The sequence below is a fragment of the Micromonospora sp. NPDC051006 genome, assembly GCF_044456245.1.
Taxonomy (GTDB): Bacteria; Actinomycetota; Actinomycetes; order Mycobacteriales; family Micromonosporaceae; genus Micromonospora.
On sequence record NZ_JBITFP010000010.1, the window covers coordinates 113,098 to 170,057 of the forward strand.

The following is a 56,960-nucleotide window of genomic DNA, read 5'->3' on the forward strand; positions in this document are numbered from 1 at the left end:
GCCCGGCGAGGGTCGGGTCGTCCTCCAGCCGCGCCGCCTCGTAGCCCTTGAAGACCGCGGGCGGGCGCGCGCCGGCCGGGCGGGCCTGCCACAGCTCGTGGCGCAGCCGGGTCAGCTCGGCGGTGGCGGCGTGCGCGTCGGGGAACCGGACGACGGTGTCCGCGCCGACCGCGCCGGCGGCGGTGTTGACCACGGCCGAGCCGATCGGCAGCGCCGCGGCCGCGTCGTTGACCTGGCCGAGCACCCCACCGCCGCCGGGCAGCGCGACCCGCAGCGCGAACTGCCCGAAGATCGCCTCGGCGCGGCCGTAGAGCGCCTCGATGCCGGTCATGCTCTGGCTGGCCAGCACCAGGTGCATGCCGTACGAGCGGCCCTTGCGGGCCAGCTCCTCCAGCAGGTCGACCGACTCGCGGGCCAGCGCGTCGTTGCCGGCGAGCAGCACGTGGAACTCGTCGATCACCGCCACGACCCTCGGCACCGCGACGTCGCGGGGCAGGTCGGCGAGCTTGGTGACGCCGTGCCGCTTGAGCGTGGTGGCCCGCCGGTGCAGTTCGCGGCGCAGCTCGCGGAGGACCGCGACGCCGTACTCGCGGTCGGACTCGATGCCGACCGCGCGGGCGTGCGGCAGCCAGGACGGGTCGCGCCCGGTCGGCACGAACTCGGTGAAGCTGACCCCCTCCTTGAAGTCGAGCAGATAGAGCTGGAGCTCGGCCGGGGAGTAGCGGGCGGCCAGCCCGTAGAGCACATCGAGGAGGAAGACCGTCTTACCGGCGCCGGTGCGCCCGCCGACCAGCCAGTGCGGGGTCGCGTCGTCGAAGGCGACGGTCACCGGAGCGCGGTCGGCCCGCCCCACCACGGTACGCAGGCCGTTGCTCGCCGACTCGGCCCACCGCCGCTCCGGCAGCAGCTCGGCGAAGCCCAGCTCGTCGCCGCGGCGCACGGCGGCGCCGAGGTGCTCGGCGAGCGCCCGGGTCGAGGCGGCCGGCGGGTCACCGTCGAGCAGCACCGGGGCGGCGAGACCGCTGCCGTCGGCGCTGAACGGGACGCCGGGCGGGTCACCGACGTACGCGTACCTCTCGGTCAGCCGGACCGCGGTGCTGGCGCCCAGCGACGGCGAGGTGTCGCCGGGCGGCCCGGGCGGGCGGCCGGCGACCAGGACACAGACCGCGGCGGCCGGGCCGGCGTGGCTGAGCGCGGCGAGCCGGGCCAGCTCCCGCGGCGGCGGGGTGGTCGCGGCGACCACCAGCAGCAGCGGCCCGGCGGCGCCGTGCTGGGCCGCCCGGGCGTGCCGCTCGGCGGCGTCGAGCAGGGCGGCGACCTCGGCCTCGGTGGTTGCCGGCGGGTCGAGCACGCCGGCGTCCAGCAGCGGGCGCAGCGGCCCGAAGGTGGCGCCGAGCGCGGCGGTGTCGATGCCGGCGACCCGGACCTCGCCGGCGGGCGCGGTGGCGAGCAACCGGAGCACCAGCGCCCGCAGCAGCCCGGCGACGCGGGGATCGCGGGCGTCGGCGTCGACCGTCAGGTGGTGGCCGCCGCCGAGCGGCACCAGCACCGGGAACGCGCCGTCCGGCGTGGACGCCTCGCCGATCCGCACCGGGACGGGCGCGCCGGTGAGTGCGGTGGCGCCGGGCGCCGGGGTGGCGAGCGCGCCACCGACCTCGGCGAGCCGGGCGACCAGGGCACCGCCACCGAGCGCGGTGGCCGGCGCGGTCGCCGCGCCCAGCGCATCACGGGCGGTGTCGAGGTGCGCCCGGGCAGCCCGGTGCGCGGTGACGGCCTGCCGGTACGCCGACGCGAGCCTGCCCACTGTCCGCCTCCCACGCCGCGGCCGTCCGGTCCGCGGAAACCCTAACGGACTCCGGTGACCACGGGACAGCACCAACGGCACGCGTCGCGCGGCCGGCGGTCCACGGTCGGACGGAATGGTCGGGCCAGCGCGCCGGGGCGGACACGTTCACCGGCGTCGATTAGGTTGACGGGGCGAACACCCCGATGGAGGGAGTCCACCTCGTGCGACGAGTTCTCCGGGCGGCCATCGCCGTCCTGACCCTCACCGGCGCCGGCACTGTCGCCACCGGCGCGCCCGGCCACGCCGCCCTACCGGGCTGGGGCCGACCCACGGTCACCACTGCCGCACCGCAACCCGGCAGCCCGGGACTGGGCGACAACTACTTCCCCGACTACGGCAACGGCGGCTACGACGTCGAGCACTACGACGTCCGGCTGCGCTACGACCCCGGCGCCGACCGGCTCAGTGGCACCACCACGATCCTGGCCCGGGCCACCCAGGACCTCTCCCGGTTCAACCTCGACTTCCTGCTCGACGTCGAGTCGGTCCGGGTCAACGGCTGGGCGGCCAGCACCGCCACCGAGGGCGCCCACGAACTGGTGGTCACCCCCACCCGCACCATCACCGCCGGCCAGCAGCTCACCATCGTGGTGCGCTACGCGGGCGTGCCGTCGGAGACCCTGGTCAACGGCTACACCGGCTGGACCCGCACCGACGACGGCGCGCTGGCGGTCAACGAGCCGGAGTCGGCGTGGTGGTGGTTCCCGAGCAACGACCACCCGCTGGACAAGGCCACCTACGACATCTCGGTCTCGGTGCCCACCGGGGTCGAGGTGATCAGCAACGGCGTGCAGCCCCGGCCGCCGCTGGCCGAGGCCGGCAACCGCACCCGGTGGATCTGGCGGACCACCTCCCCCACCGCCACCTACCTCGCCTTCCTGGCGATCGGCCAGTACGACATCGTCACCGACACCGCGCCCAACGGCCAGCCGGTGGTGAACGCGTACAGCACCACGCTGGGCGAGCTGGCGCCGGCCGCCCGCGCCAGCATCGAGCGGACCGCCGAGGTCGTCGAGTGGGCGAGCGGGATCTTCGGCGAGTATCCGTTCGAGGCGCAGGGCGGCGTCGCCGGGCCGGTCGACGGGATCACCTTCGCGCTGGAGACGCAGACCCGGCCGGTGTACGGCCCGGGCTTCTGGCGCCGCGGCGCCAACACCTCGGTGGTGGTGCACGAACTGGCCCACCAGTGGTTCGGCGACTCGGTCTCGGTCAACGGCTGGCGGGACATCTGGCTCAACGAGGGCTTCGCCTCGTACGCCGAGTGGCTCTGGTCCGAGGAGCAGGGTGAGGGCACCGCGCAGGAGCTGTTCGACTTCACCTACGCCAGCTACCCGGCGGACTCCGAGTTCTGGCAGGTGCCGCCGGGCGACCCGGGCCCGGCACGGATCTTCGACGACGCGGTCTACGACCGGGGCGCGATGGCGCTGCACCAGCTCCGGCTGGCCGTCGGCGACGACGCGTTCTTCGCGATCCTGCCCGCCTGGACCGCCGAGCACCGCTACGGCAACGGCACGATCGCCCAGTTCCAGGCGCTCGCCGAGCGGATCTCCGGACTGGACCTGACCGACCTCTTCACCACCTGGCTGTTCACCGCGGGGCGCCCGGACGTGAGCGGTTCGGCGGCCCGGAAGGCGTCGCCGCCGGCCGAGCCGAAGTCCTGGGCCAAGATCCGGGAGGCACACCAGCTCCTGGCGCGCTGACCGCGGCTCGGCCCGCCACCGGTGGCGGGCCGTCGGCGGTAACTCTCCGCTGAGTGAGATGCCGGAGCGGAATCCTTGTTCCGCTCCGGCATCTCGCTTCCTCGTCCACGTTCCCGCCGACGGGCGGGCCGGGGCGGGGCGTCAGCGGGCGTCGGCGGGCGCCTCGGCGACCGGCCGGGCCGGCGGCCAGCCACCCTGCGTCGCCTCGATCCGGCGGATGTGCTGGTAGGCGAACCAGAGCGGCGGGAAGGCGCCGACGGCGAACGAGAGGTCGACCAGCGTCCAGAACCAGGGGATGTCCCGGATCGGCCCGCAGATCAGCGCCAGCGGCACGATCCCGGCGCAGGCGATCATCCCGAGCTGGACGACCCAGACGTTGCGCACCGGGTCGCGCAGCGGCCCCCAGAACGCCACCGCCAGCACCAGGTGGGCGAAGGCGAGCCAGTCGGTCCCGTACAGCATGAACGGGTGGCGGTCCCCGGTCTCCACGAGTCCGGTGTGGACCCGTTCGATCCAGGCGACCAGGGCCGGCAACCGATCGGCGAGCGGGTCGAGCGCGCGCAGCAACCAGCGCACCTCGATCTCCAGCGGGAACGCGGTCACCCCGCTGAGAAAGAGTCCCACCACCACGATCCCCAGCCACCACCGGACCCGCCGGACCCGCTCCTCGGTGCTCATGGGCCGAGCCTAACGATGATCTTCGTAGCCCTCCGCCCCATAGGCCGACGACCAGGCGTGACCGCTGTCTCAACAGGACGACGGCCGGGCGGGGCAGGTAACCGAGACGGAGCCGGCTAGGCAACCAGCGGGGGTGGCGGTGTCGGGCCGGCGGGTGGTCGCCTGGGCGCAGCCGGCCTCGGATCGGCCGCCGAGCGCCGGGCGGATCAGGTCGCCTGGGCGCAGCCGGCCTCGGGTCGGCCGCCGAGCGCCGGGCGGGTCAGGTCGCCTGGGCGCAGCCGGCCTCGGGTCGGCCGCCGAGCGCCGGGCGGGTCAGGTCGCCTGGGCGCAGCCAGCGGCGTGTCGGCCGGCGAGCGCGGGACGAGCCAGTCGCGGTCGCCGGCGGCCCAGAGGTGGTGCGCAGACCGGACAGGCCCGCGCCGGCCGGGGTGCGCCGGCCGGTCCGGCCGGCACCAGCCGCGGCGTCACCGGGCGACGGTCCCCGGCGGCAACGCCGACCGGCCGGACGATCCGGGCCGCGGCGAGCGCGGCCTGCCGCACCGGACGTGACACGGTCGGCACGGCCAGCGCCAGGGTGAGCAGGCGGCCGCGCCGGCGGTCGAACGCCACCCCCGCCGCCATGGTGGCGATCGCCGCCACGGTGCCCGCCAGGACCAGCGTCTGCCGAGGTCCGGCGTGTTCGGAGAGCCAGCCGAGCAGCGGCGCGCCGACCGCGGCCGAGATCGAGCCGGTGACCGCCAGCGCGGCGAGCACCCGGCCGCGCATCGCTCCGTCGGTGTCGAGCTGGGCGCGGGTGCCGACGGTGGTGTCGATGATGACGGCCGCGGCGGCGATCGGCAGGATCACCGCGGCGAAGCTCCAGACGCCCGGCGCGATGCCGGCGACGATCTGCAACGCGCTGGCCAGCAGACCCGCCCCGACCAGCGTGCGGTAGCCCAGGTCGCGACGCCGGGCCGCGACGAGCGCGCCCAGCACCGTGCCGACGGCGAAGACGGTGGACAGCACGCCGTACCCGGACGCGCCGGCGGCGAGCGGCCCGTCGCTCATCGCCGCCATCGTCACCTGGTAGTTGCGGCCCAGGCTGCCCAGCACGAAGGACAGGGCGAGCGCCAGCAGCACCACCGGCTGACGGCGCAGGTAGTCGAATCCGGCCCGGATGCCGTTGGCCGACACGCCGCCGGCCGCCGCCAGCTGGTGCGGGTGCGTCTCCTGCTGTCGTACGGCGAACAGGGCCAACACCACCGCGACGAAGCTGGCCGCGTTGATCCCGAAGAGCAGCGCGGGCCCGACCAGCGCGACCACGACGGCGCCGGCGCTCATGCCGAGAATGCGACCGGCGGAGTTGGTCAGCGAGCCGAGCGCCAGCGCGTTGCCGAGCGTCTCCCGGTCCACCAGGGTCGCGATCCAGCGCCCCATCACCGGGCCCTCGATCGCCGAGACGGCGCCGGTGGCCAGCGAGATCGCATAGATCAGCGGAAGGCCGCCGAACCCGGTCAGGGCGACGGCAGCCAGCCCGGCGGCGAGTGCCGCGTGGACCGCCTGGGCGGCGATCAGCAGCGGGCGGGCGGAGAGCCGGTCGGCCAGCGCGCCGCCCCAGACGCTGAGCAGCAGCGTGGGCACCGCCTGGAGCAGCACGGTGACGCCCATGGAGGTCGCCGAGCCGGTCTGCTTCAGCACGTACCAGTTGACCCCGAGGACCTGCATCCAGGTCCCGATGACGGAGACGAACCCGGCCAGCGCCCAGATCCGGTAGTTCCGGTGGCGCAGCGCGGCGAACGTGGCACCTGCGGCCACGGCGATCCTCCCGTAGGAACGGCGACACGACGACGCCGAACGTGGTGGGATCGGCAGCGCACAAGTCTGGCCACTGCCGGCACCGGGCTGCCGCTGTTCGTGACCGGTCTCACCGGCCCGGAGCGGTGGGTTGACGCAGGTCACGCCGCATCCCGGCCGGGCGGCCGCCGGACGGCGCAGGACCGGACGTTCCGCCGGTACCGGACGGCGGTGACACACCGGCGGAGCCATGCGGACAACGGCCGCCGCCCCCGGGAAGGCATCCCGGAAGCGACGGCCGTCGGCCGCGGGTGGGTCGGGTCAGCGCGCGGCGAGCGGCTGCGCGGCCGAGCCCACCGGCGCCGGCAACGCGCCGCCGGCCCCGAGGTGGGCGTGGATGGCGGCGGCCGCCGCCCGCCCCTCGGCGATCGCCCAGACGATCAGCGAGGCGCCCCGGTGCATGTCTCCGGCGACGAAGACGCCTTCGCTGCTCTGCCAGTCCGGCCCGGCGTCCACCGCACCGCGGGCGTTGCGGACCACCCCGAACTGCGCCAGCAGCGGCTGCTCCTCGGTGCCCTCGAAACCGATCGCCAGCAGCACCAGGTCGGCGGGCAGCTCCCGCTCACTGCCGGGCAGCACCGTGACCGTCCGCCGGCCGTCCCGCTTCTCCACGGTCACCTCGGCGATCCGGACCGCCCGCACCTGGCCGGTGCCGTCGTCGACGAACTCCTGCACCGCCACCGCGAAGACCCGCTCGCCGCCCTCCTCGTGGGCGGGGTAGCTGCGCAGGATCCACGGCCAGGTCGGCCACGGGTCGCGCTCCTCGTCACGAGCCTGCGGCGGCCTCGGGTAGAGGTCGAGCTGGTGCACCCCGGCCGCGCCCTGACGGTGCGCGACACCGAGGCAGTCCGCCGCGGTGTCGCCGCCACCGATGATCACCACGTGCTTGCCGGCCGCGTCGATCGGCGTGCCGTCGGGCAGCACCGCCAGCGCCGGTCGACCCTCGCCCGCCGCCGCGACCACCCGGTTGGCCGCGACCAGGTGCGCCATCGCCTGGTGCACGCCGCGCAGCTGCCGGCCCGGGGTCTCCGGGGTGTCCCGGCCGGCCAGCGCGCCGCAGGCCAGCAGCACGGCGTCGTGCCGGGCCCGCAGTTGCTCGGCGGTGACGTCGACGCCGACGTTCACCCCGGTGCGGAACTCGACCCCCTCGGCCGCGAGCTGGGCCAGCCGCCGGTCGACGTGCCGCTTCTCCAGCTTGAAGTCGGGAATGCCGTAGCGGAGCAGCCCGCCGATCGCGTCGTCCCGCTCGTACACCGTCACCGCGTGCCCGGCGCGGGCCAGCTGCTGGGCGGCGGCGAGGCCCGCGGGGCCGGAGCCGACCACGGCGACCGAGCGACCGGTGGGCGCCGGCACCGGCACCGGCCGCAGGCCGCCCCGGGCGACGGCGGCGTCCGCGATCTCCACCTCGACCTGCTTGATGGTGACCGGTTCACCCCCGGCGATGCCGAGCACGCAGGCGGCCTCGCAGGGCGCCGGGCAGAGCCGCCCGGTGAACTCGGGGAAGTTGTTGGTGGCATGCAGCGACTCCACCGCCGCGTCCCAGTTGCCGGTCCGGACCAGGTCGTTCCAGTCCGGGATCCGGTTGCCCAGCGGGCAGCCGGCGGTGTCGCTGTGGCAGAACGGGATACCGCAGTCCATGCAGCGGGTGGCCTGCTCGCGGATCAGCTCCTCGCCGGCCGGCGGGTACACCTCCCGCCAGTCGCTGATCCGCACCGGCACCGGCCGGCGGGCCGGCATCCGCCGCGGATAGCGCAGGAAACCGTTCGGGTCAGGCACGAGCCACCTCCTGGGCGGCCGCCCGCGGGGCGGGCGGCAGAGACGACGCGGAGGGCTGCGGCTGCGACGAGGAGGCGGCTGACGCCGCTAGTGCGCTCATCACCGCGTCGTCGACGTCACGGCCGGCGGCTTCGGCGGCCCGCATGATCTCCATAACCCGGCGGTAGTCCCGGGGCACCACGGCGGTGAACTCCTCCACCGCCTCCGGCCAGCGCTTGAGCAGCTCCCCGGCGACCGCCGAGTCGGTTTCCGCGAGGTGTCGCTGCACCAGCTCGTGCAGCACCGCCTGCTCCTCCTCGCGCAGCGGCGCCAGGTCGACCAGCTCGGTGTTGACCCGGGCCCGGTCGAGCCGGTGGACGAAGGCGGCACCGCCCGACATGCCGGCGGCGAAGTTGCGCCCGGTCGGGCCGAGCACCACCACCGTCCCGCCGGTCATGTACTCACAGCCGTGGTCGCCGACGCCCTCGACGACGGCCACCGCGCCGGAGTTGCGCACCGCGAAGCGCTCACCGACCCGCCCGCGCAGGAACACCTCACCGGCCGTGGCGCCGTAGAGGATGGTGTTGCCGGCGACGATCTGGTCCTCGGCCCGCTCCCCGGTGGCGGCGTCCGGGTCGACGAACGGCGCCGCCGGATCCGGTCGGACGATGACCCGGCCGCCGGAGAGCCCCTTGCCCACGTAGTCGTTGGCGTCACCGTGCAGTCGCAGGGTCACCCCGCGGGGCAGGAACGCGCCGAAGGACTGCCCGGCGGTGCCGCGCAGGGCGAACTCGATCGTGTCGGTGGGCAGCCCGGCCCCGCCGTGACGGCGGGTCACCTCGCCGCCGAGCATCGCGCCGACGCTGCGGTGGTCGTTGCGGATGTCCACCTCGACCCGGACCGGGGTGCCGTCGCGCAGGGCCGGCCCGGCGAGGGCGATCAGCTCGTTGTCCAACGCCCGGTCCAGCCCGTGGTCCTGGGCCCGGATGCCGCGCCGGGCCGCGTCCGGCGGCAGCTCCGGCAGGTGCAGCACGGGCGACAGGTCCAGGCCGTGCGCCTTCCAGTGCTCCACCGCCGGTACGACGTCGAGCAGCTCACTGTGCCCGATCGCCTCCTCGATCGACCGGAAGCCCAGCTCGGCCAGGTAGCCGCGGACCTCCTCGGCGAGGAAGAGGAAGAAGTTCTCCACGAACTCGGGCGTACCGGTGAACCGCTCCCGCAGCACCGGGTTCTGGGTGGCGATACCGACCGGGCAGGTGTCCAGGTGGCAGACCCGCATCATCACGCAGCCGGCCACGATCAAAGGCGTGGTGGCGAAGCCGAACTCCTCGGCGCCGAGCAGCGCCGCGACGAGCACGTCCCGGCCGGTCTTGAGCTGGCCGTCGACCTGCACGGTCACCCGGTCGCGGAGCTTGTTCAGCAGCAGCGTCTGCTGCGCCTCGGCCAGCCCCAGCTCCCAGGGGGTGCCGGCGTGCTTGAGCGAGTTGAGCGGGGACGCGCCGGTGCCGCCGTCGTGGCCGGAGATCAGGATGACGTCCGCCTTGAGCTTCGCCACCCCCGCAGCGACGGTGCCGACGCCGACCTCGCTGACCAGCTTGACGTGCACCCGGGCGGCCGGGTTGACGCACTTCAGGTCGTGCACCAGCTGGGCGAGGTCCTCGATGGAGTAGATGTCGTGGTGCGGCGGCGGGGAGATCAGGCCGACGCCCGGGGTGGCGTGCCGGGTCCGGGCGATCCAGGGCCAGACCTTGTTGCCCGGCAGCTGCCCGCCCTCACCGGGCTTGGCGCCCTGGGCCATCTTGATCTGGAGATCGTCCGCGTTGACCAGGTATTCGCTGGTCACCCCGAACCGCCCGCTGGCGATCTGCTTCACCGCCGAGCGTCGGGCCGGGTCGTAGAGCCGCTCGACGTCCTCGCCGCCCTCGCCGGTGTTGGACTTGCCGCCGAGACGGTTCATCGCGATCGCGAGCGTCTCGTGCGCCTCGGCGGAGATCGACCCGTACGACATGGCGCCGGTGGCGAACCGCTTGACGATCTCGGTGGCCGGCTCCACCTCGTCGAGCGGCACCGGCGGGCGCACCCCGGCGCGCAGGGTGAACAGGCCGCGCAGCGAGCCGGTCCGCGCGGCCAGCTCGTCCACCTTGGCGGTGTACCGCTGGAAGATCTCGTACTGACGGGTGCGGGTGGCGTGCTGGAGCAGGAAGACCGTCTCCGGGTTGAACAGGTGCAGCTCGCCCTCGCGGCGCCACTGGTATTCGCCGCCGACCTCCAGCCGGTCGGAGGCCGGGGTTCCGGCGGGCGGCCAGGCCAGGGCGTGCCGGGCGGCGACCTCGGCGTGGATGCCGGCCAGGCCGATCCCGCCGATCTTGCTGGGAGTGCCCCGGAAGTAGCGCTGCACCAGGCGGGCCTCCAGCCCGACCGCCTCGAAGACCTGCGCGCCGCAGTACGACGACACCGTCGAGATGCCCATCTTGGACATGATCTTCAGGACGCCCTTGCCGAGGGCCTTGACGTAGTTGCGCACCGCGGCGGCCGGGTCCGTGCCGACCAGCGCGCCAGTGGAGATCATGTCCTCCACCGACTCGAAGGCCAGGTACGGGTTCACCGCCGCCGCCCCGTAGCCGATCAGCACCGCCGCGTGGTGCACCTCGCGGCAGTCGCCGGACTCGACGATCAGCGCCACCTGCGTACGGGTCTGCTCGCGGACCAGATGCTGGTGCACCGCCGCGGTGAGCAGCAGCGACGGGATCGGGGCCAGGTCGGCGTTGGAGTCCCGGTCGGAGAGGACCAGGATCCGCACCCCGTCCTCGATCGCCTCGGAGACGTGCCGGCAGATCTCGGTGAGCCGGGCCTTGATCCCGGCGCCGCCGTCGCGGACCCGGTAGAGCCCGGAGACCCGGACGGCCTTGAAGCCGGGCAGGTCGCCGTCCTCGTCGATGGAGAGGATCTTGGCCAGCTCGTCGTTGTCGATCACCGGGTAGGGCAGCACGATCTGCCGGCAGCTCGCCGGGCCGGGGTCGAGCAGGTTGCCCTCCGGGCCGATGGTGGAGCTGAGGCTGGTCACCAGCTCCTCGCGGATGGCGTCCAGCGGCGGGTTGGTGACCTGCGCGAAGAGCTGGTGGAAGTAGTCGTAGAGCAGCCGCGGCCGGGTGGAGAGCGGGGCGATCGGGGTGTCCGTGCCCATCGAGCCGATCGGCTCGGCGCCGTTGCGGGCCATCGGCGCGAGCAGGATCTTCAGCTCCTCCTCGGTGTAGCCGAAGGTCTGCTGCCGGCGGCGGACCGAGTCGTGGGTGTAGACGATGTGCTCGCGGGCCGGCAGGTCGGTCAGCTCGATCAGCCCGGCGTGCAGCCAGTCCCCGTACGGCTGGGCGGCGGCCAGCTCGGCCTTGATCTCCTCGTCGTGCACGATCCGGCCGGCCACGGTGTCGACCAGGAACATCCGACCCGGCTGGAGCCGGCCCTTGGCGACCACCCGGGCCGGGTCGAGGTCGAGCACGCCCGCCTCGCTGCCGAGCACCACGAGGCCGTCGTCGGTACGCCACCAGCGCCCCGGGCGCAGCCCGTTGCGGTCCAGCACCGCGCCGACGATCTCGCCGTCGGTGAAGGCGACCGAGGCCGGGCCGTCCCACGGCTCCATCAGGCTGGCGTGGAAGCGGTAGAAGGAGCGCTTGTCCGGGCGCATGCCCGGGTCGTTCTCCCACGCCTCGGGGATCATCATCAGCACCGCGTGCGGCAGGCTCCGCCCGGCCAGGTGCAGCAGCTCCAGCACCTCGTCGAAGTTGGCCGAGTCGGAGGCGCCGGGCGTGCAGACCGGGAAGATCCGCCGGATGTTGCCGGGCAGGCCCGGGGTACGCAGCAGCGCCTCGCGGGCCTGCATCCAGTTCCGGTTGCCGCGGATCGTGTTGATCTCACCGTTGTGGGCGATGAACCGGTACGGGTGCGCCAGCGGCCAGGACGGGAACGTGTTGGTGGAGAACCGGGAGTGCACCAGCGCGATCGCGCTCCGCACCCGCTCGTCGGTCAGCTCGGGATAGAACTCCGGCAGCTGGTCGGGGGTGAGCATCCCCTTCCAGACCATCGTCCGCGCCGACAGCGACGGGAAGTACGCCGGCGCGCCGCGCTCGGCGCTCTCCCGCTCGGCCTGCTTGCGCACGCAGAACGCCACCCGGTCCAGCTCGAGGCCGTCCAGCGCCGAGCCGGCCGGCCCGGCGGGCGAGTCGGTCAGCCGGTGGGCGGCGAGGAAGAGCTGCCGGATCCTCGGCAGGGCGGCCAGCGCCGTCTCGCCCAGCCCGCTCGGGTCGACCGGCACGTCCCGCCAGCCGAGCAGCTCGGCCCCCTCGACCAGGGCGTACTTCTCGACCACCCGGCGGGCGAGGGCCTCGGCGGCGTCGTCGTCCGGGAGGAAGACCAGACCGGTGGCGTACTCGCCGGCGGGCGGCAGCGGGAAGTCCACCACCGCGCGCAGGAAGGCGTCCGGCACCTGGATCATGATGCCCGCGCCGTCGCCGGTGTTCGGTTCCGCGCCACGGGCGCCCCGGTGGTCCAGCCGACAGAGCGCGCCGAGACCGTTCTCGACGACCGCGTGCGAGCGGCGGCCGTACAGGTCCGCCACGAAGGCCACGCCGCACGCGTCGTGCTCCTGAGCGGGGTCGTAGAGCCCGGCCGCGGGCACGCCGAGGGTCGGGGCCGACTGCGGCTGGTGCGGGTACGGGTACGGAAAGGCCACCGGGCCTCCTGTCGTCACTCAGGTTGGAGCATGGTCGGGACGACGTCGGCCCTCGTGGGTCTATTGAGTCTACGTTAGGGCGGGGGCCGCAAGGCCAGTCCAGATTGATCACACCTTCCAGAGTCTGGGACGTGTAGTCTCGCGCGGTGGATCCCCTGCACAAGGACCTCTTCGACCGGTTGGAACGCTTCTACGACGCGGTGCCCCGCGATGCGGCGCGAGTGGAGGAGTACGGCGGACTGGTGCTCTTCGTCCGCGACGGCGGCGGTTTCCCGTTCTACGCCCGGCCCCGGCGGGACGCGACCGAAGCCCCCTCGCTGGCCGACGTCAACGCCGCCCGGGAGCGTCAGCGGGAGCTGGGCCTGCCCGAGGCCTTCGAGTGGGTGCACGAGACGACGCCCGAGCTGCTGCCGGTGGCCCGCTCGGCCGGGCTCGCCGTGCTGGAGGCCCCGCTGATGGTGCTCGACCCGGCGGCACTGCCCGACCCGGCGACGCTCACCGACGTACCGGTGCGGGTGCTGGACCCGGACTCGCCGGACTTCGCCGCGGAGGTGGCGGCCCGCCGGGCGGTCGCCGCGGTGGCGTTCGCCGCGGCCGGCACCGCCCCGGGCGACGCCGGTCCGGCGCAGCGGGACGCGGCCGTCACCGAGCTGGAACTCGCCGCGCTCGACGAGGAACGCGCCCGGATCGCGGACGGCCGGCGCCTGTCGGTGGTGGCCGCCACGGCGGCGGACGGGGCGCTGGCCAGCGGGATGGCGATGCGGGTCGGCGACGTCGCCGAGATCGCCGGGGTGGGCACGCTGCCCACCGCCCGCCGCCGAGGGCTGGGCGCGGCGGTCACCGCGACACTGGCCCGCGAACTGCACGCCGCCGGCACCGAGCTGATCTTCCTCTCCGCCGGCAGCGAGGAGATCGCCCGGGTCTACCTGCGGGTCGGCTTCCGCCGGATCGGCACCGCCTGCATCGCCGAACCCGCCGCGCTCATCCCCTGACCGGGGTCGCGACCCCGTCGATCATGGAGTTGTGGTGCCCGGACCGGGGTGAATCGCGCCGTTCGTCCACCACCACAACTGCATGATCGACGCGGGCGGCGGCGGTGTCAGGCCGGCGGGCGCCACTGGGCGGCGGAGGCGGCGGCGGTGTTGAGCAGGCGGGGACTCAGGGTGCCGAGCGCGGCGTCGCGGGCCCGCAGCGCCAGCCGGCCCCGTGTCTGCAGCACCGCCGACATCCGGCGGGTCTGCCGGACCACGCTCGCCGCCCGGGGGCGGCGCACCCGGTCGTACGCCTGCACGGCGTCGGGCAACCGGGACTCGCGCAGCAACACGGCGAGGGTGGCCGCGTCCTCGAAGGCGAGGCAGGCGCCCTGCCCCAGGTGCGGCGGCATGGCGTGCGCCGCGTCGCCGAGCAGCACCACGCCACCCGGGCCGGCCGGGAAGCCGTAAGCGCGGGGCAACGGGCGCAGCTCGCGAACCTCCTGCTGGACCAGGTCGGCCGGGTCGGTGGCGTCGAGCAGGTCGCCGATCGGCCCCGGCCAGCCGGCGTACCAGCGGCGGAGCAGGGCGAGCTGGGTCTCCGGCGGCTCCGGGCGGGGCGCGCCGGCCGCGGTGGCCACCCAGTAGATGCCGCCCCGGCTGGAGCCACCCGACGAGCCGCGCTCGCCCAGCGACGCGGAGACGAAACGGTAACCGGCGCCCAGCACCTCGCCGCCGATCGGCTGCTCGGCGGCCAGCCGGGGCGCCCGGTACCAGGGGATCACCGCGCGCCACGCGGCGGAGCCCGAGCTGACCACGGTGGCCTCGGGCGCGAGCCGGCGGCGCACCTCGCTGTCCGTCCCGTCGGCGGCGACCACCAGGTCGGCCTCGATGGTCTGCCGACCGTCGCCGACCGCCGGCCGCTCGCCCGGCTCGGCGCGGACGCTGCGCACCGTCACGCCGGTGCGCAGCTCCACCCGGTCGCCGAGACCGGCGATCAGCGCGTCGTGCAGGTCCTCCCGGTGCACCACCACCGGCATCCGGTCGGCCGGGACGGGGCGGGGCTGCACCAGCCAGTGCCCGTCGGGACGGCGTACCCCGGTGTCGGGCAGCGGGGTGGCGATCGCCTCCAGGCCGGCGCCGAGGCCGAGCGCCCGCAGCGCACGCACCCCGTTGGGCCAGAGCACCACCGCGGTCGGTTCGGGGCGGACCCGGTCGGCCCGTTCGAGCAGGGTGACCCGCCAGCCGGAGCGGGCCAGCGCGCCGGCGACCGACAGGCCGCCGATCCCGGCGCCGACCACCACCGCACTACGCATGGTGCCGCTCCCCCGTCAGCTGTCGCGCTCGGCCGGGCCGGAGCCGGTCGCGCCGGCCCGGTCGTCGTCGCGGGTCGGCTCGGTCTCCTCGACCGTCCGGTCCGGGTCGCCGGCGTCGGGCTCGGCGTCGGCCGCCGTGTCGGACCGCGCGGCGGGCACCGTCGCCTCGTCGGCGGACGTGCCGTCGGCGCCCGGCGCGTCGGCCACCGGATCGGCGGGCACCGCACCGGTCTCCTGGTAGGCCCGGAACTGCTCCTCGTCGACCACCCGGTAGCCCTCGGGCGCGGCCGGGCGGGACCCGGCCTCCCGCGCGGAGAGGTCGACCTGCGAGACGTCGGATCCGGCCGGCGTGGCCGGCACGGCCGGCGTGGCCGCGTCGAGCGGGATCAGGTACTCCCGCGGGCCGCGGACCCGCACGAAGTAGATCAGCGCGCCGAGGAAGACCAGCCCGGCGGTCCAGACGTTGAGCCGGACGCCGAGAATCGTGTTCGCCTCGTCGGTGCGCATCAGCTCGATCCAGAACCGGCCGGCGGTGTAGCCCATCACGTAGAGCGCGAACGCCCGCCCCCGACCGAGCCGCAGCTTGCGGTCGAGGAAGAAGACCAGCGCGGCGACGCCGACGTTCCAGATCGCCTCGTAGGCGAAGGTCGGCTGGTAGAGACCAGGTTCGAGGATCGGCTGGCCGGCGTCGTCGCGCAGCGCGTGACCCGGGTTGTCCGGGTCCATCCGGTGGATCTCCAGACCCCAGGGCAGGGTGGTCCGGCCGCCGAAGAGCTCGTTGTTGAACCAGTTGCCGATCCGGCCGATCGCCTGGGCCAGCGGCAGACCCGGGGCCAGCGCGTCGGCGACCACCGCGAACGGGATGCCGAGCTGCCGGGCGGCGATCCAGGCGCCGATCGCGCCACCGGCGACCGCGCCCCAGATGCCGAGCCCACCCTCCCAGATGGCGAACGCCTTCATCGGGTCGCCACCGGTGCCGAAGTATTTCTCCGGCGAGGTGATCACGTGGTAGATCCGGGCGCCGATGATGCCGGTCGGCACCGCCCACACCGCGATGTCCAGCACCGCGCCGGGTGCGACCCCGCGCCGCCGCAACCGGTACTCGGTGACCAGGCAGGCCACCACGATGCCGACGATGATGCACAGCGCGTACGCCCGGATCGGCACCGGTCCGAGCTGCCAGACGGCGGTGCTGGGGCTGGGCAGGGCCGCCTGGGGCGACAGCGAGGCGAGAGTCACGGATGCACACGCTACCGCTGCGGAGCCGTTCGGTGGCACCCCGGTCCACCGGTCGGACCGATCGCGATGACTTCTGGTTTGCGCCGCCGTAGGCTCTTTGTCCATGAGCACGCTCACCTGGGCGGTCGCTGCGATCGTCACCGATCGGGCCGGTCGGGTGCTGCTCTGCCGCCAGGGTCGCGGCGAGCGGCGCTATGCGCTGCCCGGCGGGCGGCTGCGGCGGGCGGAGAGCCCGATCGAGGCGGCGGTGCGCGACATCCGCGCCGAGACCGGGTACGACATCGAGGTGATCGACCTGGTCGGGCTCTATCGGCTCACCGAGCCGGCGCCCGAGGTGACGCCGCCCGGCCGGCCGGCCCTGCCGCCGGACGTCCTCGTACACGTCTTCCGGGCCCGGATCCGCGGCGACCGGCCGGCGGCCGAACCGCCCGGCGGGTGCCGGCTCTCCTGGCACGACCCGTCGGCGCTGCCGGCGGCGGTCACCCCGACCACCCGGGTGGCCGTCGCCGATGCCACCGCCGGCCACTCCGGCGTGCTGGGCTGCTGCGGCCCGACCCCGGAGCTCGACCCGGGCCGGGCGGTGCCGGGCCCGCGACCCGGGCGGGACACCTCCGCCCAGCGGTGACACCACTCGTCACGCGGTTCCGCCGGTTGGGCAACTCCGAGGCTGACGTTGGCTGCGGAGGAGACGCGTCCGAGCGGCGCTGCCGCGCGGGCGGGCTCAGCGGGTGGGGTTGCGCACGCCCTCGGCGAGTTCGGCGCTGAGCGCGCGCAGCGCGGCCAGCCCGGCGGCCTCGTCCGGGGCGTCGAGCAGGCAGCGGACCAGGGCGCTGCCCACGATCACCCCGTCGGCGTAGCCGCCGACCGTGCCGGCCTGCGCACCGGTGCCGACGCCGAGCCCGACGCCCACCGGCAGGTCGGTCACCTCCCGCACCCGGGAGACGAGCACCGGCGCCGCCGTGGAGGTCTGCGACCGCGCGCCGGTCACCCCCATGATCGCCGTGGCGTAGACGAAGCCCCGGCAGTGCTCGACGGTCATCGCCAGCCGCGCGTCGGTGGAGGACGGGGAGACCAGGAACGTGCGGTCCAGCCCGTACGCGTCCGAGGCGGCCAGCCACTCGCCGGCCTCCTCGGGGATGAGGTCCGGCGTGATCAGGCCGGTGCCGCCGGCGGCGTCGAGGTCACGGGCGAAGGCGTCGACGCCGTACCGCTCGACCGGGTTCCAGTAGGTCATGGTGACCACCGGCGCGCCGGTGGCCGCGACAGCCTCGATGATGCGCAGCGTGTCGGCGGTGCGCACCCCGCCGGCGAGCGCGATGTCGCTGGCCTTCTGGATCACCGGGCCGTCCATCACCGGATCGGAGTAGGGGATCTCCACCTCGATCACGTCGACCCCGGCCTCCACCATCGCGGTCATCGCCGCGATGCTGCCCTCGACGGTGGGGAAGCCGGCCGGCATGCAGCCGACCAGCAGAGCCCGGCCGTCCGCGCGGGCCTTGTCGAAGGCGACCCCGATCCGGCTCATCTCACTGCTCCTTGTCGAGGATGCCGAAGTAGTCGCCGGCGGTGTGCACGTCCTTGTCGCCCCGGCCGGAGAGGTTGACCACGATGGTGGGCTCCCGGCCCAGCTCGGCGGCGAGCTTCGGGGCGATCGTGACGGTGCCGGCGAGCGCGTGCGCGCTCTCGATCGCCGGGATGATCCCCTCGGTGCGGCAGAGCAGTTCGAACGCGGCCATCGCCTCGTCGTCGGTGACCGGGGCGTAGGTCGCCCGGCCGGTGTCGTGCAGCCAGGCGTGTTCCGGCCCGACCCCGGGGTAGTCCAGGCCGGCGGAGATCGAGTGCGACTCCTGCGTCTGGCCGTCGGCGTCCTGCAGCACGTAGGTGCGGGTGCCGTGCAGCACGCCGGCGGAGCCGCCGGTGATGCTGGCCGCGTGCCGGCCGGTGGCGACCCCGTCGCCACCCGCCTCGAAGCCGTGGAGCCGGACGTCCGGGTCGCCGACGAAGGCGTGGAAGATGCCGAGCGCGTTGGAGCCGCCGCCGACGCAGGCGGTCACCGCGTCGGGCAGCGCGCCGGTCAGGTCGAGGCACTGCTGGCGGGCCTCGTCGCCGATGCCGCGTACGAAGTCGCGCACCATGGCCGGGAACGGGTGCGGGCCGGCGGCGGTGCCGATCAGGTAGTGGGTGTCGTCGACGTTGGCGACCCAGTCCCGCATCGCCTCGTTCATGGCGTCCTTGAGGGTCCGCGAGCCGTTGGTCACCGGGACGACCGTGGCGCCGAGCATCCGCATCCGGGCCACGTTGAGCGCCTGCCGCTCGGTGTCGACCTGGCCCATGTAGACCACGCATTCCAGGTCGAACAGCGCGGCGGCGGTGGCGGTGGCCACCCCGTGCTGGCCGGCGCCGGTCTCCGCGATCACCCGGGTCTTGCCCATCCGCTTGGTGAGCAGCGCCTGACCGAGCACGTTGCGCACCTTGTGCGCGCCGGTGTGGTTCAGGTCCTCCCGCTTGAGCAGCACCCGGGCCCCGACCTTCGCGGAGAACCGCCGGGCCTCGTAGAGCAGCGACGGCGTGCCGGCGTAGTCACGCAGCAGCGCGCCGAACTCGGCCCGGAAGGACTCGTCCGCCATCGCTGTGCGCCACGCCCCGTCGAGCTCGTCCAGCGCGGCCACCAGGGCCTCGGGCACGAAACGGCCGCCGAAGCGGCCGAAGTGGCCGGCGGAGTCGGGCTGCGGGCCGGCCGCCGGGGCCAGCGCGTCGGCGCTCATCGGATCGTCCTCTCGCTGCGGGCGGAGCCGGCGCGGGATCAGCGCGCCGGGCGGGGCGTGGCCGGGTGGTTGCCGGCGTTGACCAGCTCGGCCACCGCCTCCCGAGGGCTCTTCTGGGTGACCAGGCCCTCGCCGACCAGCACCGCGTCGGCGCCGGCCGACGCGTACCGGATGAGGTCGTGCGGACCCCGTACGCCGGACTCGGCGATCTTGACGACGCTGCTCGGCAGGCCGGGCGCGATCCGCTCGAAGACCGAGCGGTCGACCTCCAGGGTACGCAGGTCGCGGGCGTTGACCCCGATGACCTGCGCACCGGCCTCCAGCGCCCGGTCGGCCTCCTCCTCGTCGTGCACCTCGACGAGCGCGGTCATGCCGAGCGACTCGATCCGCTCCAGCAGGCCCATCAGCACGTTCTGCTCCAGCGCGGCGACGATCAGCAGCACCAGGTCGGCGCCGTGCGCACGCGCCTCGTGCACCTGGTAGCTGGAGACCACGAAGTCCTTGCGGAGCACCGGGATCTGCACCGCGGCGCGGACCGCCGCCAGGTCGTCCAGCGAGCCGCCGAACCAGCGCCCCTCGGTGAGCACGCTGATCGCCCGGGCGCCACCGGCCGCGTAGTCGCCGGCCAGATCGGCCGGGTCGGCGATCTCGGCGAGCTGACCCTTGGACGGCGAGGAGCGCTTCACCTCGGCGATCACCGCGACGCCGGGGCGGCGCAGGGCCGCGTACGCGTCCAGCGGCGGCGGGGCGGCGGCGGCCAGCTCCCGGATCCGCTCCAGCGGAACCTGCTCCTGCCGCCGGGCGACGTCCTCGCGCACCCCGGCCAGGATCTCGTCGAGCACGCTTGCGGACGCCGCCGGACCGGCCTCGTCCCCCTCCGCGTGCGCATGCTCAGCAGTCACCATCGGACTCCCCTCTCCGGGTGTCATGGGCCGATGCTAGGGGGCGCCAGCTGGCGCCAGGTGGTGGGGGTATGGCGCGGCTCACGAAACCGGCTGGGGCATAATGGCCGACCTGCCGTGAAGAGGATGTCACGCAGCGCCACCTCCCGGACCGACCGGCGACGCTCGGGGCCAACCCCGGCTCGCATCGACGTCGACCCATAGATCATGCCACCACCGGGTCGCCCGCCGCCCGCTCAGCGATGTGCGTCGATGCTGTGACCAAGCTCAAGGACGAGTGGCCCTGTCCTGGTGTTGGCCCCTGATGGACAGTTGACCGGCCGGTCACCGCGGCGAAACGTGAGCCGGCAAGCATGTCCCTCAGGCAGACTCGATGACGCGCCTGCCGACCCGTCGCCAACCATCCTCCTGCGGGGTGACCATGAGCACTGCCGATCCGAACCCGACCGTCGGACTGACCACCATCTCGCGGACCGTCGCGTCCCTCGCCGTCGGCGTGGTGCACACGCTGGAGCGGGCGGTGGTCGGCGAGGGGCGGATGCGGACCGCGCGGGGGAACGCGTGGGAGGCGGTCTGCGCCGACCGGGCCCGCGCCGACCGGCGGGCCGAGCTGGACCGCCTGGTGGCCGAGCTGGCCGCGGCCCGGGCCGCCGCCCGCCGTCAGCGCGAGGAGCAGCCGGTCAGCTGACCGTCGGATCCTCGCCCCGGTCCAGCGCGTCCCACGCCTCGGTGGTGCGCCGCCCGGCGACGGGGCCGGGCGGTGGGGCCACCGGTCCCGCCGGCTCGACCCGGGCCGGCCGCTCGTACCGGGCGCCCATCGCCGGCCAGCCGCGCCCCCGCAGCGCCGTCAACAGCCCACCCGCGGCGGCCATCAGCCCGCCGAGCAGACAGAGGGCGGGCCACTGCCGGTTCATCGCCCCGGCGAACCCGGCCAGCAGGCCGTAGCCACCGCCGACCGCCACCGCCACCCCGAGCAGGGCGAGCAGGACGCCGAGCAGTTGGCGCAGCCGGCCCCGGGTGGCGAGCACCGCGCCCCCGCCGGCCAACCCGACCACCGCCAGGGCCGGCAGCCACGGCAGCAGGCCACCACCGCTGTGGGTGGTGCGCTCCGGCGGCAGCGGCGTCGGGCGTACGGTCAGCTCGACCGACCAGGTGCGGGTCGCCGCCCAGAGCGCGAGGCCCGCGCCGGCGAGGCTGAGCAGCACCGCGCACGTCAGCTCGCGCCGGCCCGCGCCCGGCCGCCCGCCCGCGCTCACCGGGGCCGCCTCTCGTTCGCGACCGCGGGGCTCCGCTGCGCCGCACACCTCGCGCTCACCGGGCGGCCCGCAGGGTTTCGGCGGCGACGATGGCGGCCAGCACCGCGGCGGCCTTGTTCCGGGTCTCCTGGTCCTCGGCGGCCGGGTCGGAGTCGGCCACCACGCCGGCCCCGGCCTGCACGTAGGCCCGCCCGTCACGGATCAGCGCGGTCCGGATGGCGATCGCCATGTCCAGGTCGCCGCCGAAGCCGAAGTAGCCGACGGTGCCGCCGTAGACACCGCGCCGGACCGGCTCCAGCTCCTCGATGATCTCCATGGCCCGCACCTTCGGCGCGCCCGAGAGGGTGCCGGCCGGGAACGTCGCGGCCAGCGCGTCGAACGCCGTCCGGTCCGCCCGCAGCGTGCCGACCACGGTGGAGACGATGTGCATGACGTGGCTGTACCGCTCGATGGTGGCGAACTCCGGCACCTCGACCGTGCCCGGCTGGCAGACCCGGCCGAGGTCGTTGCGGCCCAGGTCGACCAGCATGACGTGCTCGGCCCGCTCCTTCGGGTCGGTGAGCAGCTCGGCGGCGAGCCGGGCGTCGGCGACCGCGGTGCCACCGCGCGGTCGGGTGCCGGCGATCGGGTGCAGCAGCGCCCGGCGCTGCCCGTCGGCGGCGGTGGTCACCTTCAGGTGCGCCTCCGGCGAGGAGCCGACGATGTCGAAGCCGTCGAAGCGCAGCAGGTACATGTACGGGCTCGGGTTGGTGGTGCGCAGCACCCGGTAGACGTCCAGCGGGTCGGCGTGGGTGGTCCGCTCGAAGCGCTGCGACAGCACGATCTGGAAGCACTCGCCGGCCCGGATCGCCTCCTTGGCCGCCTCCACCGCCTTGGGATAGCCGCCGTCCGGGGTGCGGCTGGCCACCTCGCCGGTCGGGGGCCGGTCGACCGTGGAGATCATCGGCGGGATCGGCCGGGACAGCGCCGTGGTCATCGCGTCCAGCCGCCCCACCGCGTGGTGGTAAGCCGCGGCGACCCGCGCGTCCCGGTCCGGCTCGTCCAGCGGGGGCAGGACCGCGTTGGCGACCAGGATCGCCGAGCCGTCGTAGTGGTCGAGCACCACCAGGTCGGTGGCGAGCATCATGCCCAGCTCCGGCACACCCAGGTCGTCCTCGGTCAGCTCGGGCAGCCGCTCGAAGCGCCGGATGAGGTCGTAGCCGAGGTAGCCGACCATGCCCCCGGTCAGCGGCGGCATCCCGCTGGCCGGGTCCCAGGCCGGGCCGGCAAGGGCCGCGACGGTCTCCCGCAGCACCTCGACCGGGTCACCGGTGGTGGGCAGCCCGGCCGGTGGCTGGCCGAGCCAGGCCGCCGCGCCGTCCCGCTCGACCAGGGTGGCGCCGCTGCGTACGCCGATGAACGAGTAGCGCGACCAGGCCATCCCGGCGGAGCCGACGCCCTGCTCGGCGGACTCCAGCAGGAAGGTGCCCGGGCCGCCGGCCAGTTTCCGGTAGACCCCGACCGGGGTCTCCGCGTCGGCGAGCAGCCGCCGGGTCACCGGCACCACCCGCCAGCGGGCGGCCAGCCCGGTGAAGGTCGCCTCGTCGGGGCTCACCACGCCGTCGGTCATGACCGGCCCCGTCCCGCGTCGCCGGCGGGGACCACGGCGTTCACGGCGCCTCCGCGCCGGTGACCGGCAGTTCCTCGAAGAAGCAGGTGCGGTGACCGGTGTGGCACGCCGCGCCGACCTGGTCGACGCTGACCAGCAACGCGTCGCCGTCGCAGTCCAACGCCACCGAGCGGACGTACTGGTGGTTCCCGGAGGTGGCGCCCTTGACCCAGTACTCCCGCCGGCTGCGCGACCAGTAGGTCGCCCGTCCGGTCGTGAGGGTGCGATGCAGCGCCTCGTCGTCCATCCAGGCCACCATCAGCACCTCGCCGGAGTCGTGCTGACGCACGACCGCCGCCACCAGCCCGTCGGCGGTACGCCGGAGCCGGGCCGCGATGGCCGGGTCGAGCCGGGACGGGCGGGCCGCGGCCGTCGGCTCGCTCGCTTCGCTGGGGGCGCCGGTCACCGGCGCGTCAGGTACGGGCACAGTGAGCCATTCTCCCGCACGCGGCGCTGGTACCGGCGACGACTCCCGACCGGGCCGGTTCGGACCCTCCGTGGGGCCGGTGAGCTGGGCGACGTAGCGGCGCAGCCGGCCGTCGAGCAGCGCGTCGGCCAGGTCCGCCCCGGCGGCCTCGGCGATCCGCGCGGCGTACGGGCGGATCAGCGGCAGCGTGCCGGTCACCAGCCGCACCGCCGCCGCCCAGAGCTGCCCGGTGGCGCCGGGGCGCAGGCCGAGGCAGAGCAGCATGTCCTCGCGGTAGCCGGGCGGCGCGACCGACAGGTTCAGCGCGGCGGCGAAGGCGGCCCGGCGGGAGGCGACCCGCACCGAGGGGTTGGCCAGCCGGAGCACCGAGGGGCAGAGCCGGGCCAGGTCCGCGACGGCGAGCCGGACGCCGAGGTGGTCCCCCGTCGCCCGGGCCCGGGCGGCCTTACCCAGCGTGGCGATCAGCTCTTCCAGTTGCGGCTCACCGGCCGGCTGACAGAGCACCGGCAGGTCGATCCGGGGCCGCCAGTGGGCGTCGGCCCAGAGCAGCCGGGCCGGCGCGAAGACCGGCAGGCCGAACGCCCAGTCGGCCGGCTCGCCGAGCCGGGCCACCCAGGACCGGATGTCTCGGGCGGCCACCGACACATGGGTCAGCCTGCCCGGAGTCCGCGCCAGGTAGGCCCGCTGCGCCGCGTAGGGGGCGCCGACGACCAGCACGTCGAGGTCGACGTCGCTGTGCGCGGTGGCCGCCTGCCGGGCGTGGCTGCCGCGCAGCATGATGCCGACGACGGGCCGCTCGGCGAACTGGCGCAGCCGGGCGGCCCAGTCGTCGAGGAAGCCGGCGTCCGGTAACGGAGCGTGACCCACGGCGTCATCGTGCCGCACGTCCGTTCGAGGCGCAATGTCCGATGCCGGACCGACTGTCCGGTCCGATGGCTAGTGCCCGAGGCTTCTGATTGCTGCCTCAGGATACCTTTCGTCGGTGACCGTCGATCTTCCGGTCACCCCGTCCGGCGGCGGGTCACCGGGTCTCGTGCTCCGCGCGTCGGTAGGCATCGATCTTGTAGTTGAGCACCTTCAGGTCTTCCTCGAGATCGGCCATCCGTTGCAGCACCCGGTCGCGGTGCGCCTCGAAGAGCGCCCGCCGGGCACCGAGGGTGCGGTCGCCCTGCCGGGCCAGCTCGGCGTAGCGGCGCATGTCGCGCACCGGCATACCGGTCCGGCGCAGCCGGGTGAGCAGGAAGAGCCAGTCCACGTCGCCGGGGGTGTACCGACGCCGTCCGGCGGAGTCCCGCCCGACCGGCGCCACCAGGCCCTCCTGCTCGTACCAGCGCAGCGTGTAGGTGGTGAGGCCGACCCGCTCGGCCGCCTCGCCGACGGTGAGGGTGATCTCCCGAGTGCTGATGTCCACGTCCACCCGTCCAGGCTTCCAGTTCGAGTGCACACGAAGTCAACCGTTGCGTGCCAGGCGGTATCTCATCTAGCGTTGAGTTCAGCACATGATGAGTTTTCGGGAGGTGGACGATGGACGATGCGATCGCCGTCCGTGACCTGGTCGTCGACCGGGGTCGACGGCGGGTGCTGCACGGCATCAGCTGCGCGGTCCCGCGCGGCGCGGTCACCGGGCTGCTGGGGCCGAGCGGCAGCGGCAAGACCACCCTCATGCGCGCGATGGTCGGGGTGCAGCTGGTCCATGGCGGCAGCGTCACCGTGCTGGGCCAGCCCGCCGGGTCCGCCGCGCTGCGCCACCGGGTCGGCTACCTCACCCAGGCGCCCAGCGTCTACGCCGACCTGACGGTGCGGGAGAACGCCCGCTACTTCGCCGCGCTCTACGGGCGCGGCCACGCCGAGGCCGAGCAGGCGATCCGCGACGTGGGGCTCGCCTCGGCCGCCGGCCAACTGGTCGGCAACCTCTCCGGCGGCCAGCACAGCCGCGCCTCGCTGGCCTGCGCGCTGGTCGGCCAGCCCGAGCTGGTCATCCTGGACGAGCCCACGGTCGGGCAGGACCCGGTGCTGCGGGCCGACCTCTGGGCCCGGTTTCACGCCATGGCCGCGGCCGGCACCACCCTGCTCGTCTCCAGCCACGTGATGGACGAGGCGGCCCGCTGCGACCGGCTGCTGCTGATCCGCGAGGGGCAACTGATCGCCGACGACAGCCCCGATGCGGTGCGCGCCGCCGCCGGCGTCGACGACCTCGACGAGGCGTTCCTGCGACTGATCCGGGCCAGCGAGGCGGCCCCGGCCGGCACCGGGGAGGCGGCGTGAACGCCCGGATCCTGGCCGCCACGACCGGCCGCGTCCTGCGCCAGCTGCGGCACGACCGGCGCACCGTCGCGCTCCTGGTCGCCGTCCCGGCCGCGCTGCTCACCCTGGTCTACTTCATGTACGCCGACCAGCCCACCCCGCCCGGACAGCCGTCGACGTTCGACCGGGTGGCGCTGGTCATGCTCGGCATCTTCCCCTTCGTGATCATGTTCCTGGTGACCAGCATCGCCATGCTCCGGGAGCGCACCACCGGCACGCTGGAACGGCTGCTCACCACCCCACTGGGCAAGCTGGACCTGCTCTTCGGCTACGGCATCGCGTTCGGTCTCGCCGCCACCGTGCAGGCCGCGGTCGCCGCCGGGGTGGCCTACTGGGTCTTCGACCTGGACACCGCGGGCAGCAGCGGGCTGGTGATCCTGATCGCGGTGGTCGACGCGGTGCTCGGCGTCGCGCTCGGGCTGCTCTGCAGCGCCTTCGCCCGCACCGAGTTCCAGGCCGTACAGTTCATGCCGGTCGTGGTCGTCCCCCAGCTGCTGCTCTGCGGGCTCTTCGTGGCCCGGGATCAGATGGCCGGCTGGCTCCAGGCGGTCAGCGACGCGCTGCCGCTGTCGTACGCCGTCGAGGCGTTGCAGGAGGTCGGCGCGCACGCCGACCCGACCGGTCGGATGTGGCGGGACCTGACGGTGGTGGCCGGGGCGGTGGTGCTCGCCCTGGTGCTGGCCGCGACCACCCTGCGGCGGCGCAGCGGCTGACCCGGCGCCGGGGCCGGCCGGAGCCGCCAGCGGGCCCGGGCACCGGCGCCCGGCGGGACCGGGCGACCGCGCCCGGCGGGCGGCGGATAGACGAGCGAAGGGCGGCGATGACGCGACGGACCGGCCGGCGACCCGGCAAGCCGGACACCCGCGAGGCGATCCTCGACGCGGCACGCGCCGCGTTCGCCGAGCGCGGCTTCGACGCGGCCTCGATCCGGTCGATCGCCGCCGCCGCCGGCGTGGACCCGGCCCTGGTGCACCACTACTTCGGCAACAAGGACCAGCTCTTCCTGGCGGCGATGCAGGCGCCGGTCAATCCCCGGGAGCTGCTGCCGAAGGTGCTCGCGGGCGGCCCGGACGGCATCGGCGAGCGCCTCGTGCGGATGTTCCTCGGGGTCTGGGACTCCCCGGCCAGCACCGCCGGGGTGGCGCTGCTGCGCTCGGCGGTGAGCAACGAGTGGACGGCCCGGCTGCTGCGGGAGTTCATCGTCACCCAGGTGCTGCGCCGGGTGCTGGAGCATCTCGACATCGACCCGGCCGAGCTGCCGCTGCGCGGCTCGCTGGTGGCCAGCCAGCTGATCGGGCTGGCCATGATGCGGCACGTGATCCGGCTGGAGCCGGTCGCCTCCGCCGCCCCGGAGACGCTGGTGGCCACCGTCGGGCCGACCGTGCAGCGCTACCTCACCGGTGACCTCACCGGCTGACCGCGGGTGGCCGAGCGCCGGCCCCGGTCAGCCGGCGGCGGCGCGGGGGCAGACCATCGGGTGCAGCAGCCGGACCAGTTCGGCGTGGTCGGCGACCGGGTGCGGGAAGGCGAGCCGGACCCGTCGCCGGGCGCCGGGCCGCCCCAGGGCGACGACCAGCCCGTACCGGTCGATCCGGACCACCCGGGGCGGGCCGTCGCCGTCGTCGGTCAGCCCGAGCTGCCGGCGCAGGTAGCCCGCCACCTCGGCGCCGTGGTGGTCGGCGAGGTCGGCCAGCAGCTCCGCCTCGACCGGGTGCAGCGGATCCGGCTCCGCCGCGGCGTACGCCTCGGGGTCGATCCGGCGCACGCCGCCGGCGCGCTCCCAGCGGGCCTCGACCACCTCGAAGCGGAACAGCCGGAACCGGACGCCCAGGTCGAGCAGGTCACCCGTCGGCTCGGCGGCGGCGAAGTCGACCGCCGCCGCCCGCGCCTCGTCGCCGCCCAGCTCGGTCGCCCAGCCGGAAACCCAGGCCCGGCCCAGCGTCGGCGCGCCGGCCGCGGGCGGCAGGTCGAGCACGTCGAGGACGAGCGCCACATCGTCCTCGCCGTCCGCCGGACGAAGCGCGGCGGCCAGGTCGCTGACCACCGGCACCAGCAGCAGCACCTGCCCGTCCGGATCGGTGACGTGCCGCACGTGATGCGGGCCGGGCCGGTGCGCGAGGTGGACGAGACCGGGAAGCCGGCCCGCGACGAGAGTGCGGACGATCTCCGCAGGGCTGGGCCGCATGGCGCTCTCCTTCGTAGGTTAGCCTTACCTAACTAGCACCCTAGAGCACCCGATCGGAGAGGTCCACCGTGAACCAGTCCCGGCCCAAGGTCCGGCTCTCCCGCGCCCTCGGCATCCCCCTGACCACCAAGTGCGTCAAGTACTTCGAGCGCCGCCCCTTCCCCCCGGGCATGCACGGCCGGCAGCGCCGCAAGACCTCCGACTACCAGGTGCGGCTGCTGGAGAAGCAGCGCCTGCGCCACCAGTACAACGTCAGCGAGACCCAGCTGCGCCGCACCTTCGACGAGGCGGTCCGGGGCGCCGGCAAGACCGGCGAGAGCCTGGTCGCGCTCCTGGAGCGGCGACTCGACGCCGTCGTCCACCGGGCCGGGCTGGCCCGCAGCATCTACCAGGCGCGGCAGCTGGTCGCGCACGGGCATATCACCGTCGACGGGCGCAAGGTCGACCGGCCGTCGTACCGGCTGCGCCCCGGCCAGGTCGTCGGCGTCCGGGAGCGCAGCCGGGAACGACTGCCGTTCCAGCTCGCCGCCGCCGGCGCCAACCGCGGCGACGGGCCGGGCCAGCCGTACCTGTCGGTGGACCTCGCCACGCTGCGGGCGACCCTGGTACGCGAGCCGGAGCGGCACGAGGTGCCGGTGATCTGCGACGAGCAGCTGGTGGTGGAGTTCTACTCCCGCTGACCCGCGCTCAGCGGGTCTGCTCCAGCCAAGAGGCGTAGAGCAGACCGTAGGTGGACTCGGGGTCGCGGACCAGCTCGTCGTGCGGCCCGCGCTGGACGATCCGACCCCGGTCCACCACGATCACCTCGTCGGCGGCCTGCGCGGTGGAGAGCCGGTGCGCGATGGCGAGCGTGGTCCGGCCCCGGGTGACCGCGTCCAGGGTGCGTTGCAGCCGCACCTCGGTGGCCGGGTCGACCGCGCTGGTCGCCTCGTCCAGCACCAGCAGGTCGGGGTCGGCCACGTACGCCCGGGCCAGCGCGACCAGCTGCCGCTCCCCCACGCTCAACGCCTCGCCGCGCTCCCCCACCGGGGTGTCCAGCCCGGCGGGCAGCCCGTCCAGCCAGTCGGCCAGACCCAGCTCACCGAAGGCCGTGCCGAGCTGCTCGTCGGTCAGCTCCGGCCGGGCGAACCGGACGTTCTCCCCCACCGTGGCGTCGAACAGGAAGCCGTCCTGCGGCACCATCACCACCCGCGAACGCAGCGAGTCGAACCGGACGTCGTCCAGCGGCACCCCGGAGAGCAGCACCGCCCCGGCGGTCGGGTCCATCAGCCGGGTGAGCAGCTTGGCGAAGGTGGTCTTGCCGCTGCCCGTCTCGCCGACCACCGCCACCCGACTCTTCGCCGGGATCTCCACGTCGATCTCGTGCAGCACCGGCGGACCGCCCGGATAGGCGAACCCCACGCCGGAGAAGCGGATGTCCAGCGGACCGGCCGGCAGGTCCCGCCCCTGCTCGCCCGGGTCGGCAACGTCCGGCGCCACGTCCAGCACGTCCAACACCCGGCGCCAACCGGCGATCGCGTTCTGCGCCTCGTTGAGCACCTCGGTGGCGATCTGCACCGGCTGGATGAAGAGGGTGACCAGGAACAGGAACGCGGTCAGCTGACCGATGGACAGGGTGCCGTCCACCCCGAGGGTGACCCCGAGCACCACCACGCCGGCCAGCGCCAGGCCGGCCGCCAGCTCGCCCACCGAGCTGCCCACGATGCTGATCCGGATGGCCCGCTGCTGCGCCTGACGCTGCCCGTCGATCGCCTCGTCCAGCCGCCGGGCGGTGCGCCCGGCGATGCCGTACGCCCGGATCACCGGCGCGCCGACCACGCTCTCACCGATCGCGCCGAGCAGGGTGCCGGTGCGCTGGCGGACCGTCCCGTACGCCGCGCCGAGCCGGCGCTGGAGCTGCCGGATCACGAACACCGCCGGCAGGAAGGCGGCGAACACCACCAGTGTCAGCTGCCACGAGTAGACCAGCATCACGATCGTGGTGACCACCAGCTGACCGAGGTTGACCAGCAGGATCACCCCGCCCCACTGGAGGAACTGGGTGATCTGGTCGACGTCGCTGGTCACCCGGGAGACCAGCGAGCCGCGCCGCTCCGACTGCTGGTGCAGCATCGACAGGTCGTGCACGTGCCGGAACGCCCTGGTCCGGACGTTGGCCAGCGCGGTCTCGCTCACCGTGAACAACCGGCGCATCATCAGGTAACCGCAGAGGGTGGTCACCGCCAGGATGACCGCGGTCACCGCCGTCACGATCCACACCACGTCGAGGTCCAGCCCGCCGACGATGCCGCGGTCGATGCCCTGCTGCACGGCGACCGGCACGGCGACCCGGCCGACCATGTAGACCAGGGCCAGGCCGAGGGTGCCGATCAGCCCGGTACGCAGCTCCGGGGAGAGCGCCAGGCCCCGGCGCAGCGTCCGCCAGGTCGACTCGCCCGCCTCCGGCCGCTCCTTGACCTCACTCACCGGTCCACCCCTCCGTTCGCGACTGCGGGGCTCGCAAGCTCACTCCTCGCGCTCACCGGTGCCGGCCTTTCGTTCGCGACTGCGGGGCTCGCAAGCTCACTCCTCGCGCTCACCGGTCCACCTCGATCTCCAGGCCCGACGACAGCGGGTCGGCCCCCTCGTCGTACGGCACTTCCTGGGCGCGCTCCACCTCGGCCTGCTCGTAGGCGGTGACCAGGTCGGTGTAGCCGGGCACCGTGGCGAGCAGCTCGGCATGCGTGCCCCGGGCCACCACCCGGCCCTGCTCGATGTAGATCACCTCGTCGGCCAGCGCGATGGTGGCCCGCCGGTACGCGACCACCAGGATCGACGCGACGGAGGCTCCGGGCCGGTCGGCCGAGCGCAGCCCGGCCAGGATGGCCGCCTCCACTCTCGGGTCGACCGCGCTGGTCGCGTCGTCGAGGACCAGCAGCCGTGGCCGGCCGGCCAGCGCCCGGGCCAGGGTCAGCCGCTGCCGCTGCCCGCCGGAGAGCGAGGTGCCCCGCTCCCCGACCATGGTGTCGAGCCCGTCGGGCAGCCCGGCGACGAAGCCGTCCGCCTCGGCCAGCCGCAGCGCCGCCCAGACGTCGTCGTCGCCGATCCCCGGCCGGTCCAGCGCGATGTTGGCGCGCACCGTGTCGTCGAAGACGAACGGCACCTGGGCGACCAGCGCGGCGGTAGCGGCCAGTGACCCGGCGGTGAGCTGGCGGACGTCCACCCCGTCCAGGGTGACCGTGCCGGAGCGCGGGTCGACCAGCCGCACGGCCAGCGACGCGATGGTCGACTTGCCGGCGCCGGTGGGCCCGACCAGTGCGACCGTCCGACCGGCCGGCACGGTGAAGCTGACCTCGCCGAGCACCTCGGTACCGGGCAGGTGCGCCTCGGCCGGCTCGTAGCCGAAGCTGACGTCGGCGAACTGGAGAGTGGCCGGCGTCGGATCGGCCGGCAACTCGCGGTCGCCGTACGGCATCTCGCCGGTGGCGTCGAGCACCCGGCTGACCCGGTCCCAGCCGGCGACGCTGCGCGGCAGCTCGGCCAGGACCCAGCCGATCGCCCGCACCGGGAAGGCCAGCACGGTGAAGAGGAACGCCACGCTGACCAGCTCGGTGACGTCGATCGCGCCCTGCCGCAGCCGGAACGCGCCGACCACCAGCACGGCGAGGGTGCCCAGGCTGGGCAGGGCCTCCAGCATCGGGTCGAAGACGCCGCGCAGCCGCCCGACCGCGATCAGCGCGTCGCGCAGCTCGCCGGCCCGACCGGCGAACCGGGCGGTCTCCTGCGCCTCCCGGCCCATCGTCTTGACCACCAGCGCGCCGTCGAAGCTCTCGTGGGCGATTCCGCTGACCTCGGCCCGCAGCCGCTGGGCCCGGGCCTGCCGGGGCGCCATCCGGCGGGAGTAAACCACGTTCAGCGCGAACAGCGCCGGAAAGACCGCCAGCCCGACCAGGGCCAGCGCCCAGTCGGTGACGAAGAGCGACACGACCGCGCCAACCAGCATCACCAGGGTGCCGACGGCGAACGGCAGCGGCGCGATCGGGTACCAGGCCGCCTCGACGTCGGAGTTGGCGTTGGAGAGCAGGGTGCCGGTGGCGTTGCGGTGGTGCCAGGAGAGCGGCAGATCGAGGTAGCGGCGGGTGACCCGGCGCCGGTAGGCGGCCTGGAGGCGGTACTGCATGTAGCCCGCACCGAGCCGGCGGCCGAAGATCCCGACCACCCGCAGCACGCTGATCCCGAAGAGCGCCGTGGCGGCCAGGACGAGCGCGCCGACGCCGATCGACCCGCGGGCGATCGCGGGGACCACCACGTCGCCGACCACCGCGCCGACGACGTACGCGCTGGCGATCACCATGAGCCCGAAGAGCACACTGCCGCTCACCGCGACCGCGAAGATCCGGGGCTGCTCCCGGATCGCCCGTCCGAGGACAACGAAGCCCCGGATAAGCACGTCCCGACTCGTCTTGCTCGCCACGCGTTCCCCCGCCGTAAGCCTTAATTATCTCCTCCATCCTTACCGTTCGGGGCGGGCGATGCCGACCGCCCGGGTATGTCGACGGTCACGTGCCGTCCCGGACCGCCGCCGCGGGCCGCGCCGGCGAGCCGGCCGGCGCTTGCGGGCCTACCATCGGGCCATGTCGCGGTACGCCCGAACCGAGCGCGAGGCGCTGGCCGATCTCCTGCTGACCGTCGGGCCGGACGCGCCGACCGTGGCCGAGGGATGGTCGACGCGTGATCTCGCCGCACACCTGGTCCTCCGGGAACGCCGCCCGGACGCCGCCGGCGGCATCGTGCTCCCGCCGCTGCGCGGCCACGCCGAGCGGGTCCGCCGGCGGATCGCCGCCCGGCCGTTCGCCGAGCTGGTGGCACAGGTACGCCGGCCGCCGGTCTGGAGTCCGGTGAGCAACCCGCTCACCGACGAGGCGGCGAACACGATGGAGTTCTTCATCCACCACGAGGACGTGCGCCGGGCCCGGCCCGGGTGGCTGCCCCGGGACCTGCCCGCCGGCCTGCAGTCCGCGCTCTGGCGGCGGGCCGCGCAGCTGGCCCGGCTGACGCTGCGCCGGTTTCCGGCCGACCTCTTCGTGCAGGCGCCCGGATACGGCGAACTCTCCGTCGGTCGGGGCGGCGAACCGCTGCGGGTGGTCGGGGCGCCGGGCGAGTTGACGTTGTTCCTCTCCGGCAGGCAGCGGGTCGCCCGGGTCCAGCTGGACGGGCCGACGGCGTCGGCGCAGCGACTGCGGGGCACCAACCTGGGGTTTTAACTGAGTGTGCATGAACGGTCACTCAATGTCCGTCCTGCATCTTGCACCCAGCGACCCACACCGATCTCTGCTCCCGTACGCTTTCCGCGCTGCCGCGCGTGGGGCGCGGCACAAACTGGGGGCACCATGCGGATCTTCGCGGTCTCGGCGCTGCGGGAACCCCCCTTCCTCGCGGCGCGCCACCACGGCACCGATCTGGCGGCAGAAGAGAGTACCGCGTGGGCGCAGAGCTTCGGGCTGATCACATCCGGACATCGGCTTGACCGGTTGCGCCGGGCGGACGCCGCCGGGCTGGCGGGCCGCGCCTGCCCGGAAGCACCGCTGGACCGGCTCCGCCTGCTGACCGACCTGATCTCCTGGCTCTTCGTGGTGGACGACGCCTGCGACGAGGACGGCCTCGGTTCCGCGCCCACCCGCCTGGCGCCGGTGGTGGCCGGGCTGATGGACGTGCTTGACCGGCACGGCGACGCGGGGGCCGCGCCGCCCGCCGCCGGCGCGCTCGGCGCCGCGCTGCATGACCTCTGCCGCCGGGTCCGGGCCGCCGGGCACCCGGCGCTGCTGCTGCGGTTCGTCAGCCGGCTGCGCGACTACCTGCTGGCGCTGCTGTGGGAGGCGGCGAACCGCGAGCACCGGCGGGCGCCCGGGGTGGCCGAGTACGTCCAGATGCGGCGACACACCGGCGGGGTGCACCCCAGCTTCGCGCTGACCGACCTCGCCCTGGACGGACTGCCGGACGCGGGGCCGCAGGCCGAACCGGCGCTGCTCGCCGTGGACACCCTCGCCGCGGACCTGGTCTGCTGGTGCAACGACGTCTTCTCCTACGCGAAGGAGCGGGTCGCCCCGGACGGGCACAACCTGGTCACGGCGATCGCCCGGGAGACCCGACAGGGCGAGGCCGAGGCCCTGCTGGCGGCGGCGGACCGGTTCAACGGGGCGCTGGCGGCGTACCTGGCCGGCGAGGCGGCGCTGCTGGCGACCGGGGACGAGGCGATCCGCCCGGTGCTCACCGCGCGCCGCAACTGGATCCGGGCCACCTACGACTGGTCACTGGTCGCCGCCCGATACGCCTGAGGAGTCCGTTCCGCCTGCTGGGACGAGCCTGTCGGACGATCACCCGGGCTAGCCGTCGCCGGGTGCCACGCAATACTCTGCGGTAACCACCATGACGTGACGACCGTCACGCCACACCCCCGAAGGCGGCACAGCGATGGCTCTCGATGTACCGTACCGCTCCATCCCCGACATGTTCCTCAAGCGCGTGGCGGAAACCCCCGACCGCCAGGCCTTCGCCCACCCCGCGGCCGACGACTCCGGCCCGGTCTGGCTGACCTGGCAACAGGTGGGGCACCGCGCCAAGGCGGTCGCCGCCGGGCTGCACGGCCTCGGCCTCGGCCTCGAGGAACCGGTGGCGATCCTGGCGCCCACCCGGCTGGAGTGGGTGATCGCGGACCTCGGCATCATGTGTGCCGGGGGCGCGACCACGACCGTCTACCCGACCACCGAGCCGGAGGACGCGACCTACATCATCGCCGACTCGGGGTCGCGGGTGCTCTTCGCGGACAACCCCGACCAGGCCGCCAAGATCGCCGGCGCCGAGCTTCCCGCGCTGACCCACGTGGTGCTCTTCGACGGCGTCGCCGACCCGAATGCCGCCATCCCCCAGCTCACCCTGGCCGAGCTTGAGCGCCGCGGTGAGCAGGCGTTGACCGCCGAGCCGGATCTGATCGACATGATCGTCGCGGGCATCGGTCCGGACCACCTCGCCACCCTGATCTACACCTCGGGCACCACCGGCCGCCCCAAGGGCGTCGAGCTGCTGCACGGCGGGTGGGTCTGGGAGGGCGTCGCGCAGGCCGAGCTAGGCCTGCTGCGCCCCGACGACCTGCAGTACCTCTGGCTGCCGCTGTCCCACTCGTTCGGCAAGACGCTGCTCTGCGGTGCGACCCACGTCGGTCTGCCCACCTATGTCGACGGCCGGGTGGAGAAGCTGGTCGACCTGCTCGGGGTGATCCGGCCGACGCTGATGTGCGGCGCGCCCCGCGTCTTCGAGAAGGTCTACAACAAGTCGGTGACCACCGCGCAGGACGCCGGCGGCGCGAAGGCGAAGATCTTCGCCTGGGCGGTGCGCGTCGGCAAGGAGAAGGTCGCCCTGGAACAGGCCGGCAAGCCGCTCCCGGCCGGGCTGAAGCTGCGCTACGGGCTGGCCGAGAAGCTGGTGTTCAGCAAGATCCAGGCCCGGCTCGGCGGCCGGATGCGGGTGCTGGTCTCCGGCGCGGCACCGCTCAGCCCGGAGATCGCCACCTTCTTCGCCGCCGCCAACCTGCCGATCTCGGAGGGCTACGGCCTGACCGAGACCAGCGCCGGCAACTTCGTCAACCCGCCGGACGGGCTGCGGATCGGCACGGTCGGCCGGGCGATGGGCGACCTGGAGTGCCGGATCGACACCGACGGCGAGATCCTGCTGCGCGGCCGACCGGTGATGCGCGGCTACCACAACCTGCCCGCGGAGACCGCCGCCGCGTTCACCGAGGACGGCTTCTTCCGCACCGGCGACATCGGCAGTCTGGACGACCAGGGCTACCTGCGGATCACCGACCGGAAGAAGGACCTGGTCAAGACGTCCGGCGGCAAGTACATCGCGCCCTCGCACATCGAGGGGATGTTCAAGGCGATCTGCCCGTACACCTCGCAGGCGATCGTGATCGGCCAGGCCCGCAACTACTGCACCATGCTGGTCACGCTGGATCCGGACGCGATCAAGGGTTGGGCCGCCGGCACCCCGCTGGAGGGGCGCGACTACGCCACGGTGGTGGCCTCGGCCGAGGCGCAGGCCATGGTCGAGGAGTACGTCGCCCAGCTCAACGCCAAGCTCAACCGCTGGGAGACCATCAAGAAGGTCACCATCCTGCCGCGCGACCTCACCATCGAGGACGGTGAGATCACCCCGTCCCTGAAGATCAAGCGGCGCGGCGTGGAGAGCAACTTCTCGACCGAGATCGACAAGATGTACCAGGGCACGCTCGCCGAGCTCTGAGCGCGCCGAGCCGGTGGCCCGCCCTCTCCGGGCGGGCCACCCGGTGCCGCGTCAGCGCAGCTCCGGCGCGGGTGAGCTGCCGGGTGCGGGACCGGCCCCGTGCTCGTCGAGGAAGCTGGTCCGCAGCGCGCGGCGCGCCTCGCCGAAGAGCCGGACCTCGACCACGACCATCCCGACGCAGACCGCGGCGAGCAGCCCGAGCGCGCCCAGCGCCGGCAGCCGGTCGGCTACCGGCACCAGGACCACCAGCACCGCCAGCGTCACCAGCCGGGGCAAGTTGACCGAGCCCAGGTTGCGCAGCCGGAAGCCGAGGTGGCCGAGCAGGTAGAGGATCACGCCGCCGTAGAGGGCCAGCAGGCCAAGGCCGTGCAGCGGGTCGGTCAGCTTGTGCTCGGTGCCGTCGCCGACGTACGCCAGGACCTTCTTGAAGCCCAGGGCCAGCAGGATGATGCCGGCCACCATCGGCAGGTGCAGATAGGTGTAGGAGTCGCGGCCGATGGCGGCGCGGGCAGCGCCCTCGGCCCGGTGCAGCACCCGCTCGGCCGCGATCGCCACCACGTCGAAGTAGGCCCACCAGAGCGCGGCGGTGATCGCGATGGCCAGCCCGGACGCGACGATGATCGGCCATGAGATGGGCAGCGCGGTGACCCCGACGCCGATGGCCACCAGCGATTCGCCGAGCGCGATGATGATGATCAGCCCGTGCCGTTCGGTCCAGTGTGCGGCGGAGAAGATCCGCCAACCCCGGGCGCCGATCGCCATGATGCCGACGTAGTCCACCGCGAGGGCGAACACCCAGAGCGCGGTCCGGATAGTGTTGACCTGCTCGGGTGAGTCGGCGATCCGTTGCGGCAGCAGCGCGGCCGAGAAGAGCAGCACCGCCCCGCCGAGCATCGGCAGGGCGGCGCGGAGCAGTTGGCGGCGCAGACCGCGATCGCCCCGGGCGGCGTACCAGTAGATCACCAGGTGCAGGACGCGGACCGTCAGATAGCAGGCGGCGAAGACGACCGGCCCGGAGAGCCCACCGGGCAGGTCGTCGAACGCCTCCGGGATGGTCACCGCGACCACGAACATGGTGGCCATCACGGCGAAGAGCACCAGCCGCACCGGCCCCTCGTCGGCGCGCACCGTGTTGCCCAGCCAGGCGTAGCAGCACCAGCACCACCAGAGCAGCGCGAGCACCAGCAGGCCGCGCAGGAGGCCCCGCCCGGTGAGGTCGTCGGCCATCAGCGCGGTCACCTGGGTGAGCGCGTAGACGAAGACCAGGTCGAAGAAGAGCTCCAGCGGGGTGACCGTGGAGCCCTCGGTCATCACCCGCATCCGCGACGCCCGTCGCGCCGTGCCGCTGTCCGCCACGGCGGTCAGTCTGACAGCCGGCTGACCCGGCCGTGGCCCTGCGACAGCCGCCGCGCCGGGGTCAGGCGATGACCGCGGGCTCCCGCCACTGCGGCCGGGCGGCCCGGTCCAGGTCGTAGCGGACGGTCGCGATCCGGTCGACCGCCTCCACCAGCTCCCCCGCCGGCAGCGTGAAGGGCAGCCGCAGGAACCGCTCCAGCGTCCCGTCCAGCCCGAACCGGGGACCGGGCGCGAGCCGTACGCCGACCTCCTCGGCGGCCCGGGCCAGCGCGCTGGAGATCGGCCCGTCCAGCTCCGCCCAGAGCGTCACCCCGCCGCGCGGCACGGTGACCCGCCAGTCCGGCAACCGATCGGCGAGGGCGCCGAGCAGGGCGTCGCGCTGCGCGGCGAGCTGCGCCCGGCGGGCCGCCACGATCGCCGGCCCGTCGGCCAGCAGGTGCACCGCGACCAACTGGTCCAGCACCGGGCTGGCCATGTCCACCCCGACCCGGGCCGCGGCGAGGCGCTGCACCTGCGGGGCGGAGGCGCGTACCCAGCCGATCCGCAGGCCGCCCCAGTAGGGCTTGCTCATCCCGCCGATGGAGATCACCCGGGAGTGCCGGTCGAAGGTCGCCGTCGGTGGGGGCAGCTCGGTGCCATCCAGCGGCAGCTCCACGAAGGACTCGTCGACCACCAGGTCGGTGCCGGCGGCGTGGGCCGCGGCCACCACGCGCTCGCGCAGGTCGGTCGGCATCAGGTGGCCGGTGGGGTTGTGGAACTCCGGGATCAGGTACGCCAGCTTCGGCCGAGTCTGCCGCAGGCTGCCGAGCAGCAGGTCGGCGTCCCAGCCGGCGCCGTCCGCGGCCAATCCGTGGGTGGCGATCCGGGCCCGCCGGGCGGCCAGCGCGGCCAGCGCGTTCGGATAGGTCGGCGACTCCACCAGGACGCTGGCGCCCGGCGCGAGGGCGAGCCGCAGCACCAGGTCGAGGGCGTGCTGGGTGCCGCTGGTGACCATGATCTGCTCGGCCGAGGTGGGCAGGCCCCGCTCGGTGTACGCGGCGGCCACCGCCTCGCGCAGCTCGACGATCCCGGTCGGGTGGTAGCCGGCGCCGCAGAGATAGCGGGGCAGGTCCTCGGCGGCGGCGCGGGCGGCCGGCACCAGCTGCGGCGGGGCGGCCAGCGCGGCGCAGCCGAGGTCGATCATGTCCAGGTCGTCCTGCGGGGTCCAGAGCCCGGAGCTGGCCACCCGGTGGTTGCCGGGCAGCATGGTCCAGCTGCCGGCGCCACGGCGGCTGGCGAGGTGACCGGTCTCGCGCAGCTGCCGGTAGGCGGCGGTCACCGTGGTCCGGCTGATCCGCAGCGCCTCGGCCAGCTCCCGTTCGGCGGGCAGCCGGACGCCCAGCGGCAGCCGGCCGTCGGCGAGCAGCCCGCGGACCGCGCCGGCGAGCGCGGCGTAGTCGGGGCTGCGTCGGCGGCCGGGAAGGGCGTGCCACTGCCCGAGCAGCCGAGCCAATTGGACGCCCCGTACCTGACTCGTCATGGCCACTCCTGCGAGATTGGCTCTATCGCTCGGCGAATTGGCCCCTAGGTTGGCATGTATGGCAGCGATTGGCAATCTGCGGCACCGGCCGGCGCGACGGCTGACCCAGCTCTACCTGGGCCTGGGTCTCTACGGGGTGTCCATGGCCCTGATGATCCGCTCCGGGCTGGGCCTCGACCCGTGGGACGTGTTCCACCAGGGGCTGTCCCGGCTCACCGGGCTCTCGTTCGGCACGGTGACCATCGCGGTCGGCGCCCTCGTCCTGCTGCTCTGGATTCCGCTGCGACAGCGCCCCGGGCTCGGCACGGTCAGCAACGTGGTGGTGATCGGTCTGGTGGTGGACGCCACGCTGGCCCTGCTGCCGGCGGGCGGTCCGCTCTGGGTCCGGATCGGACTGCTGGTCACCGGGATCGTGGCCAACGGCGCGGCCACCGGGCTCTACCTGGGTGCCCGGCTCGGCCCCGGACCGCGCGACGGGCTGATGACCGGCTACGTCGCCCGCCGACCGGGCCGTTCGATCCGCTTGGTCCGGACCGTGATCGAGGTCACCGTGCTGGCGCTGGGGTGGCTGCTCGGCGGCACCGTCGGGCTCGGCACGGTCGCCTACGCGCTCAGCATCGGCCCGCTGGCACAGCTGTTCATCCCGATGTTCGCCGTGGCCGAGCCGGAGGTCGACACCGCCGGGCCGGTGGCCGCGCAACCGGCGGGCTGAGAAGCCACGCAGCGTTCGGCGAGGGGCACACCGGGCTGCTGCCGGCGGGGTCGGGGGTGGCCGGGTGTTCCCTTCCGCGACACGCGCCTGCATCATCTCTGCATGGGGGAGAGCGGATGGCGCCGGAGCGATGCCTGGATCTTCGTGTCGTTGGTCATCGCGAGCGGCGCCGGGCGGCACCGCCGGGCCGCGGCCAGCCGGCGACCCGAGGGCGTACGCCTGGCCGACGTGCTCTCCACCGCCGATCACCTCAACCAGTCGATTCCCGAACGGCACGAGGTCGAGGCGGCGATCCAGCGGTTGGCCGGGGCCGGGTTGGTGAGCGTCAGCGACGGCTGGTTCCGGATCACCGCCGAGGGTGAGCGGCTCTGGCGCAGCCGGCCGAGCGCCGGACTGGCGACCACCGTGGACACCGTGCAGGGGGTGTTGAGCCGGCGGCACGCACCGGGCAGTGCCGAGTGGACGCTCGACGAGGCCGACCACGCGGCGGCCGTGCAGGAGTACGTGGTCCGCTCGATCCCCACCCCGCGGCGCTCGCCGGAGGGACACTCCGGGCGGGACTGAGCCGCCCGGGGCCGGCGGTCAGCGGACGGGCTGGCCGTCCCGGCGCAGCGCGTCCTTGACCTCGGCGACGGTCAACTCACCGAAGTGGAAGACACTGGCGGCGAGCACCGCGTCGGCCCCGGCGGCGATCGCCGGCGGAAAGTGGGCCACCTCGCCGGCGCCGCCACTGGCCACCACCGGCACGTCCACCACCCGGCGCACCGCGCCGATCAGCTCCAGGTCGAAGCCGGCCTTGGTGCCGTCGGCGTCCATCGAGTTGAGCAGCAGCTCCCCGGCGCCCAACTCGGCGCCGCGGCGGGCCCACTCGACCGCGTCCAGCCCGGTGCCCCGCCGGCCGCCGTGCGTGGTCAGCTCGAAGCCGCTCGGGGTGGCGCCGGCCGGCGCACGCCGCACGTCGAGCGAGAGCACCAGCACCTGCCGGCCGAACCGGTCGGCGATCTCGGCGATCAGCTCCGGGCGGGCGATCGCGGCGGTGTTCACCCCGACCTTGTCCGCCCCGGCCCGCAGCAGGGTGTCGACGTCGGCGACCTGGCGTACCCCGCCGCCGACGGTGAGTGGGATGAAGACCGACTCGGCGGTGCGCCGCACCACGTCGAGCATCGTGCCGCGGTCGCTGCTGGAGGCGGTGACGTCGAGGAAGGTCAACTCGTCCGCGCCGGCCCGGTCGTAGGCCGCGGCCAGCTCCACCGGGTCGCCGGCGTCGCGCAGGTCGAGGAAGTTGACGCCCTTGACCACCCGTCCGGCGTCCACGTCCAGACAGGGGATGACCCGTACCGCCACCGTCATGCCCCGACCCTATCCCGCCCGCCGCCCCGGCCCGTCGATCATGGAGTTGTGGTGCCGGATCCGGGGCGGTTTGCCACCTTCATCCCCCACCACAACTGCATGATCGACGTTTACGAACGGGCCGGTCAGAGGCGGACCAGCATCTTGCCCAGGTTCTCGCCGCGCAGCAGGCCGAGGAAGGCCGCCGGGGCGTTCTCGATGCCGTCGACGGTGGTCTCGTCGTAGGAGACCCGGCCCTCGCGCAGCCAGCCGGACATCTCCTGGACGAACTGCTCGCGCAGCGAGCCGTGGTCGCCCACCAGGAAACCGCGCAGGGTGAGCCGCTTGCCGATGAGCAGCGCCAGGTTGCGCGGCGCGGCTGGCGGGGCGGTGTCGTTGTACTGGGCGATCATCCCGCAGATCGCCGCCCGGCCGTGCAGGCGCATGGCCGAGATCGCCGCCTCCAGGTGGTCGCCGCCCACGTTGTCGAAGTAGACGTCGATGCCCTCCGGTGCGGCGGCCTTCAGCGAGTCGCGGACCGGGCCGTCGTGGTAGTCGAACGCGGCGTCGAAGCCGAGCGCCCGCAGCCGCTCGACCTTCGCCGCCGAGCCGGCGCTGCCGACCACCCGGGCGGCGCCCTTGAGCTTGGCGATCTGCCCGACCAGGCTGCCCACCGCGCCCGCGGCGGCCGAGACGAAGACCGTCTCGCCCGGCCGCATCCCGGCCACCTCCAGCAGCCCGGCGTACGCGGTCAGCCCGGTCATCCCGAGCACGCTGAGGTAGGCGCTCAGCGGTGCCAGCTCCGGATCGACGGTCCGGGCGGACCTGGCGTCGACCAGCGCGTACTCCCGCCAGCCCAGCCCGTGCAGCACCACGTCTCCGGGGCTGAACCCGTCGGCCTCGCTGGCCACCACCTCGCCGAGCGCGCCGCCGTCGAGCGGCGCGTCGAGCGCGAACGGCGGCACGTACGACTTGACGTCGTTCATCCGTCCGCGCATGTACGGATCGACGGACATGAAGCGGTTGCGGACCAGGAGCTGGCCCGGCCCGGGCTTCGGCACCTCCGTCTCGACCAGCCGGAAGTTCTCCGCCGTCGGCCAGCCGTCCGGCCGGGCGGCCAGGTGGATCTCCCGGTTCACCGGCCCGCTCACGCCGCCGCCCGGACGGTGAGCGCGACGTCGATGTTGCCGCGGGTCGCGTTGGAGTAGGGGCAGACCTGGTGCGCCTGCTCCACCAACTGCTCGGCGGTGGCGCGCTCGACGGTGGGCAGGTCGACCACGAGCGTCACGGTCAGCCCGAAGCCGCCGGCGCCGTTCGGGCCGATGCCCACCTCCGCCTCGACGACCGAGCCGGTCACGTCGGCCTTGGCCCGCCGGGCGACCAGCCGCAGGGCACCGTGGAAACAGGCCGCGTAACCGGCGGCGAAGAGCTGCTCGGGGTTGGCCGCGCCGCCGGCGCCGCCCATCTCCTTCGGCACCGCGAGGTCGAGGTCGAAGGTGCCGTCGGAGGTGGCGACCTGGCCGTCGCGGCCGTCACCGGTGGCCCGGGCGGAGGCGGTGTAGAGAACCTGCATGAGGGGTCAGCGCTCCTTCTGTCGGTGGATGGTCTCGGTGACCTGGTTGAGGGTGTCGCGCAGGGCGACCAGCTCCGGCACGGAGAGCCCGGTTGCCCGGGCGATCCGCGCCGGCACGTCGGCCACCCGCTGCCGCAGGGCTCGACCGGCGTCGGTCAGCCCGACCTCGACCCGCCGCTCGTCATCGGCCGCGCGTTGCCGGACCACCAGCCCGGCACCCGCCAGCCGCTTGAGCAGCGGCGAGAGGGTGCCGGAGTCCAGCCGCAGCGCGGCGCCGAGCTCGGAGACGGTGGTGGTGTCGCCGTCGCGCTCCCAGAGCACCAGCAGCACCAGGTACTGCGGGTAGGTCAGCCCGACGGGGTCGAGGATGCCGCGGTAGACGTCGGTCATGGCACGCGACGCGGCGTAGAGCGCGAAGCACACCTGCCCCCGCAGCACCAGGTCATCGGTCACCCGGGAAAGGTATCGCACAACTAAGTTGTGCACAACCTAATGGTCACGCCGGCGACGGCGGGCTGCCCTGCGGCGCGTAGATCCACTCGGCCGGACCGAGCCGGTCCACCCGCCAGCCCGCCGCCGCGGCCGCCGCGGCCACCGTCTCCGCGTCCGGCCCCTCGACCAGGGCCAGCACTACCTCGTCGGCCGGGATGCGCACCGCGCCACGCAGCCGGGTGATCGCGGTGTCCAGCCCCTCGACCAGCCCGTCGGCCCACTCCCCCGCAACGCGGTCGTAGCGTTCGAGGACGAAGAGTCGCGGGGCCAGGCGTCGACGCTAGGTCGGCCCGACGGCGGGGTAATCGGGTGTTTCCCTACCCGTCGACACCCGCGCCGCGGGCCATCACGGCGCCCAGCTCGGCCCGGCTGGCCACCCCGAGCTTGCGGTAGACCCGAGCCAGGTTGGCCTCGACCGTCTTCGGGCTGATGAAGAGCGTGTCGGCGATGGACCGGTTGGTCCCACCGGCCGCGGCGAGCCGAGCCACCTCCAGCTCGGTGCCGGTCAACTGCGCAGGGGCGGCGGAACGGCCGCCGGTGCGCTCCGCCTCGGCGCGGGCCCGGGCCGCCAGCGCCGCCGCGCCGAGCGCGTCGAACTCCGCCGCGGCCGCGCTCAGCGCCGCCCGGGCCGCCCGCCGCCGCCGGGCCCGCCGGTGCGCGACGCCGGCCACCAGCAGACAACGGGCCCGGTCCAGGGGCAGCACGTCGGGAGGCACCGTGGCCCGGGCGGCGGCCAGCTCGGCCAGCGCGTCGGAGGCGTCCCGACCCAGCGCCCCGGCCAGCAGCACCCGGCTGCGGGCCAGCCCCAGGGTGGTCCACGGCCGGGCGAGCCGCCGGTGCCGCACGGTCAGCCGCTCCAGCACCGCCTCGGCGGTGGCCAGGTCACCGGCCCCGACGCAGGCCTCCAGCCAGTCCGGCTCGAAGCGCTGGGCGAGCGGCTCGACGAGGCCCATCTCGTCCACGATGGCGGCCAGCTCGCCGTAGTGCCGGGCGGCCTCCGGCAGCCGTCCACCGGTCAACGCCGCAAATCCGGCCAGCTGCGCGTGGATCCGCCGCCGCCAACGGTCGTCCAGCTCGGCGGCCCGACGCAGCCCCTCCTCGGCGACCGCGCTCGCCTCGGTCAGCCGCCCCCGGTACGCCAGCAGCAGTCCCTCCATCCAGGCCACACCGGCCAGGTCGGCGCCGTACTGCTCACCCAGCTCACGGGCCGCGGCGAGGTGCCCGGCGGCGTCCGCCCAGCGCCCGGCGAGCAGCTCCGTCTCACCCAGGTGGCACAGCAGCTCGTGCTGCGACGGTTCATCGCCCCGGGCGGCCGCCCGATCCAGCATCCGGTGCAGACGCTCCCGGGCCCGGCCGTGCTCGTCGAGCGACTTCCACCAGATGGCAGGGACGGTCCCGGCCAGCCAGGACGGCTCCTCCCCCTCCTGCGCCAGCGCCTGCTCCAGCAGCTCGGTACGGGCCGGCAGCCCGGCGCGCACCTCGTTGAGCAGCAGCAACAGCAACGCCGCGGCGTGCACCGGGCGGTCGTCCGGGCTCTCCGCCAGCAGCGCGGCCGCCCGCTCCGCGTGCCGGCGGGCCGGGTCCGGGGCGTCCCGGAACACGGCGAGATGGGCGTGCACCCGCCCGGCCAGCGTCGAGCCGGCCGGGACGACGGCCAGGGCCCGTTCGGCGGCGCTCTCGGCGGCCTCGCCCGGCTCGTCGGAGCTCCACGCGACGACCGCCCGCAGCAGCAGCGCCTCGGCCCGTGCCGGACCGGTCAACTGCTCGGCCGCCAGCTCGGCGGTCGCCTTCGCGGCCGGATAGTCGCCGCTGTCGAACCGGCACTGCACGGCGGCCAGCCGCCATCGCGCGTGCTCGGCGGCCTCCGGCGGGGTGAGCCGGGCCGCGGCGTCGTACAGCCCGGCTGCGGTCTCCGGCGCACCCCGCTGCCGCTGCCGTTCGGCCGTCGCCGCGATCTCCGCCGCCGCCGCGGGGTCGGGCGCGGACGCGCAGCGGGCCAGCTGGCGGGCCCGCTCGTCCGGATCCCCGGCGGTGTCGGCGAGCAGCCGGTGCAGCCGGTGACGCACCCCCGGCGGCACCTCGGCCCGGACGGCGGCGGCATAGACCGGATGGGTGAAGCCGACCAGCTCCCCGGTGACCGCGACCAGGCCGGCCTCCTCCGCCGCGTCGAGGTCGGCCGCCGCCACCCCGGCCCGAGCCAGCCCGGCCAGCGTGGGCAGGCCGGAGAGCGCGGCGAGGCGGATCGCCTGCCGGGTCGGCGGCGGCAGGGTCGCCACCCGCTCGGCGACCAGCTGCCGCAGCGACGGCGCGGCCGGCAGGTCGGCGCCCGGCGCCGGCAACCGCGGCATCCGCAGCACCGCCCGGGCCAGCTCCACGGCGAGCAGCGGGTTCCCCCCGGACTCCGCGGCGATCCGGATCAACAGCGGCCGGGGCAGCACCTTCCCGGTCTCCGCCCGCAGCACGTGGTGCAGCGCCCCCACGCCGAGCGGGCCGAGCGCCACCCGCTCCAGACGACCGCCGGTGGGCCGCTGATCCAGCCCGAGCGGGGCCGGCGCCGCGCCCGGCCGGTCGGCGCGCGCGGTCACCAGCACGGCGACCCGCGGTGCCACCCGGCGCAGCGCGAACCGCAACGCGCGCTCGCTCGGCGGATCCAGCCACGGTGCGTCGTCGACCGCCACCAGCACCCGGGGCCAGGCCGGGTCGGCGGCCGCGACGTCGAGCAGCGCCCCGGTGGCCACGCCCACGGCGCGTTCGTCGACCGGCCCGGTCACCTCGCCGGTCAGCAGCACCCCGGCCAGCGCCGCGCGCTGCGGCGGCGACAACGCCGGCATCCGGTCGGCAAGCGGTGCCAGCACATCGGCGAGCGCCGCGAACGGCAGCGCCCGCTCGGCCTCGGTCGGAGCGCAGCGCAGCGTCAGCCAGCCGTCGCCGGTGGCAGCGTCCAGCAGCGACCGGAGCACCACCGTCTTGCCGATCCCGGCCGGGCCCTCCACGAGCACCTGCCGGCCCTCGGCCAGCGACCGGCGGGCGACCCCGACCACGCTGTCGCGACCGACGGCCGTCCCGCTCACCCGGTCAGTCTGGCAGCGCCCGTCGAGCCGGTCGAGGACCGTACGGGCAGGCCGGGGCGCGTCGTCCGGACCGGGTTCGCGGCGGCCCGGTCAGCGGTCGCCGAGGTACGCCTCCAGCTCCACCTCGACCAGGTGCTCCGGATCCAGCAGACCGGCCACCACCACCAGGGTCGCCGCCGGGCGGACCGCCCCGAAGACCGCGTTGTGCGCCCGGCCCACCTCGTCGGCGTGGCCGCGGTCGGTCACGTACATCCGGCTGCGGACCACGTCGCCCGGCTGCGCGCCGACCTCGGCTAGCGCGTCCAGGGCGATCCGCAGCGCCTGCGCGGTCTGCGCCGCGGCGTCCCCGACGTGGGCCACCTGACCGTCCACCGTGGAGGTGCAGCCGGCGGTCCAGGCCAGCTCGCCGGCGCGGACCACCCGCGCGTAGCCGTAGGTGGCCTCCCACGGGCCGCCCGAGCCGAGCCGGGTGACCGTCACGCGGCGGCCAGCGTGTCGAGCGCCTGCCGCACCGTGAAGGCGCCCGCGTAGAGCGCCTTGCCGGTGATCACGCCCTCCACCCCGAGCGGTTCCAGGCTGGCCAGGGCCCGCAGGTCGTCCAGGGTGGAGACGCCGCCGGAGGCGATCACCGGCGCGTCGGTACGGGCGCACACCTCGCGCAGCAGGTCCAGGTTGGGCCCGCGCATGGTGCCGTCCTTGGTGATGTCGGTGACCACGTAACGGGCGCTGCCCGCCTTGTCCAGCCGCTCCAGCACCTCGAACAGGTCGCCGCCCTCGCGGGTCCAGCCCCGGGCGGCGAGGGTACGGCCGCGCACGTCCAGCCCGATCGCCACCCGGTCGCCGTACTCCCCGACCACCCGGTCGCACCAGACCGGGTCCTCCAGGGCGGCGGTGCCGATGTTGACCCGGGCCGCCCCGGTGCCGAGCGCCGCGAGCAGCGACTCGTCGTCGCGGATGCCGCCGGAGAGCTCCACCTTGACGTCGAGCTGGCGGACGACCTCGGCGAGCAGGTGGGCGTTGGTGCCCCGGCCGAACGCGGCGTCCAGGTCGACCAGGTGGATCCACTGGGCGCCGTCGCGCTGAAAGGCCAGCGCCGCGTCGATCGGATCTCCGTAGCTGGTCTCGCTGCCGGCGGCGCCCTGCACGAGCCGGACGGCCTGGCCGTCGGCGACGTCCACGGCAGGCAACAGGGTGAGGCTCAACGTCTTCTCCTCGGTCAGGTACGACGGTCCAGGGCGATCACGACGATCGCCGGCAGTACGAGCAGCAGCAGCACGACCAGCGCGAGGCGGAGCGCCAGGTCGTCCACGAACGACCAGATCAGGATCAGCGCAGCCGCGGTGAGCAGCACGATCGCGGCCCGTTCGGCGCGACTGTGCCGGGCCAGCCGGCCCGCGCTGCCACGACGCAGCCGGGGCGTGATCCGGCGGAGCACCGCCCGGCGGCGTTCCCGGCGGGCCACCCGACGCTGGCGCGCGGCGCGCTCCCGGGCCAGTACGGCTTCGCGTGCCTCCCGGCGCCGGGCCCGTTCCTTGCTCACGCCGCCCCCCGCCCGGCCGCGGCCACCGACGACTCAATCACCGGCGATCACAGCGCGGCCAGCCAGTTGCGCAGCAGCGCGGCACCGGTGTCGGCCGACTTCTCCGGGTGGAACTGGGCGGCGGAGAGCGGGCCGCGTTCGACCGCGGCCACGAAGTCCGCCCCGTGGTGGGCGGTGGTGACCGTGGCGCCGGCCGCGGTCAGCGCACCCGGGTCGCCCACCCCGTAGGAGTGCACGAAGTAGAACCGGCTGTCGACGGGCAGGCCGGCGAAGAGCACCGACGACTCGGGCGCCCGGACGGTGTTCCAACCCATGTGCGGCAGCCGGGGTGCGCTCAGCTTCGTGACGCCGCCGGGCAGCAGGCCGAGCCCCTTGGTCACCACCCCGTGCTCGTCGCCGTGCTCGAAGAGCACCTGCATGCCGACGCAGATGCCGAGCACCGGACGGCCGGCGGCCACCCGGTCGGCGATCATCGGGCCGGCGCCGAGCGCCTCGATCCCGGCCATGCACGCCGCGAACGCGCCCACGCCCGGCACCACCAGGCCGTCGGCGGCGGCCGCGGCCGACAGGTCGTCCGTCACCCGTACGCTCGCGCCGGCGGCCGCGAGCGCGCGTTCGGCCGACCGCAGGTTGCCCGAGCCGTAGTCGAGCACCACCACGTCGCTCACGCCGCCGCCTCCCTCCGGTCGCTCACTGGCCCTCCCCGGGCAGCAGCCACAGCACCCCACCGACGGTGGCCAGCACCGCGAGCAGCGCGGTGAGCAGCACCGCGCCGCGCGGGGCGCCCTGGCGGTGCAGCGACCAGACGCCGCCCACCAGCACCCCGGCCAGGATCAGCAGCAGAACCGGCAGCGCCGCGCTCATCACAATGCTCCCTTCGTGCTGGGCACCGCGCCGGCCGACCGCGCATCGATCGCGACGGCCTCACGCAGCGCCCGGGCGACCGCCTTGAACTGCGCCTCCACCACGTGGTGCGCGTCCGGGTGGCCACCCGGCCGGGCCGCCCGCAGCACGTCGACGTGCAGGGTGATCCGGGCCGCCTGACCGAACGACTCGAAGATGTGCCGGGTCATGCTGGTCGGGTAGACCGGCCCGATGTACGGAGCCAGCGGCGGCTCGTCGTGCAGCACGTACGGCCGGCCGGAGAGGTCGACCGCGGCCCGGACCAGCACCTCGTCCATCGGCACGGTGGCCGACCCGTACCGCCGGATGCCGGCCTTGTCACCCAGTGCCTGGTCGAGGGCGGCGCCCAGGGCGAGCGCGGTGTCCTCCATCGTGTGATGCGCGTCGATCTCCAGGTCACCGACGGTGCGCACGGTCAGGTCGACCCCGCCGTGCCGGGCGATCTGGTTCAGCATGTGGTCGTAGAAGCCGACCCCTGTGCTGATCTCCGCGGCGCCGGTGCCGTCGAGGTCGATCTCGACGAGGACCTTGGTCTCCTTGGTGATCCGCTCGATCCGGGCGGTCCGGCTCATCGCTCGCCTTTCAGTGGTGACTGCGGGGCTGGCACACGCGCAGGGCGCCCGGCCATCAGAGCTTCTCCATCGCCGACAGGAAGGCGTCGGTCTCGGTGGGGGTGCCCGCGGTGACCCGCAGCCACCCGGGCAGGCCGACGTCGCGCACCAGCACGCCCCGCTCCAGCAGGGCCCGCCAGGCGGCGGCCTGGTCGCCACCGACCTCGAAGAGTACGAAATTGGCGTCACTGTCGGCGACCCGCACGCCGCGGCCGCGCAGCTCGGCGACGATCCGGTCGCGCTGGGCCATGATCGCGGCGACCGTGCCGAGCAGGGCGTCGCGGTGGGCCAGCGCCGCCCGGGCGGCGGCCTGGGTGAGCGCCGAGAGGTGGTACGGCAACCGGACCAGCTGCACCGCCTGCACCACCGCCGGGTCGGCGGCGAGGTAGCCCAACCGCCCACCGGCGAAGCCGAACGCCTTGCTCATCGTCCGGGTCACCACCAGCCGGGGGTGCCCGGGCAGCACCGCGAGCGCGCTCACCGTGCCGGGCCGGGCGAACTCGGCGTACGCCTCGTCCACCACCACCATGCCCGGCGCCGCGTCGAGCACCGCGGCCACCACGGCCGGGTCCAGCGCGGTGCCGGTGGGATTGTTCGGCGAGCAGAGGAAGACCACGTCCGGCCGGTGCTCGCGGACCTGGGCCACCGCCTCGTCGGCGGTCAGCCCGAAGTCGACGCCGCGCCGGGCGGGCACCCACCGGGTGCCGGTGCCGAGGGCCAGCAGCGGGTGCATCGAGTACGCCGGCGTGAAGCCGAGCGCGCTGCGTCCCGGCCCGCCGAACGCCTGGAGCAGCTGCTGCTGGATCTCGTTGGAGCCGTTCGCCGCCCAGAGGTGGTCGACGGTGAGTCCGTGCCCGAGGTAGCCGGCCAGGTCGGCACGGAGCGCGACCGCGTCCCGGTCGGGGTAGCGGTTGAGGTCGCGCAGCTCGGCGGCGAGGGCCTTGCCGATCGCCTCCGCCACCGCCTCCGGCACCGGGTAGGAGTTCTCGTTGGTGTTCAGCCGCACCGGCACGTCCAGCTGCGGCGCCCCGTACGGCGACAGCCCGCGCAGGTCGTCGCGGAGCGGCAGATCGTCCAGCGTGGTCATGCCGAGCCCCCGGCGAAGCGGGCGCTGACAGCCTGGCCGTGCGCCGGCAGGTCCTCCACCGTGGCCAGGGTGACCACGTGCGGAGCCACCTCGCGCAGCGCCTGAGACGTGTATTCGACCAGGTGGATGCCGCGCAGGAAGGACTGCACGGAGAGCCCGGAGGAGTGTCGGGCGCAGCCGCCGGTGGGCAGCACGTGGTTGGAGCCGGCGCAGTAGTCGCCGAGCGACACCGGCGACCAGGCGCCGACGAAGATGGCGCCGGCGTTGCGCACCCGCAGCGCCCAATCCCGGGCGTCCCGGGTCTGGATCTCCAGGTGCTCGGCGGCGTACGCGTCGACCACCCGCAGCCCGGCGTCGAGGTCGTCGACCAGCACCACGCCGCTCTGCTCGCCGGTCAGCGCGGTGGTGACCCGCTCGGCGTGCTTGGTCGCCGGCACCTGCCGAGCCAGCTCGCGCTCCACCGCCTCGACCAGCTCGACCGAGGGGGTGACCAGGACACTCGCGGCGAGGGGGTCGTGCTCGGCCTGGCTGATCAGGTCGGCCGCCACGTGCACCGGGTCGGCGGTGTCGTCGGCCAGGATGGCGATCTCGGTCGGGCCGGCCTCGGCGTCGATGCCCACCACGCCGCGCAGCAGCCGCTTCGCCGCGGTGACCCAGATGTTGCCCGGGCCGGTGATCATGTCGACCGGCGTGCAGTGCGCCTCGCCGGCCGCGTCGACCGCCGCCCCGTACGCGAGCATCGCCACCGCCTGGGCGCCACCGACGGCGTAGACCTCGTCGACGCCGAGCAGCGCGCACGCGGCGAGCACCCGCGGGTCGGGCAGGCCGCCGTTGTCCTTCTGCGGCGGGCTCACCACCACCAGCGAGTGGACCCCGGCCGCCTGGGCCGGCACCACGTTCATCACCACGGTCGACGGGTACATGGCCAGGCCGCCCGGGACGTAGAGCCCGACCCGGTCGACCGGCACCCAGCGCTCGGTCACCGTGCCGCCGGGCACCACCTGGGTGGTGTGGTCGGTACGCCGCTGGTCGGCGTGCACCCGGCGGGCCCGGCTGATGGACTCCAGCAGCGCGGCCCGGACCTCCGGGTCGAGGGTCCCCTCCGCGGCGGCGATCGTCTCGACGGGCACCCGCAGCACCTCGGGGCAGACCCCGTCGAACCGCTCACTCGCCTCCCGGATCGCCGGGTAGCCATGCTCCCGGACCGCCTCCACGACGGGCCGGATCCGCTCGACGGCCACGGAGACGTCGAGCTGGGCACGGGGCAGCAGGCGGCGCGGGTCACGAAGACCACCGCGCAGGTCGATCCGATTCAACACCCTTGCGAGTCTAGGCGGCCGGGCCGGGGCGGGCCGGGACCGCCCGTACCACGGGACGGTGAGCCGGGACACCCGCATCCCACCGCAGCGGTCCGGGGACGCCCGGCCGGCGCGACGGTGGGCCGGGACCCGCCGCCGGATCCGGATCCGGCTAGGCTCGACGGCGTGACTGCGCGGCTGCCGGTGTTCCCCCTCGCAACGGTGCTCTTTCCCGGGTTGGTACTGCCGCTGCACATCTTCGAGGAGCGTTACCGCGCCCTGGTCCGACACCTGGTCGGGCTCCCCGAGGGTGCCCCGCGCGAGTTCGGCGTGGTCGCCATCCAGGCCGGCTGGGAGGTCGCCCCGGCCGGGCCCGGCGCCCGGCCGACGCCGGCCGGCGGCGACGTGACGCTGCACGAGGTGGGCTGCACCGCCGAGCTGCGGCAGGTCACCGAGTTGGCCGACGGCGGCTTCGACATCGTGACCGTCGGGCGACGGCGGTTCCGGATCGCCGACGTCGACGAGAAGTCCGCGCCCTACCTGACGGCCGACGTGGAGTGGCTGCCCGAGCCGGGCGGCCCGGACGAGGTCGCCGACCTGCTGGCCGCCCGGGTGATCGCGGTGTTCCGGCAGTACCTCGGTCTGATCCGGGCCGACCCCGAGGAGATCTCCGAGCAGCTGCCGGAGGATCCGACCGTACTGTCCCACCTGGTCGCCGCGACGGCGGCGCTGACCGTCGACGACCGGCAGCGGCTGCTCGCCATCGACGACACCGCGGCCCGGCTCCGGGCCGAGTTGCGGCTGCTCAACCGCGAGGCGGCTCTGCTGCGCCAGGTGCGGGCGGTTCCGGTGCCGCTGGCGGAGTTGGCGTCGCCGCCGACACCCAACTGAGGTCGGCGGCGTCGGGCTCCGGGCGCAGCGACGGCCACCGGGACCAGCCGGCCAGCAGGGTGTACGTGATGGCGGCGCCGAACGCGGGCAGCAGCAGGTTGCCGTGCGGCACCGGCAGCACCCCGAGCACCCAGTCGATCCCACCGGCCCGCAGGTCGGACGGCTTGCCGAAGCCCTGCCCCTCCGGCGCGCTGGCCAGCAGTTGGTCGAAGCGGGACAGCCCGATCCGCCGCCCCAGCTGCCAGGCCACCAGCCCGGCGGCGAAGGCGCCGAGCACGGCGGCGACCAGCCCGACCGGGCCGCGCCGCCGGCGCAGCAGGAACCAGAGGGCGAGCGCGGCCAGCACCCCGAAGCCGAGGCCGAGCAGGCTGAACCAGCCGTCCGCCGCGATCGGCTGCTCCGGTTGCGGCTGGGCGTAGACCGCGCCCTCGGCGGTCTTGATCACGGGAGTGTCCGGAGCGACGGCCGCCCAGAGCAGGCCGAGCGGCGCGCCGAGCACGGCCAGCGCCAGGCCGGCCCCGACGGCGAGCACCGCGGCCCGTCGCCGCGACCCGGTCTCCGCCGTCGGCGTGCGGTCGGCCGGGTAGGCCCAGGCGGGCGGTCCGGCCTCCGGACCGCCCCAACCGGCCTCGGCGCCGGGCGGCGAGACCAGCGGACCGGCCTGAACATTGGGCGGACCGGCCTGCGCACCGGGCGGCGTGGCCTGCGGGTCGGGCCTATCGGCCTGCGGGTCGGGCGGCGTCGGCTCCGCACCGGGCCGGGTGGCCTGCGGACCCGGCAGACCAGCCTGCGGTCCCGGCGTGGCCTGCGGCCCGGGCGGGGGGTCCGCCGGGGCGGATTCGTGGGCGGGCGGGGTGGCGCGGTCGGCCTCGCCGGGCTGGGCGGCGGACCGGTCGGGGTCGGGGGTGTCCGGGCTCACCCGATGATCCTCTCAGGCGGGCGGACGGGCGGGGGCGCCGGTGGCGGCACACACCCTCACCGGGCGAACGGCTCCAACATCATCGCGGCGGCCTTCAGCCAGGCGTCCCGGGTCGCCGGCTGGAGCTGGTGGTACTCGATCGACGACCCGGTCTCCAGCGCCGGGTCGTACGGCACCACCGCGACCGCGCGGGTACGGGTGGCGAAGTGCCGCTCCAGGTCGTCCTGCAACGTCGACCGGCCGGGCGTCGGGCAGGAGATCAGGGTGACCGCGTTGTCGGCCAGCTCGCCCATGCCCACCTCGTGCAGCAGGTCGAGCATCCAGTCGGCGCTGAACGCCGCGTCCTCGCGGGGCACCGTGGTCACCACCAACTGGTCCGCCGCCTGCATCACGGTGCGCCAGTTCGGGCTCTCGACGTTGTTGCCGGTGTCGACGCAGACCACCTCGTGGGTACGCCGGAGCAGCTCCAGCACCCGCCGGACGGTGAACTGGTCCAGCCGCTGGGCGAACCGAGGGCTCTCCTCCCCGGCCAGCACGTCGTAGGAGTTGTCGGAGGCGTGCCGCAGGTAGTCGTCGAGGTGCTCGAGCAGGGTGTTGCCCTCGAGGATCTCGATCTGGGCCAGATCGGTGATCAGGTGGCGGATGGTCCGGGCGTGCCGGGCGCTGCCGGCGCGCAGCCCGAGCGTGCCGCGCAGCTCGTTGTCGTCCCAGGCCAGCACGCCCCGGCCGCGGACGCTGCCGACGGTCGCCGCGGCGAGCACCGTGGCGGTGGTCTTGTGCACCCCGCCCTTGGGATTGGCGAAGGCGAGCACCCGTGGGGTGCCGAACTCCCGGCGCAGCAGCGCGGTGGCCCGTTCCAATTCCGGGTCGGCGGCCGGCGGGCGCCAGTCGACCCGGGCCGGATAGCCCCGGTCGACGACCGCCGGGGGTGGTGCGAGCGCCGGGGGCGGCGCGGCCGGCGGCGCGGGGGCGGGCGGCGGCGCCGGGGCGGCCGCACGGCCCTCGGGTCGGTAGCCGTTCTCCAGCAACGCGTAGCGGGACTCCACCGGCGGATCGGGCCGGTAACCGTTCTCCAGCAACGCGTAGCGCGACTCGACCGGGTCCGGCCGGCGCGGCTCCGGCACCCGGTAGGCCGGCTCGGCGGGGTAGCCGGGCTCGGGCTGGTAGCCGCGTCCAGGCTGATAGGTCGGCTCGGGCTGGTAGGTCTGCTCCGGCTGGTAGGTCGGCTCGGGCCGGTACGCCGGCTCCGCCCGGTAGGCGGGATCCACCCGGTAGGTGGCCTCGGCCCGGTAACCAGGATCCGCGCCGTAGGGCTGCTCCACCGGCGGGCTCACGGCCTGCGCCCGCCCGGCGTAGCCGTCGTGCGACCGCCGCGGCAGCGGCTCGGCGGGAGGCAGTGGATCCTCGACCCGTCGGTCGGAATCGGGCTGCTCACTGCCCCGGCCGGCGAGCCGGGCCCGGTCGAGCAGCGCCCGCCACCGCGGTGCCGGTTCGGCCGGCCGACCCCAGCCGGTCTCGCTGCCCTCCACGGCTCGCCCTCCCCAGCGCGATCAATCTCCATCAAACAGGCTACGAAGGAAACCCTATTCGGACCACACCATCCTGCCCAATCCGCCGGTCTCCGATCACGACGTGGTCGGCTCCGCGGCCTCGGCACCGGTTGCGTCGGGCGAGGTGACGGGGGTCGGCGGCGGGGCCACGGACGGCGTCGTCGACGCCGGCTCGGGTGCCGGATCCGTCACGACCGGTGCGGGTTCCGACGATTCGCCCACCGTCGGGGTGGCCGAGGGCGTCGCCGAGGGGCTGCCGGGCCCGTCCGCGGTCGCCGTGGGTAGCGCGGTGTCCGCCGGTGGGCGGACCACCTCCTGCTGCTCGGGCAGCGGCGGGGTGAAGACCGTCCGGTCCAGCCGACGCACCTCCGGCGCCGGGTCGACCGACCGCACGGTCTGCCGGCCGGCCACCGCGCGCAGCGCCGCCGGCTGGGCACGGACCACCGCGGCGTAGACGCAGGCGCACCCGGAGCGGTAGGCGTCCGCCTCCGCCGCGGCCACCTCGGCGCCGCTGGCGTACACCTGACGCACGTCGGCGTCGCCGGCGGACGCGGTGGCGCGGGCCCGGTAGTCGGCGGCCTCCTGGTCCTTGCGCGCGGCCAGCTCGGCCATCCCGGCGACCACGTCGTCGGGGATGCGCAGCGCCGGGATCCGGACGATCTCGGTCTGCCGGCCGGGCAGCGGCACCCGCCCGAAGACCTCGGAGACCGACACGTCGCCGAGCACCGCCGCGAGCCGCTGCGGCGGCAGGTAGGTCTCCAGCGAGACCAGCGCGTAGGTGCCGTCGGCCCCGCTCGGCGCGGCCGTGGGCAGGGCCGCCAGGTCGGCGGCCGCGGCCCGCAGGTAGCCCGGCACGGAGTCGCCGTCGACGACCCCGACCCGGGTCACCTCGCCGACGGTCGGGTCACCCACCGGGCGGCGGTCACCGGCGGCCCAGACGGCGGTGAGCAGCACCGCCGCCACCGACAGCAGCGCCGTGGAGGTGAGCATCCGCGGCCGGGACGAGGTGTCGGCGAGGCGCCTGACCGCCCGGGTCAGGGGCGGCAGCAGCCGTTGGTCAAGCTGGCGCAGCAGATCGCCGGCGCGCACGGGCTGGTCCCCTCGTCGGTCGGTGTCGGACGGGCCGCCGCTCAGTCGCGGAGGATCCGGAGCGCGCGTTCCAGGTCGTCAGGGTAGTCGCTGACGAAGCGGACCTCGTCCCCCGTTCGGGGGTGCTCGAAGCTCAACTCGCGGGCATGCAGCCACTGTCGGTCCAGCTTGAGCCGGCCGGACAGCGTCGGGTCGGCGCCGTAGGTGAGGTCGCCCACACAGGGGTGGCGCAGCGTGGAGAAGTGCACCCGGATCTGGTGTGTCCGGCCGGTCTCCAGCCGCACGTCGAGCAGGCTGGCGGCCGGGAACGCCTCCAGGGTGTCGTAGTGGGTGATGCTCGGCTTGCCGCCGGAGACCACCGCCCAGCGGTAGTCGTGGGTGGGGTGCCGGTCGATCGGGGCGTCGATGGTGCCGCGAAGCGGGTCCGGGTGGCCCTGCACCACCGCGTGGTAGCGCTTCTCCACCTCGCGGTACTTGAACGCCCGCTTGAGCGCGGTGTAGGCCTGCTCGCTCTTGGCCACCACCATGATCCCGGTGGTGCCCACGTCGAGCCGGTGCACCACTCCCTGCCGCTCGGCGGCGCCGCTGGTGGAGATGCGGTGGCCGATCGCGGCCAGCGCGCCGATCACGGTCGGGCCGGTCCAGCCGGGGCTGGGATGTGCCGCCACGCCGACCGGCTTGTCCACCACCACGATGTCATCGTCGGCGTGGACCACCCGCAGACCGGGCACCGCCTGCGGCACCACGGTCGGCGGAGCGACGGGCGCGGGCAGGGTCACCTCCAGCCACGAACCGGCCTTGACCTTGTACGAGTTGGCCCGGACCACCCCGTCGACCAGCGCGTCGCCGGAGTCCACCAGGGCCGCGGCGGCGGTGCGGGAGAGACCGAAGAGCCGGGACACCGCCTGGTCCAGCCGCATGCTGTCGAGGCCGTCCGGCACCGGCAGCGAACGGTGGTCGCCCCCGGCGGCGAACGCGGAGGTCACGCGCGCTCCCGCTGCTCGGCGGCGGTCGCCTGACCGTCGCCCGCGTCGACCGGACGCCCCTCGCGGGTCACCCGCCCGCCGTCGCGCTGGCGGCCGGTGAGTTCCAGCAGCACGGCGAGGATCACGCCGCAGACCAGCGAGCTGTCCGCCAGGTTGAAGACCGGGAAGTACTCGCCGAACGGCCCGAAGACGCTGATCATGTCGAC

Annotated in this window: 52 protein-coding genes and 1 pseudogene (2 of these 53 only partly in view); 14 read left to right on the forward strand and 39 right to left on the reverse strand. The window is 74.7% G+C overall.

Annotated features, from left to right (window positions below; genetic code table 11):
- Window positions 1–1,804, reverse strand: the 5' portion of a protein-coding gene (locus tag ACIBBA_RS17815; RefSeq protein WP_396698440.1) for an FtsK/SpoIIIE domain-containing protein. It extends 944 nt beyond the left edge of the window; only the first 1,804 of its 2,748 coding nucleotides appear in the window; the start codon lies at window positions 1,802–1,804; its stop codon lies off the left edge, out of view.
- Window positions 1,805–2,007: 203 nt separating this feature from the next.
- On the opposite strand from ACIBBA_RS17815, the gene ACIBBA_RS17820 reads away from it, so the two are divergent.
- Window positions 2,008–3,546, forward strand: coding sequence for a M1 family metallopeptidase (locus ACIBBA_RS17820; protein ID WP_396698442.1), 1,539 nt, complete (start codon window positions 2,008–2,010; stop codon window positions 3,544–3,546).
- Window positions 3,547–3,687: 141 nt separating this feature from the next.
- Here ACIBBA_RS17820 and ACIBBA_RS17825 read toward each other — a convergent pair whose 3' ends face one another.
- The 4 genes from ACIBBA_RS17825 to gltB all read right to left on the reverse strand — a co-directional run bounded on the left by ACIBBA_RS17825 (window position 3,688) and on the right by gltB (window position 12,538).
- Window positions 3,688–4,224 carry a hypothetical protein gene (locus ACIBBA_RS17825; protein WP_396698444.1) on the reverse strand — a complete coding sequence of 179 codons (537 nt, stop codon included), beginning with the start codon at window positions 4,222–4,224 and terminating at the stop codon, window positions 3,688–3,690.
- A 312-nt stretch (window positions 4,225–4,536) separates the two neighbouring features.
- Entirely contained in the window at window positions 4,537–6,018 is a 1,482-nt protein-coding gene (locus ACIBBA_RS17830) for an MFS transporter (RefSeq protein WP_396698446.1), read from the reverse strand.
- Window positions 6,019–6,318: 300 nt separating this feature from the next.
- Window positions 6,319–7,833 (reverse strand): glutamate synthase subunit beta, encoded by a 1,515-nt coding sequence (locus ACIBBA_RS17835; protein WP_396698448.1) that lies wholly within the window; start codon window positions 7,831–7,833, stop codon window positions 6,319–6,321.
- A complete protein-coding gene (gene gltB / locus ACIBBA_RS17840; protein ID WP_396698450.1) occupies window positions 7,826–12,538 on the reverse strand; it encodes a glutamate synthase large subunit in 4,713 nt (1,570 codons plus the stop codon). Before gltB ends, ACIBBA_RS17835 begins: the two co-directional genes overlap by 8 nt.
- 155 nt (window positions 12,539–12,693) lie before the next feature.
- Here gltB and ACIBBA_RS17845 point away from each other — a divergent pair, with 155 nt between their 5' ends.
- Window positions 12,694–13,530 (forward strand): GNAT family N-acetyltransferase, encoded by an 837-nt coding sequence (locus tag ACIBBA_RS17845; protein ID WP_396698568.1) that lies wholly within the window; start codon window positions 12,694–12,696, stop codon window positions 13,528–13,530.
- Between the two features lie 107 nt (window positions 13,531–13,637).
- On the opposite strand, the gene ACIBBA_RS17850 is transcribed toward ACIBBA_RS17845, so the two are convergent.
- Together ACIBBA_RS17850 and lgt are read right to left on the reverse strand one after the other, a co-directional pair.
- Entirely contained in the window at window positions 13,638–14,825 is a 1,188-nt protein-coding gene (locus tag ACIBBA_RS17850; protein ID WP_396698452.1) for an FAD-dependent oxidoreductase, read from the reverse strand.
- Between the two features lie 15 nt (window positions 14,826–14,840).
- Complete coding sequence (gene lgt, locus ACIBBA_RS17855; protein ID WP_396698454.1) at window positions 14,841–16,064, reverse strand: prolipoprotein diacylglyceryl transferase; 1,224 nt, start codon at window positions 16,062–16,064, stop codon at window positions 14,841–14,843.
- 103 nt (window positions 16,065–16,167) lie between these two features.
- Here lgt and ACIBBA_RS17860 point away from each other — a divergent pair, with 103 nt between their 5' ends.
- A complete protein-coding gene (locus ACIBBA_RS17860; RefSeq protein WP_396698456.1) occupies window positions 16,168–16,689 on the forward strand; it encodes an NUDIX hydrolase in 522 nt (173 codons plus the stop codon).
- Between the two features lie 96 nt (window positions 16,690–16,785).
- Here the strand turns inward: ACIBBA_RS17860 and trpA are convergent, their stop codons facing one another.
- Genes trpA through trpC form a run of 3 tightly spaced genes read right to left on the reverse strand, consistent with a single transcriptional unit; the run spans window position 16,786 to window position 19,671 of the window.
- Window positions 16,786–17,589: a tryptophan synthase subunit alpha gene (gene trpA, locus ACIBBA_RS17865; RefSeq protein WP_357050332.1), complete on the reverse strand. Its 804-nt coding sequence runs from the start codon at window positions 17,587–17,589 to the stop codon at window positions 16,786–16,788.
- Between the two features lies 1 nt (window position 17,590).
- Window positions 17,591–18,829 carry a tryptophan synthase subunit beta gene (gene trpB, locus ACIBBA_RS17870; protein ID WP_396698458.1) on the reverse strand — a complete coding sequence of 413 codons (1,239 nt, stop codon included), beginning with the start codon at window positions 18,827–18,829 and terminating at the stop codon, window positions 17,591–17,593.
- Between the two features lie 38 nt (window positions 18,830–18,867).
- Window positions 18,868–19,671: an indole-3-glycerol phosphate synthase TrpC gene (gene trpC, locus ACIBBA_RS17875; RefSeq protein ID WP_350872951.1), complete on the reverse strand. Its 804-nt coding sequence runs from the start codon at window positions 19,669–19,671 to the stop codon at window positions 18,868–18,870.
- A 481-nt stretch (window positions 19,672–20,152) separates the two neighbouring features.
- Between trpC and ACIBBA_RS17880 the strand changes: the two genes are divergently transcribed.
- Complete coding sequence (locus tag ACIBBA_RS17880; protein ID WP_350872950.1) at window positions 20,153–20,419, forward strand: hypothetical protein; 267 nt, start codon at window positions 20,153–20,155, stop codon at window positions 20,417–20,419.
- Here the strand turns inward: ACIBBA_RS17880 and ACIBBA_RS17885 are convergent.
- The 5 genes and pseudogenes from ACIBBA_RS17885 to ACIBBA_RS17905 all read right to left on the reverse strand — a co-directional run bounded on the left by ACIBBA_RS17885 (window position 20,412) and on the right by ACIBBA_RS17905 (window position 24,479).
- Window positions 20,412–20,987: a Trp biosynthesis-associated membrane protein gene (locus ACIBBA_RS17885; protein WP_396698460.1), complete on the reverse strand. Its 576-nt coding sequence runs from the start codon at window positions 20,985–20,987 to the stop codon at window positions 20,412–20,414. The genes ACIBBA_RS17880 and ACIBBA_RS17885 overlap by 8 nt on opposite strands.
- 55 nt (window positions 20,988–21,042) lie before the next feature.
- Complete coding sequence (locus ACIBBA_RS17890; protein WP_396698462.1) at window positions 21,043–22,596, reverse strand: anthranilate synthase component I; 1,554 nt, start codon at window positions 22,594–22,596, stop codon at window positions 21,043–21,045.
- Window positions 22,597–22,636: 40 nt separating this feature from the next.
- Window positions 22,637–23,062 carry a phosphoribosyl-AMP cyclohydrolase gene (hisI, locus tag ACIBBA_RS17895; protein ID WP_396698571.1) on the reverse strand — a complete coding sequence of 142 codons (426 nt, stop codon included), beginning with the start codon at window positions 23,060–23,062 and terminating at the stop codon, window positions 22,637–22,639.
- A 180-nt stretch (window positions 23,063–23,242) separates the two neighbouring features.
- Window positions 23,243–23,839, reverse strand: a pseudogene (locus ACIBBA_RS17900) (phosphoribosyl-AMP cyclohydrolase); the annotation flags it as partial.
- Between the two features lie 244 nt (window positions 23,840–24,083).
- Window positions 24,084–24,479, reverse strand: coding sequence for a MerR family transcriptional regulator (locus ACIBBA_RS17905; RefSeq protein WP_350872498.1), 396 nt, complete (start codon window positions 24,477–24,479; stop codon window positions 24,084–24,086).
- A gap of 107 nt (window positions 24,480–24,586) precedes the next feature.
- On the opposite strand from ACIBBA_RS17905, the gene ACIBBA_RS17910 reads away from it, so the two are divergent.
- The 3 genes from ACIBBA_RS17910 (at window position 24,587) to ACIBBA_RS17920 (ending at window position 26,783) form a co-directional block, all read left to right on the forward strand.
- Complete coding sequence (locus ACIBBA_RS17910) at window positions 24,587–25,327, forward strand: ABC transporter ATP-binding protein (protein ID WP_396698465.1); 741 nt, start codon at window positions 24,587–24,589, stop codon at window positions 25,325–25,327.
- Entirely contained in the window at window positions 25,324–26,079 is a 756-nt protein-coding gene (locus ACIBBA_RS17915; RefSeq protein ID WP_357050315.1) for an ABC transporter permease, read from the forward strand. Before ACIBBA_RS17910 ends, ACIBBA_RS17915 begins: the two co-directional genes overlap by 4 nt.
- 107 nt (window positions 26,080–26,186) lie before the next feature.
- A complete protein-coding gene (locus ACIBBA_RS17920; RefSeq protein ID WP_350872948.1) occupies window positions 26,187–26,783 on the forward strand; it encodes a TetR family transcriptional regulator in 597 nt (198 codons plus the stop codon).
- Window positions 26,784–26,810: 27 nt separating this feature from the next.
- Here the strand turns inward: ACIBBA_RS17920 and ACIBBA_RS17925 are convergent, their stop codons facing one another.
- Window positions 26,811–27,551: a DUF2470 domain-containing protein gene (locus ACIBBA_RS17925; protein ID WP_357050310.1), complete on the reverse strand. Its 741-nt coding sequence runs from the start codon at window positions 27,549–27,551 to the stop codon at window positions 26,811–26,813.
- Window positions 27,552–27,619: 68 nt separating this feature from the next.
- On the opposite strand from ACIBBA_RS17925, the gene rpsD reads away from it, so the two are divergent.
- Entirely contained in the window at window positions 27,620–28,231 is a 612-nt protein-coding gene (gene rpsD, locus ACIBBA_RS17930; protein WP_396698468.1) for a 30S ribosomal protein S4, read from the forward strand.
- Between the two features lie 7 nt (window positions 28,232–28,238).
- Here rpsD and ACIBBA_RS17935 read toward each other — a convergent pair whose 3' ends face one another.
- Window positions 28,239–30,017 carry an ABC transporter ATP-binding protein gene (locus ACIBBA_RS17935; RefSeq protein ID WP_396698470.1) on the reverse strand — a complete coding sequence of 593 codons (1,779 nt, stop codon included), beginning with the start codon at window positions 30,015–30,017 and terminating at the stop codon, window positions 28,239–28,241.
- Between the two features lie 109 nt (window positions 30,018–30,126).
- Window positions 30,127–32,004, reverse strand: a complete 1,878-nt coding sequence (locus tag ACIBBA_RS17940; RefSeq protein ID WP_396698472.1) for an ABC transporter ATP-binding protein — start codon at window positions 32,002–32,004, stop codon at window positions 30,127–30,129.
- A gap of 160 nt (window positions 32,005–32,164) precedes the next feature.
- Here ACIBBA_RS17940 and ACIBBA_RS17945 point away from each other — a divergent pair, with 160 nt between their 5' ends.
- From ACIBBA_RS17945 to ACIBBA_RS17955, 3 genes are all read left to right on the forward strand, one after another.
- Entirely contained in the window at window positions 32,165–32,794 is a 630-nt protein-coding gene (locus ACIBBA_RS17945; protein WP_396698474.1) for a TIGR03085 family metal-binding protein, read from the forward strand.
- 126 nt (window positions 32,795–32,920) lie between these two features.
- Window positions 32,921–33,865 (forward strand): terpene synthase family protein, encoded by a 945-nt coding sequence (locus ACIBBA_RS17950; RefSeq protein ID WP_396698476.1) that lies wholly within the window; start codon window positions 32,921–32,923, stop codon window positions 33,863–33,865.
- Window positions 33,866–34,001: 136 nt separating this feature from the next.
- Window positions 34,002–35,828, forward strand: a complete 1,827-nt coding sequence (locus ACIBBA_RS17955) for an AMP-dependent synthetase/ligase (RefSeq protein WP_396698478.1) — start codon at window positions 34,002–34,004, stop codon at window positions 35,826–35,828.
- A 51-nt stretch (window positions 35,829–35,879) separates the two neighbouring features.
- Here the strand turns inward: ACIBBA_RS17955 and ACIBBA_RS17960 are convergent, their stop codons facing one another.
- Both ACIBBA_RS17960 and ACIBBA_RS17965 read right to left on the reverse strand, forming a co-directional pair.
- Window positions 35,880–37,184, reverse strand: a complete 1,305-nt coding sequence (locus ACIBBA_RS17960) for a low temperature requirement protein A (protein WP_396698480.1) — start codon at window positions 37,182–37,184, stop codon at window positions 35,880–35,882.
- 61 nt (window positions 37,185–37,245) lie between these two features.
- Window positions 37,246–38,703 carry a PLP-dependent aminotransferase family protein gene (locus ACIBBA_RS17965; RefSeq protein WP_396698482.1) on the reverse strand — a complete coding sequence of 486 codons (1,458 nt, stop codon included), beginning with the start codon at window positions 38,701–38,703 and terminating at the stop codon, window positions 37,246–37,248.
- 58 nt (window positions 38,704–38,761) lie between these two features.
- Here ACIBBA_RS17965 and ACIBBA_RS17970 point away from each other — a divergent pair, with 58 nt between their 5' ends.
- Both ACIBBA_RS17970 and ACIBBA_RS17975 read left to right on the forward strand, forming a co-directional pair.
- Complete coding sequence (locus tag ACIBBA_RS17970; RefSeq protein WP_396698484.1) at window positions 38,762–39,415, forward strand: YitT family protein; 654 nt, start codon at window positions 38,762–38,764, stop codon at window positions 39,413–39,415.
- A gap of 102 nt (window positions 39,416–39,517) precedes the next feature.
- Window positions 39,518–39,979, forward strand: a complete 462-nt coding sequence (locus ACIBBA_RS17975) for a hypothetical protein (protein WP_350872472.1) — start codon at window positions 39,518–39,520, stop codon at window positions 39,977–39,979.
- Between the two features lie 18 nt (window positions 39,980–39,997).
- On the opposite strand, the gene hisF is transcribed toward ACIBBA_RS17975, so the two are convergent.
- The 14 genes from hisF to hisD form a co-directional block, all read right to left on the reverse strand.
- The gene (gene hisF, locus ACIBBA_RS17980; protein ID WP_396698486.1) at window positions 39,998–40,765 is read right to left on the reverse strand and encodes an imidazole glycerol phosphate synthase subunit HisF; all 768 of its coding nucleotides are present in this window, start codon (window positions 40,763–40,765) and stop codon (window positions 39,998–40,000) included.
- A 125-nt stretch (window positions 40,766–40,890) separates the two neighbouring features.
- Window positions 40,891–41,895: an NADP-dependent oxidoreductase gene (locus ACIBBA_RS17985; protein ID WP_396698488.1), complete on the reverse strand. Its 1,005-nt coding sequence runs from the start codon at window positions 41,893–41,895 to the stop codon at window positions 40,891–40,893.
- Window positions 41,892–42,317 carry an organic hydroperoxide resistance protein gene (locus tag ACIBBA_RS17990; RefSeq protein WP_396698490.1) on the reverse strand — a complete coding sequence of 142 codons (426 nt, stop codon included), beginning with the start codon at window positions 42,315–42,317 and terminating at the stop codon, window positions 41,892–41,894. Before ACIBBA_RS17990 ends, ACIBBA_RS17985 begins: the two co-directional genes overlap by 4 nt.
- Before the next feature lie 6 nt (window positions 42,318–42,323).
- Window positions 42,324–42,770 (reverse strand): MarR family winged helix-turn-helix transcriptional regulator, encoded by a 447-nt coding sequence (locus tag ACIBBA_RS17995; RefSeq protein WP_396698492.1) that lies wholly within the window; start codon window positions 42,768–42,770, stop codon window positions 42,324–42,326.
- 43 nt (window positions 42,771–42,813) lie between these two features.
- On the reverse strand, window positions 42,814–42,972 hold the full coding sequence (locus tag ACIBBA_RS18000) for a hypothetical protein (RefSeq protein WP_396698494.1): 159 nt from the start codon (window positions 42,970–42,972) through the stop codon (window positions 42,814–42,816).
- 154 nt (window positions 42,973–43,126) lie between these two features.
- The gene (locus ACIBBA_RS18005; protein WP_396698496.1) at window positions 43,127–45,880 is read right to left on the reverse strand and encodes a LuxR C-terminal-related transcriptional regulator; all 2,754 of its coding nucleotides are present in this window, start codon (window positions 45,878–45,880) and stop codon (window positions 43,127–43,129) included.
- Window positions 45,881–45,970: 90 nt separating this feature from the next.
- The gene (locus ACIBBA_RS18010; protein ID WP_396698498.1) at window positions 45,971–46,360 is read right to left on the reverse strand and encodes a RidA family protein; all 390 of its coding nucleotides are present in this window, start codon (window positions 46,358–46,360) and stop codon (window positions 45,971–45,973) included.
- Window positions 46,357–47,082, reverse strand: coding sequence for a bifunctional 1-(5-phosphoribosyl)-5-((5-phosphoribosylamino)methylideneamino)imidazole-4-carboxamide isomerase/phosphoribosylanthranilate isomerase PriA (gene priA, locus ACIBBA_RS18015; RefSeq protein ID WP_396698500.1), 726 nt, complete (start codon window positions 47,080–47,082; stop codon window positions 46,357–46,359). The genes ACIBBA_RS18010 and priA overlap by 4 nt, the downstream gene beginning before the upstream one ends.
- Window positions 47,083–47,096: 14 nt before the next feature.
- Complete coding sequence (locus tag ACIBBA_RS18020) at window positions 47,097–47,420, reverse strand: hypothetical protein (protein WP_396698502.1); 324 nt, start codon at window positions 47,418–47,420, stop codon at window positions 47,097–47,099.
- A gap of 47 nt (window positions 47,421–47,467) precedes the next feature.
- The gene (gene hisH / locus ACIBBA_RS18025) at window positions 47,468–48,088 is read right to left on the reverse strand and encodes an imidazole glycerol phosphate synthase subunit HisH (protein WP_396698504.1); all 621 of its coding nucleotides are present in this window, start codon (window positions 48,086–48,088) and stop codon (window positions 47,468–47,470) included.
- A gap of 22 nt (window positions 48,089–48,110) precedes the next feature.
- The gene (locus tag ACIBBA_RS18030; RefSeq protein WP_350872451.1) at window positions 48,111–48,284 is read right to left on the reverse strand and encodes a hypothetical protein; all 174 of its coding nucleotides are present in this window, start codon (window positions 48,282–48,284) and stop codon (window positions 48,111–48,113) included.
- A complete protein-coding gene (hisB, locus tag ACIBBA_RS18035; RefSeq protein WP_396698506.1) occupies window positions 48,284–48,895 on the reverse strand; it encodes an imidazoleglycerol-phosphate dehydratase HisB in 612 nt (203 codons plus the stop codon). The genes ACIBBA_RS18030 and hisB overlap by 1 nt, the downstream gene beginning before the upstream one ends.
- A 55-nt stretch (window positions 48,896–48,950) precedes the next feature.
- The gene (locus ACIBBA_RS18040) at window positions 48,951–50,021 is read right to left on the reverse strand and encodes a histidinol-phosphate transaminase (protein ID WP_396698508.1); all 1,071 of its coding nucleotides are present in this window, start codon (window positions 50,019–50,021) and stop codon (window positions 48,951–48,953) included.
- On the reverse strand, window positions 50,018–51,340 hold the full coding sequence (gene hisD, locus ACIBBA_RS18045) for a histidinol dehydrogenase (RefSeq protein WP_396698510.1): 1,323 nt from the start codon (window positions 51,338–51,340) through the stop codon (window positions 50,018–50,020). Before hisD ends, ACIBBA_RS18040 begins: the two co-directional genes overlap by 4 nt.
- A gap of 165 nt (window positions 51,341–51,505) precedes the next feature.
- Here hisD and ACIBBA_RS18050 point away from each other — a divergent pair, with 165 nt between their 5' ends.
- Window positions 51,506–52,210 (forward strand): LON peptidase substrate-binding domain-containing protein, encoded by a 705-nt coding sequence (locus tag ACIBBA_RS18050; protein WP_350872443.1) that lies wholly within the window; start codon window positions 51,506–51,508, stop codon window positions 52,208–52,210.
- Here ACIBBA_RS18050 and ACIBBA_RS18055 read toward each other — a convergent pair.
- From ACIBBA_RS18055 to lspA, 5 genes are all read right to left on the reverse strand, one after another.
- Complete coding sequence (locus ACIBBA_RS18055) at window positions 52,125–52,991, reverse strand: DUF2567 domain-containing protein (protein WP_396698573.1); 867 nt, start codon at window positions 52,989–52,991, stop codon at window positions 52,125–52,127. The genes ACIBBA_RS18050 and ACIBBA_RS18055 overlap by 86 nt on opposite strands.
- Before the next feature lie 194 nt (window positions 52,992–53,185).
- A complete protein-coding gene (locus ACIBBA_RS18060) occupies window positions 53,186–54,658 on the reverse strand; it encodes an AAA family ATPase (protein ID WP_396698513.1) in 1,473 nt (490 codons plus the stop codon).
- Between the two features lie 96 nt (window positions 54,659–54,754).
- Complete coding sequence (locus ACIBBA_RS18065; protein ID WP_396698515.1) at window positions 54,755–55,768, reverse strand: hypothetical protein; 1,014 nt, start codon at window positions 55,766–55,768, stop codon at window positions 54,755–54,757.
- Between the two features lie 41 nt (window positions 55,769–55,809).
- A complete protein-coding gene (locus ACIBBA_RS18070) occupies window positions 55,810–56,754 on the reverse strand; it encodes an RluA family pseudouridine synthase (protein ID WP_396698517.1) in 945 nt (314 codons plus the stop codon).
- Window positions 56,751–56,960 carry the end of a signal peptidase II gene (gene lspA / locus ACIBBA_RS18075; protein WP_396698519.1) on the reverse strand. The gene runs 411 nt beyond the window's last position, so the window shows 210 of its 621 coding nt (coding positions 412–621); the start codon falls outside the window, past its right edge; it ends in the stop codon at window positions 56,751–56,753. Before lspA ends, ACIBBA_RS18070 begins: the two co-directional genes overlap by 4 nt.

What these genes read in the sequence shown, in the direction of transcription:
- ACIBBA_RS17825 (WP_396698444.1), bottom strand. Translation starts at nt 4,224, where the DNA reads ATGAGCACCGAGGAGCGGGTCCGGCGGGTCCGGTGGTGGCTGGGGATC.
- ACIBBA_RS17850 (WP_396698452.1), bottom strand. Translation starts at nt 14,825, where the DNA reads ATGCGTAGTGCGGTGGTGGTCGGCGCCGGGATCGGCGGCCTGTCGGTC.
- ACIBBA_RS17860 (WP_396698456.1), top strand. Translation starts at nt 16,168, where the DNA reads ATGAGCACGCTCACCTGGGCGGTCGCTGCGATCGTCACCGATCGGGCC.
- trpA (WP_357050332.1), bottom strand. Translation starts at nt 17,589, where the DNA reads ATGAGCCGGATCGGGGTCGCCTTCGACAAGGCCCGCGCGGACGGCCGG.
- trpB (WP_396698458.1), bottom strand. Translation starts at nt 18,829, where the DNA reads ATGAGCGCCGACGCGCTGGCCCCGGCGGCCGGCCCGCAGCCCGACTCC.
- ACIBBA_RS17880 (WP_350872950.1), top strand. Translation starts at nt 20,153, where the DNA reads ATGAGCACTGCCGATCCGAACCCGACCGTCGGACTGACCACCATCTCG.
- ACIBBA_RS17890 (WP_396698462.1), bottom strand. Translation starts at nt 22,596, where the DNA reads ATGACCGACGGCGTGGTGAGCCCCGACGAGGCGACCTTCACCGGGCTG.
- ACIBBA_RS17910 (WP_396698465.1), top strand. Translation starts at nt 24,587, where the DNA reads ATGGACGATGCGATCGCCGTCCGTGACCTGGTCGTCGACCGGGGTCGA.
- ACIBBA_RS17920 (WP_350872948.1), top strand. Translation starts at nt 26,187, where the DNA reads ATGACGCGACGGACCGGCCGGCGACCCGGCAAGCCGGACACCCGCGAG.
- ACIBBA_RS17925 (WP_357050310.1), bottom strand. Translation starts at nt 27,551, where the DNA reads ATGCGGCCCAGCCCTGCGGAGATCGTCCGCACTCTCGTCGCGGGCCGG.
- ACIBBA_RS17945 (WP_396698474.1), top strand. Translation starts at nt 32,165, where the DNA reads ATGTCGCGGTACGCCCGAACCGAGCGCGAGGCGCTGGCCGATCTCCTG.
- ACIBBA_RS17950 (WP_396698476.1), top strand. Translation starts at nt 32,921, where the DNA reads ATGCGGATCTTCGCGGTCTCGGCGCTGCGGGAACCCCCCTTCCTCGCG.
- ACIBBA_RS17955 (WP_396698478.1), top strand. Translation starts at nt 34,002, where the DNA reads ATGGCTCTCGATGTACCGTACCGCTCCATCCCCGACATGTTCCTCAAG.
- ACIBBA_RS17965 (WP_396698482.1), bottom strand. Translation starts at nt 38,703, where the DNA reads ATGACGAGTCAGGTACGGGGCGTCCAATTGGCTCGGCTGCTCGGGCAG.
- ACIBBA_RS17970 (WP_396698484.1), top strand. Translation starts at nt 38,762, where the DNA reads ATGGCAGCGATTGGCAATCTGCGGCACCGGCCGGCGCGACGGCTGACC.
- ACIBBA_RS17975 (WP_350872472.1), top strand. Translation starts at nt 39,518, where the DNA reads ATGGGGGAGAGCGGATGGCGCCGGAGCGATGCCTGGATCTTCGTGTCG.
- hisF (WP_396698486.1), bottom strand. Translation starts at nt 40,765, where the DNA reads ATGACGGTGGCGGTACGGGTCATCCCCTGTCTGGACGTGGACGCCGGA.
- ACIBBA_RS17990 (WP_396698490.1), bottom strand. Translation starts at nt 42,317, where the DNA reads ATGCAGGTTCTCTACACCGCCTCCGCCCGGGCCACCGGTGACGGCCGC.
- ACIBBA_RS18030 (WP_350872451.1), bottom strand. Translation starts at nt 48,284, where the DNA reads ATGAGCGCGGCGCTGCCGGTTCTGCTGCTGATCCTGGCCGGGGTGCTG.
- hisB (WP_396698506.1), bottom strand. Translation starts at nt 48,895, where the DNA reads ATGAGCCGGACCGCCCGGATCGAGCGGATCACCAAGGAGACCAAGGTC.
- ACIBBA_RS18040 (WP_396698508.1), bottom strand. Translation starts at nt 50,021, where the DNA reads ATGACCACGCTGGACGATCTGCCGCTCCGCGACGACCTGCGCGGGCTG.